At 71.8% G+C, this 55,932-nt stretch carries 51 protein-coding genes (2 of these 51 cut by a window edge); 30 read left to right on the plus strand and 21 right to left on the minus strand.

Annotated elements, in window-relative coordinates:
* Positions 1-1,010, plus strand: the 3' portion of a protein-coding gene (locus OG371_RS38515; RefSeq protein WP_329061137.1) for an aromatic ring-hydroxylating oxygenase subunit alpha. Its footprint begins 112 nt before the window's first position; 1,010 of the gene's 1,122 nt are visible here — the last part of the coding sequence; its start codon lies beyond the left edge, outside the window; its stop codon occupies positions 1,008-1,010.
* Here the strand turns inward: OG371_RS38515 and OG371_RS38520 are convergent.
* Positions 1,007-1,645, minus strand: coding sequence for a GntR family transcriptional regulator (locus tag OG371_RS38520; RefSeq protein ID WP_329073382.1), 639 nt, complete (start codon positions 1,643-1,645; stop codon positions 1,007-1,009). The genes OG371_RS38515 and OG371_RS38520 overlap by 4 nt on opposite strands.
* A 95-nt stretch (positions 1,646-1,740) precedes the next feature.
* Between OG371_RS38520 and glyA the strand changes: the two genes are divergently transcribed.
* From glyA to OG371_RS38570, 10 genes are all read left to right on the plus strand, one after another.
* Positions 1,741-3,048, plus strand: a complete 1,308-nt coding sequence (gene glyA, locus OG371_RS38525; protein ID WP_329061139.1) for a serine hydroxymethyltransferase — start codon at positions 1,741-1,743, stop codon at positions 3,046-3,048.
* Positions 3,045-4,274, plus strand: coding sequence for a sarcosine oxidase subunit beta family protein (locus tag OG371_RS38530; RefSeq protein ID WP_329061141.1), 1,230 nt, complete (start codon positions 3,045-3,047; stop codon positions 4,272-4,274). Before glyA ends, OG371_RS38530 begins: the two co-directional genes overlap by 4 nt.
* Positions 4,275-4,282: 8 nt before the next feature.
* Positions 4,283-4,561, plus strand: coding sequence for a sarcosine oxidase subunit delta (locus OG371_RS38535; protein ID WP_329061143.1), 279 nt, complete (start codon positions 4,283-4,285; stop codon positions 4,559-4,561).
* Positions 4,558-7,404, plus strand: coding sequence for a 2Fe-2S iron-sulfur cluster-binding protein (locus OG371_RS38540; RefSeq protein ID WP_329061145.1), 2,847 nt, complete (start codon positions 4,558-4,560; stop codon positions 7,402-7,404). Before OG371_RS38535 ends, OG371_RS38540 begins: the two co-directional genes overlap by 4 nt.
* On the plus strand, positions 7,394-7,957 hold the full coding sequence (locus OG371_RS38545) for a sarcosine oxidase subunit gamma (protein WP_329061147.1): 564 nt from the start codon (positions 7,394-7,396) through the stop codon (positions 7,955-7,957). The genes OG371_RS38540 and OG371_RS38545 overlap by 11 nt, the downstream gene beginning before the upstream one ends.
* A 34-nt stretch (positions 7,958-7,991) precedes the next feature.
* Positions 7,992-8,885 carry a formyltetrahydrofolate deformylase gene (gene purU, locus OG371_RS38550; RefSeq protein ID WP_329061149.1) on the plus strand — a complete coding sequence of 298 codons (894 nt, stop codon included), beginning with the start codon at positions 7,992-7,994 and terminating at the stop codon, positions 8,883-8,885.
* A gap of 17 nt (positions 8,886-8,902) precedes the next feature.
* The gene (locus OG371_RS38555) at positions 8,903-11,347 is read left to right on the plus strand and encodes a GcvT family protein (RefSeq protein ID WP_329061151.1); all 2,445 of its coding nucleotides are present in this window, start codon (positions 8,903-8,905) and stop codon (positions 11,345-11,347) included.
* A gap of 32 nt (positions 11,348-11,379) precedes the next feature.
* Positions 11,380-12,042 carry a hypothetical protein gene (locus OG371_RS38560; RefSeq protein ID WP_329061153.1) on the plus strand — a complete coding sequence of 221 codons (663 nt, stop codon included), beginning with the start codon at positions 11,380-11,382 and terminating at the stop codon, positions 12,040-12,042.
* A gap of 63 nt (positions 12,043-12,105) precedes the next feature.
* Complete coding sequence (locus OG371_RS38565) at positions 12,106-12,942, plus strand: oxidoreductase (protein WP_329061155.1); 837 nt, start codon at positions 12,106-12,108, stop codon at positions 12,940-12,942.
* 58 nt (positions 12,943-13,000) lie between these two features.
* Positions 13,001-13,999 carry a zinc-dependent alcohol dehydrogenase gene (locus OG371_RS38570; RefSeq protein ID WP_329061158.1) on the plus strand — a complete coding sequence of 333 codons (999 nt, stop codon included), beginning with the start codon at positions 13,001-13,003 and terminating at the stop codon, positions 13,997-13,999.
* A 49-nt stretch (positions 14,000-14,048) separates the two neighbouring features.
* On the opposite strand, the gene OG371_RS38575 is transcribed toward OG371_RS38570, so the two are convergent.
* The 6 genes from OG371_RS38575 to OG371_RS38600 all read right to left on the minus strand — a co-directional run bounded on the left by OG371_RS38575 (position 14,049) and on the right by OG371_RS38600 (position 21,229).
* Positions 14,049-15,488 carry a glycoside hydrolase family 3 protein gene (locus OG371_RS38575; protein WP_329061160.1) on the minus strand — a complete coding sequence of 480 codons (1,440 nt, stop codon included), beginning with the start codon at positions 15,486-15,488 and terminating at the stop codon, positions 14,049-14,051.
* Between the two features lie 3 nt (positions 15,489-15,491).
* Positions 15,492-16,322, minus strand: a complete 831-nt coding sequence (locus tag OG371_RS38580) for a carbohydrate ABC transporter permease (RefSeq protein WP_329061163.1) — start codon at positions 16,320-16,322, stop codon at positions 15,492-15,494.
* On the minus strand, positions 16,319-17,305 hold the full coding sequence (locus tag OG371_RS38585) for a carbohydrate ABC transporter permease (protein WP_329061165.1): 987 nt from the start codon (positions 17,303-17,305) through the stop codon (positions 16,319-16,321). The genes OG371_RS38580 and OG371_RS38585 overlap by 4 nt, the downstream gene beginning before the upstream one ends.
* On the minus strand, positions 17,302-18,594 hold the full coding sequence (locus OG371_RS38590; protein ID WP_329061167.1) for a sugar ABC transporter substrate-binding protein: 1,293 nt from the start codon (positions 18,592-18,594) through the stop codon (positions 17,302-17,304). Before OG371_RS38590 ends, OG371_RS38585 begins: the two co-directional genes overlap by 4 nt.
* 335 nt (positions 18,595-18,929) lie before the next feature.
* Positions 18,930-20,273 (minus strand): NADP-specific glutamate dehydrogenase, encoded by a 1,344-nt coding sequence (gene gdhA / locus OG371_RS38595; RefSeq protein ID WP_329061169.1) that lies wholly within the window; start codon positions 20,271-20,273, stop codon positions 18,930-18,932.
* 179 nt (positions 20,274-20,452) lie between these two features.
* Entirely contained in the window at positions 20,453-21,229 is a 777-nt protein-coding gene (locus OG371_RS38600) for an SH3 domain-containing protein (RefSeq protein ID WP_329061171.1), read from the minus strand.
* 359 nt (positions 21,230-21,588) lie between these two features.
* Between OG371_RS38600 and OG371_RS38605 the strand changes: the two genes are divergently transcribed.
* Positions 21,589-21,954 carry a DUF2568 domain-containing protein gene (locus OG371_RS38605; RefSeq protein WP_329061173.1) on the plus strand — a complete coding sequence of 122 codons (366 nt, stop codon included), beginning with the start codon at positions 21,589-21,591 and terminating at the stop codon, positions 21,952-21,954.
* Between the two features lie 53 nt (positions 21,955-22,007).
* On the opposite strand, the gene OG371_RS38610 is transcribed toward OG371_RS38605, so the two are convergent.
* Positions 22,008-22,784: an FHA domain-containing protein gene (locus tag OG371_RS38610; protein ID WP_329061175.1), complete on the minus strand. Its 777-nt coding sequence runs from the start codon at positions 22,782-22,784 to the stop codon at positions 22,008-22,010.
* Positions 22,785-22,839: 55 nt separating this feature from the next.
* Between OG371_RS38610 and OG371_RS38615 the strand changes: the two genes are divergently transcribed.
* Complete coding sequence (locus OG371_RS38615) at positions 22,840-23,316, plus strand: hypothetical protein (protein ID WP_329061177.1); 477 nt, start codon at positions 22,840-22,842, stop codon at positions 23,314-23,316.
* 5 nt (positions 23,317-23,321) lie between these two features.
* Here OG371_RS38615 and OG371_RS38620 read toward each other — a convergent pair whose 3' ends face one another.
* A complete protein-coding gene (locus OG371_RS38620) occupies positions 23,322-25,562 on the minus strand; it encodes a serine/threonine-protein kinase (protein WP_329061179.1) in 2,241 nt (746 codons plus the stop codon).
* A gap of 94 nt (positions 25,563-25,656) precedes the next feature.
* Here OG371_RS38620 and OG371_RS38625 point away from each other — a divergent pair, with 94 nt between their 5' ends.
* On the plus strand, positions 25,657-27,264 hold the full coding sequence (locus tag OG371_RS38625) for an acyl-CoA synthetase (protein ID WP_329061181.1): 1,608 nt from the start codon (positions 25,657-25,659) through the stop codon (positions 27,262-27,264).
* Between the two features lie 3 nt (positions 27,265-27,267).
* On the opposite strand, the gene OG371_RS38630 is transcribed toward OG371_RS38625, so the two are convergent.
* Positions 27,268-27,978: a DinB family protein gene (locus OG371_RS38630; RefSeq protein WP_329061183.1), complete on the minus strand. Its 711-nt coding sequence runs from the start codon at positions 27,976-27,978 to the stop codon at positions 27,268-27,270.
* Positions 27,979-28,004: 26 nt separating this feature from the next.
* Complete coding sequence (locus OG371_RS38635; protein ID WP_329061185.1) at positions 28,005-28,502, minus strand: MarR family winged helix-turn-helix transcriptional regulator; 498 nt, start codon at positions 28,500-28,502, stop codon at positions 28,005-28,007.
* A gap of 88 nt (positions 28,503-28,590) precedes the next feature.
* Here OG371_RS38635 and OG371_RS38640 point away from each other — a divergent pair, with 88 nt between their 5' ends.
* Positions 28,591-30,864, plus strand: a complete 2,274-nt coding sequence (locus tag OG371_RS38640; protein ID WP_329061187.1) for an FUSC family protein — start codon at positions 28,591-28,593, stop codon at positions 30,862-30,864.
* 290 nt (positions 30,865-31,154) lie between these two features.
* Entirely contained in the window at positions 31,155-31,367 is a 213-nt protein-coding gene (locus tag OG371_RS38645; RefSeq protein WP_329061189.1) for a hypothetical protein, read from the plus strand.
* 213 nt (positions 31,368-31,580) lie between these two features.
* Here OG371_RS38645 and OG371_RS38650 read toward each other — a convergent pair whose 3' ends face one another.
* A complete protein-coding gene (locus tag OG371_RS38650; RefSeq protein WP_329061191.1) occupies positions 31,581-32,669 on the minus strand; it encodes a mandelate racemase/muconate lactonizing enzyme family protein in 1,089 nt (362 codons plus the stop codon).
* Positions 32,670-32,891: 222 nt separating this feature from the next.
* On the opposite strand from OG371_RS38650, the gene OG371_RS38655 reads away from it, so the two are divergent.
* The 6 genes from OG371_RS38655 to OG371_RS38680 all read left to right on the plus strand — a co-directional run bounded on the left by OG371_RS38655 (position 32,892) and on the right by OG371_RS38680 (position 40,191).
* Positions 32,892-33,827, plus strand: a complete 936-nt coding sequence (locus OG371_RS38655; protein ID WP_329061194.1) for an ABC transporter permease — start codon at positions 32,892-32,894, stop codon at positions 33,825-33,827.
* Positions 33,824-34,822: an ABC transporter permease gene (locus tag OG371_RS38660; protein WP_329061196.1), complete on the plus strand. Its 999-nt coding sequence runs from the start codon at positions 33,824-33,826 to the stop codon at positions 34,820-34,822. The genes OG371_RS38655 and OG371_RS38660 overlap by 4 nt, the downstream gene beginning before the upstream one ends.
* A gap of 18 nt (positions 34,823-34,840) precedes the next feature.
* Positions 34,841-36,532, plus strand: a complete 1,692-nt coding sequence (locus OG371_RS38665) for an ABC transporter substrate-binding protein (protein ID WP_329061198.1) — start codon at positions 34,841-34,843, stop codon at positions 36,530-36,532.
* Positions 36,533-36,536: 4 nt separating this feature from the next.
* Positions 36,537-38,153, plus strand: coding sequence for an ABC transporter ATP-binding protein (locus OG371_RS38670; protein WP_329061200.1), 1,617 nt, complete (start codon positions 36,537-36,539; stop codon positions 38,151-38,153).
* A gap of 65 nt (positions 38,154-38,218) precedes the next feature.
* Positions 38,219-38,767, plus strand: a complete 549-nt coding sequence (locus OG371_RS38675) for a dihydrofolate reductase family protein (RefSeq protein ID WP_329061202.1) — start codon at positions 38,219-38,221, stop codon at positions 38,765-38,767.
* 254 nt (positions 38,768-39,021) lie between these two features.
* A complete protein-coding gene (locus OG371_RS38680) occupies positions 39,022-40,191 on the plus strand; it encodes a cytochrome P450 (RefSeq protein WP_329061204.1) in 1,170 nt (389 codons plus the stop codon).
* A 4-nt stretch (positions 40,192-40,195) separates the two neighbouring features.
* On the opposite strand, the gene pip is transcribed toward OG371_RS38680, so the two are convergent.
* Both pip and OG371_RS38690 read right to left on the minus strand, forming a co-directional pair.
* A complete protein-coding gene (gene pip / locus OG371_RS38685) occupies positions 40,196-41,155 on the minus strand; it encodes a prolyl aminopeptidase (RefSeq protein WP_329061206.1) in 960 nt (319 codons plus the stop codon).
* Between the two features lie 105 nt (positions 41,156-41,260).
* Complete coding sequence (locus OG371_RS38690; protein WP_329061208.1) at positions 41,261-42,133, minus strand: SDR family NAD(P)-dependent oxidoreductase; 873 nt, start codon at positions 42,131-42,133, stop codon at positions 41,261-41,263.
* Positions 42,134-42,209: 76 nt separating this feature from the next.
* Here OG371_RS38690 and OG371_RS38695 point away from each other — a divergent pair, with 76 nt between their 5' ends.
* Positions 42,210-42,788 carry a TetR family transcriptional regulator gene (locus OG371_RS38695; RefSeq protein ID WP_329061210.1) on the plus strand — a complete coding sequence of 193 codons (579 nt, stop codon included), beginning with the start codon at positions 42,210-42,212 and terminating at the stop codon, positions 42,786-42,788.
* 44 nt (positions 42,789-42,832) lie between these two features.
* Entirely contained in the window at positions 42,833-43,300 is a 468-nt protein-coding gene (locus OG371_RS38700) for a GNAT family N-acetyltransferase (RefSeq protein ID WP_329061212.1), read from the plus strand.
* A 6-nt stretch (positions 43,301-43,306) separates the two neighbouring features.
* Here the strand turns inward: OG371_RS38700 and OG371_RS38705 are convergent, their stop codons facing one another.
* Positions 43,307-44,557: a hypothetical protein gene (locus tag OG371_RS38705; RefSeq protein WP_329061214.1), complete on the minus strand. Its 1,251-nt coding sequence runs from the start codon at positions 44,555-44,557 to the stop codon at positions 43,307-43,309.
* A 76-nt stretch (positions 44,558-44,633) separates the two neighbouring features.
* Positions 44,634-45,554, minus strand: coding sequence for a PfkB family carbohydrate kinase (locus tag OG371_RS38710; RefSeq protein WP_329061216.1), 921 nt, complete (start codon positions 45,552-45,554; stop codon positions 44,634-44,636).
* Between the two features lie 226 nt (positions 45,555-45,780).
* Here OG371_RS38710 and OG371_RS38715 point away from each other — a divergent pair, with 226 nt between their 5' ends.
* The 4 genes from OG371_RS38715 (at position 45,781) to OG371_RS38730 (ending at position 49,050) form a co-directional block, all read left to right on the plus strand.
* Positions 45,781-46,413: a hypothetical protein gene (locus OG371_RS38715; protein WP_329061218.1), complete on the plus strand. Its 633-nt coding sequence runs from the start codon at positions 45,781-45,783 to the stop codon at positions 46,411-46,413.
* A 133-nt stretch (positions 46,414-46,546) separates the two neighbouring features.
* On the plus strand, positions 46,547-47,404 hold the full coding sequence (locus OG371_RS38720; protein WP_329061219.1) for an SAM-dependent methyltransferase: 858 nt from the start codon (positions 46,547-46,549) through the stop codon (positions 47,402-47,404).
* Between the two features lie 97 nt (positions 47,405-47,501).
* Positions 47,502-47,909: a YciI family protein gene (locus OG371_RS38725; protein ID WP_329073383.1), complete on the plus strand. Its 408-nt coding sequence runs from the start codon at positions 47,502-47,504 to the stop codon at positions 47,907-47,909.
* A 7-nt stretch (positions 47,910-47,916) separates the two neighbouring features.
* The gene (locus OG371_RS38730) at positions 47,917-49,050 is read left to right on the plus strand and encodes an RNA polymerase sigma factor (protein WP_329073384.1); all 1,134 of its coding nucleotides are present in this window, start codon (positions 47,917-47,919) and stop codon (positions 49,048-49,050) included.
* On the opposite strand, the gene erm is transcribed toward OG371_RS38730, so the two are convergent.
* Together erm and OG371_RS38740 are read right to left on the minus strand one after the other, a co-directional pair.
* Positions 49,044-49,808, minus strand: a complete 765-nt coding sequence (gene erm / locus OG371_RS38735; protein WP_329061220.1) for a 23S ribosomal RNA methyltransferase Erm — start codon at positions 49,806-49,808, stop codon at positions 49,044-49,046. The two genes, OG371_RS38730 and erm, sit on opposite strands and share 7 nt — an antisense overlap.
* A gap of 226 nt (positions 49,809-50,034) precedes the next feature.
* The gene (locus tag OG371_RS38740) at positions 50,035-50,877 is read right to left on the minus strand and encodes an SDR family oxidoreductase (RefSeq protein ID WP_329061221.1); all 843 of its coding nucleotides are present in this window, start codon (positions 50,875-50,877) and stop codon (positions 50,035-50,037) included.
* A gap of 100 nt (positions 50,878-50,977) precedes the next feature.
* Between OG371_RS38740 and OG371_RS38745 the strand changes: the two genes are divergently transcribed.
* Positions 50,978-51,544 (plus strand): TetR/AcrR family transcriptional regulator, encoded by a 567-nt coding sequence (locus OG371_RS38745; protein WP_329061223.1) that lies wholly within the window; start codon positions 50,978-50,980, stop codon positions 51,542-51,544.
* A 157-nt stretch (positions 51,545-51,701) separates the two neighbouring features.
* On the opposite strand, the gene OG371_RS38750 is transcribed toward OG371_RS38745, so the two are convergent.
* The 3 genes from OG371_RS38750 to OG371_RS38760 are packed head-to-tail and all read right to left on the minus strand — an operon-like array spanning position 51,702 to position 55,105.
* Positions 51,702-52,448, minus strand: coding sequence for a succinate dehydrogenase/fumarate reductase iron-sulfur subunit (locus OG371_RS38750; RefSeq protein ID WP_329061225.1), 747 nt, complete (start codon positions 52,446-52,448; stop codon positions 51,702-51,704).
* A gap of 16 nt (positions 52,449-52,464) precedes the next feature.
* The gene (locus tag OG371_RS38755) at positions 52,465-54,393 is read right to left on the minus strand and encodes a fumarate reductase/succinate dehydrogenase flavoprotein subunit (RefSeq protein ID WP_329061227.1); all 1,929 of its coding nucleotides are present in this window, start codon (positions 54,391-54,393) and stop codon (positions 52,465-52,467) included.
* 1 nt (position 54,394) lies between these two features.
* Positions 54,395-55,105, minus strand: coding sequence for a succinate dehydrogenase cytochrome b subunit (locus tag OG371_RS38760; RefSeq protein ID WP_329061230.1), 711 nt, complete (start codon positions 55,103-55,105; stop codon positions 54,395-54,397).
* An 82-nt stretch (positions 55,106-55,187) separates the two neighbouring features.
* On the opposite strand from OG371_RS38760, the gene OG371_RS38765 reads away from it, so the two are divergent.
* Positions 55,188-55,932: the 5' portion of a LysR family transcriptional regulator gene (locus OG371_RS38765; protein WP_329061232.1), read on the plus strand. 185 nt of this gene lie beyond the right edge of the window; the window shows 745 of its 930 coding nt (coding positions 1-745); the start codon lies at positions 55,188-55,190; its stop codon lies off the right edge, out of view.

Genomic DNA, 55,932 nt, shown 5'->3' on the forward strand with positions numbered 1-55,932 from the left:
TCTGCGCCGTGCGCTGCGCGGACCTGGCCGCGCCCGGGGCGTTCGAGACCGTCCGAATCGGACGGGAGAGCGTGATCGTCGCGCGGGCGCGCGACGGGAAGCTGGGCGCCTTCCTCAACGTCTGCCGCCACCGCGGCGCCCGGTTGTGCACCGAGGAGGCGGGCCAGGTCAAGCGGGCGTTCCAGTGCATGTACCACGCCTGGACCTACGGCCTCGACGGCAAGCTGATCGCCGCGCCCAACCTCACCGGCATGCCCGACGTCGACCGCACCGAGTACGGCCTGACCCGGGTGCACCTGCGGGAATGGCTCGGCTACGCCTGGGTCAGCCTGGCCGGGGAGCCGCCGTCCTTCGAGGGCACGGTGATGGCGGACGTCGCCGACCGGCTCGGCGGCTTGCCGGAGCTGGACGCGTACGGGATCGAGGATCTCGCGCTGGGCAAGCGCATCGAGTACGACGTGAAGGCGAACTGGAAGCAGATCATCGAGAACTTCATGGAGTGCTACCACTGCGCCACCATCCACCCGGAGCTGACCGAGGTGCTGCCGGAGTTCGCCGACGGTTACGCGGCGCAGTACTTCGTGGGCCACGGCGCCGAGTTCGGCGAGGAGGTCGCCGGGTTCACCGTGGACGGCAGCGAGGGCGTCGAGCGGCTGCCGGGCGTGGGGGAGCACCAGGACCGCCGGTACTACGCGATCACCGTCCGGCCGCAGGTGTTCGTGAACCTGGTGCCGGACCACGTGATCCTGCACCGGATGTTCCCGCTCGCCCCGGACCGCACACTCGTCCGCTGCGACTGGCTGTACCTGCCCGGGGTGGTGGAGTCCGGAGTGGACCTGAGCCGGTCCGTCGAGCTGTTCCACCGCGTCAACCAGCAGGACTTCGAGGCGTGTGAACGCTGCCAGCTCGCGATGGACTCGCGCTCGTACGCCCGCGGCGGGGTGCTGGTGCCGAGCGAGCACCACATCGGCGCGTTCCACGACTGGGTCCGCGCGCGGACCGAAGGCTAGATCAGCGCGCGGATGGCCTGTTCGAAGCCGGTCACGTGGTCGAGCGTCAGCTCCGCTGCCTTCTTCGCGTCGCCGTCGATGATGGCGGTGAGCAGGGGGGCGTGCTCGTTCACGTGGCCGGCCATGCCGCGCAGGCGCGGCAGGAAAACGCACCAGATACGGGTGGCGAGGTTGTCGTAGTGGATCAGGGTGTCCTCGAGGAACGGGTTGTGCACGCAGGCGTACACGGCCCGGTGCAGATCGAGGTCGATCCGCAGCAGGTCGGTGTTCCCGGCCGGTTGTTCGGTGTCGAGCTGCTCGCGCAACGCGGTCAGCCGCTCGCGGTCCCCGTCGGTCGCGCGCTCGGCCGCCGCCGCGGTGGCGGCCGGCTCCAGCGTGCGGCGGACCTCGGAGATGTGGGCGAGGTCGGAGATGTTGACGTCGGTGGCGAACGTGCCCCGGCGCGGGTAGGCGACGACCAGCCGCTCGGCCTCCAGCCGTTTCAGCGCTTCGCGGATCGGCGTGCGGCCCATGCCGAGTGAACCGCCCAGCCACTCCTCGTTGATCGGCTCGCCCGGCTTGATGTCGAGCATGACGAGGCGGTCGCGGACGAACAGGTATGCCTGCTCCGCCAGGGACGGCCCGGTGACCGGCATCGGTGTGTTGACCTGTGTGCGCACGCCGCCTACCCTACCGTGCAGATTGATATATCAGTAGTCGACCAGCCAGCAGGCATGGAAAGCAGGCAGGAATGACCGCGACGATCGAGGGAACGGGCGCCGGGCTCGAGCGCTCCCTGCAGGACTTCGACCCGGCCGTGGCCGCCGCGATCGGCGCCGAGCTGGGCCGCCAGCGCTCGACGCTGGAGATGATCGCCAGCGAGAACTTCGCGCCCGCGGCGGTGCTCGAGGCCCAGGGCTCGGTGCTCACCAACAAGTACGCCGAGGGATATCCCGGCCGTCGTTACTACGGCGGCTGCGAGCACGTCGACGTGCTGGAGACGCTGGCGCTGGACCGGGTCAAGGCGCTCTTCGGCGCGCAGTTCGCGAACGTGCAGCCGCATTCGGGCGCGCAGGCCAACGCCGCCGCGATGGCCGCGCTGATCAAGCCCGGTGACAAGATCCTCGGCCTCTCGCTCGCCCACGGCGGGCACCTCACCCACGGCATGCGGATCAACTTCTCCGGCCTGCTCTACGAAGTCGCCGCGTACGAAGTGTCCGAAAAGGACTTCCGGGTGGACATGGACGAGGTCGCCCGGCTGGCCCGGGAGCACCGGCCGAAGCTGGTCATCGCCGGCTGGTCGGCCTACCCGCGGCAGCTGGACTTCGCGCGGTTCCGCGAGATCGCCGACGAGGTGGGCGCGTACCTGATGGTCGACATGGCCCACTTCGCCGGGCTGGTCGCGGCCGGGCTGCACCCCTCGCCGGTGCCGCACGCGCACGTCACGACCACCACCACGCACAAGACCCTCGGCGGCCCGCGCGGCGGCGTGATCCTGACGAACGACCCGGCGCTGGCCAAGAAGGTCAACTCCGCGGTGTTCCCGGGCCAGCAGGGCGGCCCGCTGGAGCACGTGATCGCGGCCAAGGCCGTGGCGTTCAAGATGGCGGCCGAGCCCGCGTTCGCCGAGCGTCAGCAGCGCACGCTTCGCGGGGCGAAGATCCTGGCCGAGCGGCTGCTGGCCGAGGACACCGCGGCGGCGGGCATCTCGGTGCTGACCGGCGGGACCGACGTCCACCTCGTGCTCGCCGACCTGCGGGCGTCCGAACTGGACGGTAAACAGGCCGAGGACCGGCTGCACGAGGTCGGCATCACGGTCAACCGCAACGCCGTCCCGTTCGACCCGCGCCCGCCGATGGTCACCTCCGGCATCCGGATCGGCACCCCGGCGCTGGCCACCCGCGGCTTCGGCGACGACGAGTTCCGCGAGGTCGCCGACATCGTGGCCACTGCGTTGCTGCCCGATTTCACCGATGCGACAGCGGAAAAACTGCGCGACCGTGTCGCCGCACTGACCGCCCGTTTCCCGCTGTACCCCCACCTGGGAGCCGCCCGATGACCCGCACCCCCGGCGCCGACCTGCCGGAGCACCCCGACTTCCTCTGGGACAACCCGGACCCCAAGCGCGCCTACGACGTGGTCGTGGTCGGCGGCGGCGGGCACGGCCTGGCCACCGCGTACTACCTGGCGAAGGTGCACGGCATCACCAACGTGGCGGTGCTGGAGAAGGGCTGGCTCGCCGGCGGCAACATGGCCCGCAACACCACGATCATCCGCTCCAACTACCTGTGGGACGAGAGCTCCGGCATCTACGAGCACTCGCTCAAGCTGTGGGAGGGCCTCGAAGAAGACCTGGGCTACCCGATCCTGTTCAGCCAGCGCGGCGTGCTCAACCTCGCGCACAGCCTGCAGGACGTGCGCGACAGCGTGCGCCGCGTCGAGGCCAACAAACTCAACGGCATCGACGCCGAGTGGGTGGACGCCGCGCGGGTCAAGGAGATCTGCCCGATCGTGAACACCTCGCCCGACGTCCGCTACCCGGTGCTCGGCGCGACCTTCCAGCCGCGGGCCGGCATCGCCAAGCACGACTACGTGGCCTGGGGTTTCGCCCGCGCGGCCGCGGCGATGGGCGTCGACCTGATCCAGAACTGCGAGGTCACCGGGATCGAGCGGCGGGACGGGCGGGTGACGGCGGTGCAGACCAGCCGCGGCCGGATCGCCGCGGGCAAGGTCGCGCTGTGCGCCGCCGGGCACTCGTCGGTGCTGGCGAAAATGGCCGGGATCGACCTGCCGCTGTTGTCGCACCCGTTGCAGGCGCTGGTGTCGGAGCTGCTGGAGCCGGTGCACCCGACCGTGGTGATGTCGAACGCGGTGCACGTCTACGTTTCCCAGGCGCACAAGGGCGAGCTGGTGATGGGCGCGGGCATCGACAGCTACTCCGGCTACGGCCAGCGCGGCTCGTTCCACATCATCGAGGAGCAGATGGCCGCCGCGCTGGAGCTGTTCCCGGTGTTCGCGCGGGCGCACCTGCTGCGCACCTGGGCCGGCATCGTGGACGTCACGCCGGACGCGTCGCCGATCGTCGGGCTGACGCCGGTGGAGAACCTGTTCCTCAACTGCGGCTGGGGCACCGGCGGCTTCAAGGCCACGCCCGGTGTCGGCGACTGCTTCGCGCACACCGTCGCGAAGGGCAAGCCGCATCCGTACGCCGAGCCGTTCACCCTCGACCGGTTCACCACCGGCGCCCTCGTCGACGAGCACGGCGCCGCCGCCGTCGCGCATTAGGAGTCTTGATGCAACTCATCCCCTGCCCGTGGTGCGGGCCGCGTGAAGAGGCCGAGTTCCACTACGGCGGCCAGGCCCACGTCGCCTACCCGGCGGACCCGTCGGCGCTCTCGGACTCCGAATGGGCGAAGTTCGTGTTCTTCCGCGCCAACCCGAGCGGGCCGTTCGCCGAGCGGTGGAGCCACAGCGCGGGCTGCCGCCGCTGGTTCAACGCCGTCCGAGACACCCGTACCCACGACCTGCTGGCGGTCTACCGCCTCGACGAGCCCCGGCCGGTGACACCATGAACGATTTCCGACTCCCCGCGGGCGGTCACGTCGACCGCGACACGACCCTGCACTTCACCTTCGACGGCCGCGAACTCACCGGTCACCCCGGCGACACGCTCGCTTCGGCGCTGCTCGCGAATGGCGTCCACCAGATCGCCACGAGCATCCGGTACGGCCGCCCGCGCGGCATCATGGCCGCGGGCGTCGAGGACGCGAATGCCTTGGTGCAGCTGGAAGAACCGTTCCCCGAGCCGATGCTGACGGCGACCACGGTGGAGCTGTTCGACGGCCTCGTCGCGCGCGGGCTGCCGGGGCAGGGCCGCCTGGCCGCCGAGCCCGACCCGGCTCGTTACGACGCGAAGCACGTCCACTGCGATGTGCTCGTGGTCGGCGCGGGCCCGGCCGGCCTGACCGCCGCGCAGACGGCGGCGCGGGGCGGGGCGCGGGTGGTGCTCGTGGACGACCAGCCGGAGCCGGGCGGCTCGCTGCTGGGGTCCGGCGAGTACATCGGCCTCAAGCCCGCCGTCGAATGGGCGCGTGCGGTCGTAGCCGAGCTGCGGGAGACGCCGGACGTGCTGGTGCTGGAGCGCACGACCGCCTTCGGCGCCTACGACGACGGGTTCGTGCTCGCGTTGCAGCGCCGCACCGACCACCTCGGCGCGCCGCCGGCAAACGTGGCGAGGCAACGGGTCTGGCGGATCCGGGCGAAGCAGACGGTGTTCGCGACCGGCGCGCACGAGCGTCCGGTGGTCTTCGCGGACAACGACCGGCCAGGCATCCTGCTCGCCGGGGCCGCGCGCACGTACCTGCACCGCTACGGCGTGCTGCCGGGCCGCCGCGCGGTGCTGTTCACCACCGACGACAGCGCGTACGCCGCTGCCGTCGATCTGGCCGACGCCGGGGTGGAGGTCGCGCTCATCGTGGAAGCCCGGCCCGAGGCTCCGGCGGGCTGGGCCGCCGCGTGTGCCGAGCGGGGCATCGAAATCCGCACCGGCAGCGTCGTCACCGGAACCGAAGGGACGGAACGGGTATCGGCGGCGGTCCTCGCGCCGTCCGGGGCCGCGCCGTCCAAGGAAGTGGTGGCCTGTGACGTGCTGCTGGTCTCCGGTGGCTGGAACCCCGCGGTGCACTTGTTCAGCCAGGTGCGCGGGAAGCTGCGTTACGCCGCCGAGCTGGGCGCGTACGTGCCCGACGGCGAGCTGCCATCCGCCCGGGTCGCTGGCTCGGCGAACGGCACGTCGGACTTCGCGGGCTCTGTCCGGGAGGGCCGCGCGGCCGGGGCTGCCGCGTTGACGGCGGCCGGGTTCGCGCCGCCTGAAGAACTGCCGCTGCCGACATCGGACGCACGGCCGCCGGAGCTGGCGCCCGCGGTGATGTGGTTGGTCCCGGGTCCGGAGTCCGAAGTGGACACCCGGTTCGTCGACCTGCAGCGCGACGCCACGGTGTCGGACGTGCTGCGCGCGACCGGCGCCGGGCTGCGGTCGCTGGAGCACATCAAGCGCTACACCACCATCGGCACCGCGCACGACCAGGGCAAGACGTCCGGTCTGCTCGCTGCGGGGATCACCGCGGAGGCGCTCGGGCTGGACCTCGCCGAGCAGCGGCCGACCACCTACCGCCCGCCTTACACGTCGGTGGCGTTCGCGGCGCTGGCCGGGCGGCACCGCGGTGAGCTGCACGATCCCGTCCGCGTCACCGCGCTGCACGCATGGCACGTCGCGCACGGGGCCGAGTTCGAGAACGTCGGCCAGTGGAAACGGCCGTGGTACTACCCGCAGCCGGGCGAGGACCTGGAAGCGGCCGTGCTGCGTGAATGCCGCGCGGCGCGGACCGGCGTGGCCATGATGGACGGCTCCACCCTCGGCAAGATCGACGTGCAGGGCCCGGATGCCGCCGCGTTCCTGGACATGCTCTACACGAACTTGATGAGCACGCTCAAGGCAGGCCGGATCCGTTACGGCGTCATGTGCGGTGTCGACGGCATGGTGATCGACGACGGCACCGTCATCCGCGTCGCCGAGGATCGGTTCATGGTCACCACGACCACCGGCAACGCGGCGATGGTGCTGGAGTGGATGGAGGAGTGGCTCCAGACCGAGTGGCCGCACCTGCGCGTGTTCGCGACCTCGGTCACGGAGCACTGGGCGACCATCCCGCTCGTCGGGCCGCGTTCGCGGGACGTGCTCGGCACGCTCGCCCCGGGCCTGGACGTGAGCAACGAGGCGTTCGGCTTCATGACCTGGCACGACGCCGAGGTGGCCGGGATCCCCGCGCGGGTCTGCCGGATCAGCTTCTCCGGCGAGCTGGCGTACGAGGTGAATGTGCCGTCCTGGTACGGGATCGCGCTGTGGGAGTCGCTTCTGGACGCCGGCGCCGAGTACGGCATCACACCGTACGGCACCGAGACCATGCACGTGCTGCGCGCCGAGAAGGGCTACCCGATCATCGGCCAGGAGACCGACGCCACGGTCACCCCGCAAGACCTCGGGATGTCGTGGGCGGTGTCGAAGAAGAAGGCCGACTTCCTGGGCAAGCGCTCGTTCGCACGGGCGGAGAACAACCGGCCCGACCGCAAGCAACTGGTCGGCCTGCTGCCGGTGGACCCGGCGGTGCGGCTGCCCGAGGGCGCGCAGCTGATCGAAACCGCCCACGTGCCCGAGCCGCCGGTGCGGATGCTCGGCCACGTGACGTCCAGCTACCGCAGTGCCGCGCTGGAGCGGACTTTCGCGCTGGCGCTCGTGCGCTCCGGCCACGAGCGCGTCGGCGAGACGCTGTACGTGCCCGTCGGCGATCAGGTGGTGCCGGTGACCGTGACCGGATCCGTGCTCTTCGACCAGGAGGGAACCCGCCGTGACGGCTGAAATCCTGCGCCGCGCGCCGCTCGGGCCAGGCCTGCTGCCCGCGGTGCTCGGCGCCGAGGAGCGACCGTTCCTGACCCAGCTCACGCTGCGAGTGCGTGAGGGCCACGAGGCGGTGGGCGCCGTGCTCGGTGTCCCGCTGCCGTCGGAACCGTGCACTTTTGCCTCCGGGACGGGGGAGTTCGGCGCCGTCGACGTGCTGTGGCTGGGCCCGGACGAGTACCTCGTGCTCGCCGCCACCGGCGTGGCCGGGCTGGAACCGGCCGTGCGGGCCGCGATCGGGGTGGGCGCGGTGACCGACACCTCGGCGCAGCGCACCACCGTGGCGCTTTCCGGCCCGGCGGTGCGGGACGTGCTGGCCCACGGCTGCTCGATCGACCTGCACCCGAAGGCGGCGCCGGCCGGCACCTGCGTGCAGACCCTGCTCGCGCGGACCGGCGTCATCCTCCTGGTCCGCGGGGACGAGGAGTACACCGTCCTGGTCCGGCAGTCGTTCGCGTCCTACTTCGCCGCCTGGCTGGCCGACGCCGCACTGGAATACCGGGAGCTGCCATGACCCCGGCCGCCCCGTCCCTGTCCCATCCCCTCCGATGGGGCGCTTCAAGCGACCACCGGCAAACGAGACACGGAGGGCCCGCGTGACCGAGCACTTCACCCTGACCCTGCGCTGCCCGGAACGCTCGGGCATCGTGCACGCCGTCACCACGTTCCTGGTCGGCCGCGGCTGTGACATCGTGGAGCACCAGCAGTTCGACGACGACGTGCGCGGCTCGCTGTTCCTGCGCACCGCGTTCAGCTGCGACAAGTCCACTGTGGACGACCTGACCCGCGCGTTCACGCCGGTGGCCGGCGAGTTCGGCATGGAGTTCCAGTTCTCCGGCACCGAGCCGGACCGGCTGCTGGTGATGGTCTCCAAGTTCGGGCACTGCCTGAACGACCTGCTGTTCCGCTGGCGCGCGGGCAGCCTCGGCGCGGAGATCGCGCTGGTGGTGTCCAACCACGAGGACCTGCGCCCGATGGCCGAGGCGGCCGGCGTGCCGTTCGTGCACGTGCCGGTCACGCCCGGGACCAAGGCCGAGGCCGAGCAACGGCTGCTGGACCTGGTCGGCGAGCACTCGATCGACCTGGTGGTGCTGGCCCGCTACATGCAGGTCCTGTCCGACGAGCTGTGCGCGAAGCTCCAGGGCCGCGCGATCAACATCCACCACTCGTTCCTGCCCGGGTTCAAGGGCGCCAAGCCGTACCACCAGGCCTACGACCGCGGCGTCAAGTACGTCGGCGCCACCGCCCACTACGTCACCCCGGCCCTGGACGAGGGCCCGATCATCGAGCAGGAGGTGCAGCGCGTGGACCACACGCACTCGCCCCGCGCGCTGGTGACCGTCGGCCGCGACGCGGAGGCGCTGGCGCTCTCGCGCGCCGTGCGCTGGCACTGTGAGCGCCGCGTCCTGCTCAACGGCAACAGCACCGTCGTCTTCCGCTGACCCACCAAGGAGTTCTCATGACCCGTGTCGTGATCATCGGCGCCGGCATCGTGGGCGCCAACCTCGCCGACGAGCTGACCGCCCGCGGCTGGACCGACGTCACCGTGCTCGACCAGGGCCCGCTGCCGCTCACCGGCGGCTCGACCTCGCACGCACCCGGCCTGGTCTTCCAGACCAACGCGTCGAAGGCGATGACGGAGTTCGCGAGCTACACCGTCGAGAAGCTGCGCGGGCTCGAAGTGGACGGGCTGCCGTGTTTCAACCAGGTCGGCGGGATGGAGGTGGCGACCACCCCGGCGCGGTGGCAGGACCTGAAGCGCAAGCAGGGCTGGGCGACGTCTTGGGGCGTCGAGGCGCGGCTGATCGACCCGGCCGAATGCGTCGAACGGTGGCCGCTGCTCGACGGCTCGGCGGTCTTCGGTGCGCTGTACGTGCCGACGGACGGGCTGGCCAAGGCGTCCCGCGCGGTGGTCGCGCTGGCGCGGCGGGCGGAATCGCGGGGCGCGCGGTTCGTCGGCTCGACGCGGGTGACCGGCGTCCGGCAGTCGGGCGGGCGCGTCACCGGAGTCGAGACGGACCAGGGTGACTTCGCGGCGGACATCGTCGTGTCGTGCGCCGGGTTCTGGGGCCGGGAGATCGGCGCCATGGTGGGCCTGGACGTGCCGCTGCTGCCGCTCGCGCACCAGTACGCGAAGACCGGGCAGGTCGCGGAGCTGATCGGGCGCAACACCGAGGCGGGTGAGGCGAGCCTGCCGATTCTGCGCCACCAGGACCAGGATCTGTACTTCCGCGAGCACGTGGACCGGATCGGCATCGGGTCCTACGCGCACCGGCCGATGCCGGTCTCGCCGCTCGCGGCCTCGGACGAGGTGACCGAATCGTCGATGCCGTCGATGCTTCCGTTCACCGAGGAGGACTTCGCGCCGTCGTGGGAGGAGAGCCGGCTGCTGCTGCCGGCGCTGCGGCAGACCAAGGTCGAGGAGGGCTTCAACGGGATCTTCTCCTTCACCCCGGACGGCCAGTCGCTGGTGGGGGAGTCCACCGAGGTCCGCGGCTTCTGGATCGCCGAGGCGATCTGGGTGACCCACTCGGCGGGCATCGCCAAGGCCGTCGCCGAGCAGCTGGTGCACGGGCGGTCCGAGACCGACCTGCACGAGCTGGACCTGCACCGGTTCGAGGCGGTGCAGCTCGCGCCGGAGTACGTGAGCGAGACCTCGCAGCAGAACTTCGTGGAGATCTACGACGTGCTGCACCCGTTGCAGCCCAAGCTTTCGCCGCGGAACCTGCGGGTCAGCCCGTTCCACGCCCGGCAGCGCGAGCTGGGCGCGGTGTTCCTGGAGGCGGGCGGCTGGGAGCGGCCGCACTGGTTCGAGGCCAACGCGCCGCTGCTCAAGCAGCTCCCGCACGACTACCTGCCGCCCGCGCGCGACAGCTGGGCCGCGCAGTTCCACTCCCCGATCGCGGCGGCCGAGGCCTGGCACACGCGCAACGGCGTCGCACTGTATGACATGACGCCGCTGAAACGGGTCGAGGTCAGCGGGCCGGGGGCGCTGGCGTTCTTGCAGCGGCTCACGACGAACCAGCTCGACAAGTCCGTCGGCTCGGTGACGTACACGCTGATGCTCGACGAGGCGGGCGGCGTGCGCAGTGACGTCACCGTGGCGCGACTGGAGCCGGAGGTGTTCCAGGTGGGCATCAACGGCAACATCGACGTCGCGTACTTCCGCTCGCTGCTGCCCGACGACGTGCGCGTCCGCGACATCACGGGCGCTACCTGTTGCATCGGCGTGTGGGGGCCGCTCGCGCGGGATCTGGTGCAGCCACTGTCGCGAGAGGACTTCTCGCACACCGGGCTGAAGTACTTCCGCGCGCGCCAGGCGCGGATCGCCGGCGTCCCGGTGACCGCGATGCGACTGTCCTATGTGGGCGAACTCGGCTGGGAGATCTACACCGAGGCCGACAACGGGCAACGGCTGTGGGACGCGCTGTGGGCCGCCGGGCGGGAGCTGGGCGTGATCGCGGCCGGGCGGGCGGCGTTCAACAGCCTGCGGCTGGAGAAGGGCTATCGCTTGTGGGGCACGGACATGACCACGGAGCACGACCCGTACGAGGCCGGGGTCGGCTTCGCGGTCCGGCCGGCGAAGGGCGATTTTGTCGGCCGGGAAGCGATCGACGGCCGCAGCGAGGAGACAGCGTCGCGACGCCTCCGCTGCCTGACCGTGGACGACGGCCGGACGGTGGTGCTCGGAAAGGAGCCGGTATTCGTCGACGGTGCCCCGGCCGGATACGTGACAAGCGCGGCGTACGGCTACACGATCGGGCGGCCGATCGCGTATGCGTGGCTCCCGGCCGGCGTCGGTATTGGTGACGGTGTGGAGATCGAGTACTTCGGCCGCCGGGTCCCGGCGACGGTGGCGGCCGAGCCGCTCGTCGACCCCGGCATGGAGCGGATCCGGCGTTGACCCCGGCTTTCGGCGCGGAGAGGAGCGATGGCGTGCGTGACTTGATCATGAGCGACTTCCTGAAGAGCCTGGCCGTCCCGGGGACGACTCCGAGCGGTGGGGCGGTGGCGGCACTGGGGGTGGCTCAGGCTGCGGCTTTGCTGGCCCGGGCTGCCGGTGCCGACCGCGAATTACGGGCTGAGGCCGAAGTGCTGCGGATGCACGCGCTTCGGTTGGCAGAGAAGGACGCGCACGCGGTCGGTCAGTTCGCGCTTGCGGGCCTGGCCGCGGGTGCAGCGGCGCTCGCCGCCTGTTTGCCCGCGGCCGACGTGATCGCCGCGGCTGCCAAGGCCCTGACGCTGGCCGAGCGGCTGCTCCCGGCGTCCGGGCTGCTGGGTGCGGTGCTGCCAGAGCCCGGGCTGTCGGGCGCAAGGTCGTCGAACACAGGGTCGTCGGGCACAGTGCCGTCCTGGATGGTGTCGCCGGATGTCGCGGCCGTGGCGGAGATCGCGCGGTCTTCGGCGATGACCGCGCGGGTGGCGATCGAGACCCGGCTCGGTGCGGTGACCGGCGATGCGGCCATCGCGCTTCGGGCCACGGTGGCGAGCGTCGACGGGCTCGCCGAGCGGGCCACGTGGGTGACCGCCGCCGTCCGGGCCGCGAATGCCTCGGCCGAGTACGCCACGAGTGGGCTAAGTAACCAACCAGTTGGTTGACGTACCCGCCAAGCCGGGTGTCAGATGGAGGTGCGAAGGAAAACTCCATCAGGGAAGGCATCCATGCCCAAGACGTGGCTCATCACCGGCAGTTCCCGCGGCTTCGGCCGCGAGCTGGCGCAGGCGGTCCTCGAAAGCGGCGACCGCCTGGTCGCCACCGCGCGGCGGCCCGAGCAGCTCGACGACCTCGTCCGCAAGTACGGCGACAGCGTGCGCGCGGTGGCCCTCGACGTCACCGATGCGGAGGCAGCGCGGGCCGCTGTCCAGACCGCCGTGGCGGAGTTCGGCTCGCTCGACGTCGTGGTGAACAACGCCGGCTACGCCGATTCCGCGCCGATCGAAGAGATGTCCGACGAGGATTTCCGCGCGCAGATCGACGCGAACCTGTACGGCGTCGTCAACGTCACCAAGGCGGCGCTGCCGGTGCTGCGGCAGCAGCGTTCGGGGCACGTCGTGCAGTTCTCCTCGATCGGCGGGCGGGTCGGCGGCTCGCCCGGGATGGGCGCGTACCAGACCGCGAAGTTCGCCGTCGAAGGGTTCTCCGAGGTGCTGAACAACGAGGTGAAACCGTTCGGGGTCAAGGTGCTGATCGTCGAGCCGGGGCCGTTCCGCACGGATTGGGCGGGCTCGTCGATGGCGATCGCGCCGGTCGGCCCGGAGTACGAGGAGACCGTCGGCGCGATGAACCGCGGGCGCGCGGGCGCGGCGACCTGGCCCGGTGATCCGGCGCGGGCGGCGAAGATCATCCTCGACGTCGTCGCCCACCCCGAGCCGCCGCTGCGGCTGCTGCTGGGGGCCGCGGCGGTCGAGCTGGCCGCGAAGTCCTCGGCCGAGCGCGCGGCCGAGGCGCGGCAGTGGGCGGACGTCAGCCGGGCGGCGGACTTCCCGCCGGGGGAGTGAGGGGCCCGGCCGGATCCCGTTAGCATCGGGGCATGTCTCGGTGTCGAGGGCGTGCGGAATGAAGGCGTTTGTCGTGCACGGGCCCGGGGAGGCCGGGGTGGCCGAGGTCGCCGAGCCGGAGCCCGGCGTCGGCGAGGTGGTGGTCGAGGTCGAGCGGGCCGGGGTGTGCGGCACGGACGTCGAGTTCTTCACCGGCGAGATGGAGTACCTCGCCGAGGGCCACGCGCGCTACCCGATGCGGCTCGGCCACGAGTGGTGCGGCACGGTCGTGCGCGCGGGCGAAGGGGTGCACCCGGCGTGGGTCGGGCGCCGCGCGGTCGGCGACACCATGCTCGGTTGCGGCCGATGCCGTCGTTGCCGCGGCGGGCGCCAGCACACTTGCGCGGACCGTCAGGAGGTCGGCATCCGCGGCGGCCGCGCCGGAGCGCTGGCCGAACGCCTCGCGGTGCCGGTGACCTCGCTGCACGAGCTGCCGGACGGGATCGACGGACCGCTCGGCGCGCTGGTCGAGCCGGGCGGCAACGCGGTACGCGCCGCGCGGGCCGCCGCCGGCGAACGGGTCCTGGTCCTCGGCCCGGGCACGATCGGGCTGCTGACAGCGCTGTTCGCGCGCGCGGCCGGCGCCGAGGTCCACCTGGTCGGGACCACGCCTTCGTCGCTGGAATTCGCGCGGTCCCTGGGTTTCCCGGCCACGGCGGACCTGCCGGAGCCACCGTTCGACGCGGTGGTGGACGCCACGAACGACCCGTCATCCCCGGCGCGGGGCCTGGAACTGGTGGAGCCGGGCGGCCGCTTGGTCTGCATCGGCCTGGCCGGAACCCCGAGCCGGATGGACGCCCGGTCGCTGGTGTTCAAGGACGTGACCGCGATCGGGATCCTCAGCGCGTCCCCGGGCCTGGCCGACGCCGTCGACGCCTACGCCCGCGGCGACGTCGACCCGCGCCCCCTCGTGGCAGCGACGGTCGGCCTGGACGGTGTGGCCGCCGTACTCGCGGGCGAGCGCCCAGCCGGCGCCTTGGCGGGTCCGAAGATCCTGGTCGATCCCCAGCGGTTGTGAAGGTCCGGTCCGTGGGCGCGGGTCGGGGTCCGCGCCCACGGACCGGGGGTCAGGCGAGGTACTCCGCGGCAGCGCGCAGGCTCACGTACGAGCCGCTGAACGTGTCGATCCGATCCCCAGCGCCGAAATCCGTTCCAGGGACACCGGTCTCGACCCGGATGTAGTCCACATCGGACAGTTCGCCGAGAAACGCCAGCACCTCAGGATGACGGTGCGCCTCGCGAGTCACCACGACGACGGACCCGGCTTCACGAGCAGCCGAACGCACCGCCGCGGCATCGTCCGGGCCGACGTTCAGCACGCGGGTCCCCGGCACCAGCTCGGCCAAGTGCGGGCCGAGCCCCCACGGCATCGGCCCGGCCGCGATGGTCGGGTCCGTCCGGACGTCGACCACCAGCGGCACCCCGGACAACCGCGGCGAGCCCTGGATCCGCAGTGCGGCGCGCGCCGCCTCCAGCCCCAGGGTGCGGTCCACCGGACGGATCGACGCCGGCGCCGGCGACGTGCCCAGCGAAGCAGTCCGGGCCGCAGCATCGGCGAGCCGTTCCAGAGGGAGCGTGCCGTCGGCGACCGCGGCGACGATGGTCGCCGTGATGCGGTCGAGGGTTTCGGCGTCGAAGGCCGCGCCGCCGATGCACAGGGCGTCGGCGCCGGCGGCGAGGGAGCGGACGGCCGCCGTGCCGAGGCCGTCGTGCCGGCCGTAGGCGCCGGAGACCGCGCCCATTTCCAGCGCGTCGGTGATCACCGCGCCGGTGAAGCCCAGCTCGCCGCGCAGCACGTCGGTCAGGGCCACGTGGTTGAGCGTCGCCGGCTCGTCGCCCCACGCCCGCACCACCAGGTGGCCGGACATGATCGCGCGCACGCCGGCGCCGATCGCCGCGGCGAAGGGGACCAGCTCGATCTCCCGCAGTTCCTCGACGGTCCGGGGGAGCACGGGCAGCGCCACGTGCGAATCCTCCGTCGCCGCGCCGTGCCCGGGGAAGTGCTTCGCGCACGCCGCGACGCCGTACTTCTGCAGCCCCGTCACATAAGCCGCCACGTGCGGCGACGCCTTGGCCGGGTCCGAACCGAACGCCCGGACGCCGATGATCGGGTCCTGCGCCGCCAGCGTCAGGTCCGCACACGGCGCCAGGTTCACCGTGACGCCGCAAGCGGCCAGCCGCTCGCCGAGGGCCGCCGCGACGGCCGTGGTCAGCTCCGGGTCGTCGGCCGCGCCGAGGGCGAGCGGGCCGGGCACGAACGACCCGGTGGCGACGTCGAGCCGCGTGACGTCGCCGCCCTCCTCGTCGATCCCGACCACCACGTCGTCCCGCTCGGCGCGCAGGGCCGCGGTCAGCGCCGCCACCTGCTCGTCGTCGACCACGTTGCGGCCGAACAGGACCACGCCGCCCAGGCCCTCGCCCAGGCGCCGCCGCAGCCAGTCCGGCGCGGTCGTGCCCGCGAAACCGGGCAGCAGCACGGCTTCCGCGAGCCTTCGAAGATCAGCCAAGGCCTATCCCTTCACCGCGCCGGCGGTCATGCCGGACACCAGCTTGCGCTGCACGATCAGGAAGAACACCAGCGCCGGGATCGCGTAGACCACCGACGCCGCCATCACCCCGCCCCAGTCCACCGAGAACGCGGTCCGGAACGACGAGAGCCACACCGGCAGCGTCTGCTTGGACTGGTCCCGCATGAACACCAGGGCGAACAGGAACTCGTTCCACGCGGTGATGAAGCTGAACACCGACGTCGTCACCAGGCCCGGGCCCAGCAGCGGCAGCGTGACCCGGCGGAACGCGCCGGTGCGGCTGCAGCCGTCGATCATCGCGGCCTCTTCGAGGTCGTACGGGATGCCGTTGACGAACCCGTAGAGCATCCAGACCGTGAACGGCAGCGAAGTGGCGAAGTACACCAGCAGCAGCGAAGGCAGGGTGTTGAGCAGCCCGAGGTCGCGCATCAGCAGGTACATCGGGATGAACAGCGCCGAGAGCGGGGCCAGCTGCGCCATCAGGATCAGCAGCAGGAAGCCCTTGCGCCCGCGGAACCGGAACCGCGCCAGCGGGATCGCCGCCAGCACGCCCACCACCAGCGCCGCGATCACCGCGCCGAGCGTGACGATCAGGCTGTTGCTCAGGTACGTCACGAATCCCGGCTTCGTCAGCGCCGACGCGAAGTTCGACAGCGTCGCCGAAGTCGGGATCAGGTCGTACTTCGGCGAAAGCACGTCACCCGGGGTCTTCAGCGACGTGGTGAACATCCAGTACGTCGGGAAGAAGAACACCAGCGCGACGAGAATGCCGATGACCGAGAGCATGACCCGCTGGGTCAGGGACTTCTTCACGCGATCTCACCGTCCTTGGTCCGGACCAGCAGCTGGACGTAGCGGGCGGTGACCGCGAGCAGCAGCACCAGCATGATGGTCGCGATCGCCGCGGCGCTGCCGAAGTGGCTGCCGGCGATGCCCTTGAGGTACTGCAGGATGGCGAGCGTGGTGCTCTGCCCGTCCGGCCCGCCCTGGCGGATCGCCCAGACCTGGCCGAACATGTTGAAGTCCCACAGCACCGACAGGAACGTCACCATGGTCAGGATCGGCCGGATGGCCGGCCAGCTGACCGCGCGGAACGTCTGGAACGGCCCGGCGCCGTCGATGCCCGCCGCCTCGTACTGCTCGCGCGGCACGCCGATCAGACCCGCGTACAGCGTGAAGGCCACGAACGGCACGGCCTGCCAGGTGACCAGCAGCCCGATCACGGTCAGCGTGCTGGTCCCGGTGGAGAACCACGAGTAGCCGATGAACGAGTGGAAGCCCAGCCGGTCCAGCGTTTTGTTCAGGATTCCGTACTGCTGGTCGAAGATCCACTGGAACACCGTGGTCGTGGCGATCACCGGTACGGCCCAGGCGAGCACCAGCGCGACCTGCACGCAGACGCGGATCACCGGGTTGAGGTGGCGCATCAGCACCGCGATCAGCAGCGCCACCACCAGCGTCGCCACGACCAGCGCGGCGGTGAACAGCACGCTCCGGATCGTCACCGACCAGAACTCCGGGTCCGACAGGGTGTCCGTGTAATTCGAGAGCCCGACCCAGACCAGCTTCCCGGTCACCAGCTCGCGCAGGTCCAGCTGACGCAGGCTGATCATCAGCATCTGGATGGTGGGCCAGCCGAGCAGCACCAGCACGGCGACGAGGGCGGGCAGGATCAGCAGGTAGGGCGTCAGCCGCTCGCCGAGCCCGCCCCGGCGCCGCGGTTTCGCGGGACTGACGCGCGCCGACGCCGGCGGGGTGGCCCCCGCCGGCGTCGGCATCTCCTTGGTCGCCGTCATCCGCCGATGATCTTGTCGAGCGCGGCGTTCGCGTCGGCCGTGGCCTGGTCGACGGTCTTCTTGCCGGTCAGGTACGCGGTCAGCATGTCCTTCAGCGGGTTCTGGCCGGATTCGACCTCACCCCACTTCGGGCTGGTGGGCACCGCGCGGCCGTTCTTCGAGGCGGTGGCCATGACCGCGCCCAGCGGGTCCTTGGCCAGCGCGCTGACGTCGGACGAGGTGCCCGGCACGTAGCCGGCCGCGGCCATCTGGGTCATGTACTTGTTGCCCGAGAGCAGCTTCAGGTACGCCTTCGCCAGGTCCTTGTTCTTGCTGTTGACCGGGACGACGAGGTTCGAGCCGCCGAGGAACACCGGGGCCGGCTGGCCCGCGGTCTTGCCCGGGATGGGGAACGCGCCGGTCTTGTCCGTGATGCTCGGGTCGGTCTTGGCGGCGGTGGCCACCTCGCCCGGGGTGCCGATGAACATCGCGACCTTGCCGCCGCCGTAGATGCCGGCCTGCTGCGGGGTCGCCTCGTCGTTGTCCTTCGGCGCGGTGGTGCCCGAGGCGTCCACGAGCTGCTTGTAGAACTCCAGGCCCGCCTTCGAGCCGGCGCTGTCGAGCGTGGACTTGAACGACTTGCCGTTGGCCTTGGCGACGTCACCGCCGTTGTCCCAGATGAACGACAGCAGCGAGTACCAGTACTGGCCCGGCAGGTAGAGCGACTGGAACTGCGGGTCGCTGCCGAACTTCGCCTTGAGCTTGGTGATGGCGTCGAGCCACTCCGCGTTCGAGGTCGGCGTCGAGGTGATGCCGGCCTGCTGGAACATGTCCTTGCGGTACAGCACCTCCCGGTTGGCGGCGTAGAACGGCACGCCGTAGGTCTTGCCGTCGTACTCGCCCGAGGCCTTGAGCCCGGCGAGCCACTGCGCGCCGTTGAGGTCGTTGGCCGAGGAGGTCAGGTCCTCCAGCACGCCCTGCGCGGCGAACGCCGGGGTCTGCGTGTTGCCGACCTCGATCACGTCGGGCGGGTTGTCCCCGGCCAGCGCGGTGGTCAGCTTCTGCTGGATCCCGTTCCACTGCTGGATCTGGTAGTCGACCTTGACCCCGGAGTGCGCGGCCTCGAACTCCTTGTTGAGCGCACCCGTCAGGCTGTCCGGCGCGGAGCCGGTCATCAGCCAGACCGTGAGCGTCCCGGTGCCCGTGCCTCCCGAGCCGGAGGCGTTGTCACCGCCGCCTGAGCCGGCACAGCCGGCTGTCGCGAGGGTGATGGCGGCGGCGCCCGCCACCAGCTTGAGCCAGCGCTTCACTTGTCTCGTCCTTTCGGTGCCCGGCCCCCAGGCCGGTCGGTGACAAATGGTGTAGACCAATGTGGAGCAGCGTGGTCCGGACCACAGCTGGTGTCAAGCCGGTTGCCAAGACGTTGTAAACACGACAGCCGGTTTGACTCTGCGTGTACGACCGGTTACCGGCGTCTGGCGCGGATTGGCGGGAGGACGCGAAAAACCCCTGCTGGCCACCAGCTCGCGCAGCAGGGGTGTATCCGGTGAAGGGTTCGCGGGAGGGCCAGTCTCGGCCCGGTTTGCCCGGCCGGACCCGGTCCAGTGGTACTGAGTGGTCCGCCGTAAGGTGCTCGGCCCGGAAATCAGATCAGGCCGAGAGTGGACATCGCGCTCGCCACGGTGCGGAACCCGGCGATGTTCGCGCCGGTGACGTAGTCGCCCGGGGCGTCGTGCTCGTCGGCGGTCGCGAGGCAGCGGGTGTGGATCTCGGTCATGGTCGCCTTGAGCCGCCGGTCGGTCTCCTCGAACGTCCAGTGCTCGCGCGCCGCGTTCTGCTGCATCTCGAGCGCCGAGGTGGCCACGCCGCCCGCGTTCGCCGCCTTGCCGGGCGCGAACACGATGCCGGCGTCGCGGAAAACCTGGACCGCCGCGGGGGTGCACGGCATGTTGGCGCCTTCGGCCACGCCGAGCACGCCGTTTTTCACCAGCGAGATCGCGGCCGGCTCGTCCAGTTCGTTCTGCGTCGCCGACGGCACCGCGACGTCGCAGGGCACCTCCCACGGCGTCTCGCCGGGGAAGAAGCGCGCCGACGGCACGTGCCCGACGTACGCCGAAAGTCGTTGCCGCCGCACGTTTTTGACCTCGTGCAGCACGTCGAGGTCGATGCCCGCGGGGTCGTGCAGGTAGCCGCCGGAGTCCGAGCAGGCGACGGTGGTGGCGCCGAGTTCGCGCAGCTTCGCCATGGCGTGGAAGGCGACGTTGCCCGCGCCGGAGACCACGGCGGTCCGGCCGTCCAGGCGCTCGCCGCGCGCGGTGAGGGCGGCGTCGAGGAAGTAGACCGTGCCGTAGCCGGTCGCTTCGGGCCGCGCGAGGCTGCCGCCGATGAGCGGGTCCTTGCCGGTGATGGCGCCCGCGTCGAACCGGTTGGTGAGCCGCTTGTACTGGCCGAACAGGTAGCCGATCTCGCGCCCGCCGACGCCGATGTCGCCCGCGGGCACGTCGGTCCGCGGGCCGATGTGGCGGTGCAGCTCGGTCATGAACGCCTGGCAGAACCGCATCACCTCGGCGTCGGACCGGCCGGCCGGGTCGAAGTCCGAGCCGCCCTTGCCCGCGCCGATGCCGAGGCCGGTGAGCGCGTTCTTGAAGACCTGTTCGAAGGCCAGGAACTTGACCGTGCCGAGGCGGACGCTGCGGTGGAACCGCAGGCCGCCCTTGTACGGGCCGAGCGCGGAGCTGAACCCGACGCGGAAGCCGCGGTTGACGTGCGCCCGGCCCTCGTCGTCGGTCCAGACCACCCGGAACATGAGCTGCCGCTCGGGCTCGCACAGCCGTTCCAGCAGCGCGGCGTCCCGCAGGCCGGGGTCACGGCGCAGCGCGGGCTGGATGGCTTCGAGCACCTCGGACACGGCCTGGTGGAACTCGTCCTCGGCCGGGCTCCGGCGCACGATGTCCGCGAGCAGGGCCGAGGAGGCGGTGTCCAGAGTCATCGCGGATTCCCTTCGCCGGTGAAGTCGTGGTGCTGACCATGACACGCCTTCCCGGACCTGGAAAACCGCGGAAAATGACTGTTCGCAAGGGGTTGACAGCGTCTTTGCGCAGTTTCGCGGCATGGCGAAGGCCCCGCCCGGTTTCTCCCGGACGGGGCCTTCGGATGCCTTGCCTGCGGTCAGTGGTTCACCTTGAACCACGGCTGCGACCAGCCGAGGTAGGTCTGGCCCCAGGTGCTCTTGATCTCCGAGATGGTGGTCTGGGTGTAGCTGCCCGCGCCGTGGATGTCGTTCGACAGGAACTGGCCGCCGCCGATCGAGATCATCGTGTGGCCCGAGCCGCCGTTGGAGAAGAACGCCAGGCCGCCGGCCGGCACGTTCTGGTCGCCCGCGTGCTTGTACGCGGCCGGGATCTGCGTCCAGTGCACGTACGCGGTGGTGGAGCCGCTCGCCGAGAAACCGTAGTTCTGCGCGTTGATGCGGTCGCACCAGCCGTTGTACGAGTCGATGTTGTTGGTGTGCACACGGGTCTTGGCGTACGCGACGGCCTGCGCGCAGGTCTTGCCGTCGCCGAGGCCGGTGGTGGAGCAGGTGTTCGCCGGCGGCGTCGGCACGTTCGTGCAGTCCGGCGCGATGCGGCCGTCGGAGCCGGTGTAGACGTAGGTGTCGGTGATGTAGCCGTTGCTGGCCGGCACGTGGTCCCAGACGGTGCTGGTGCCGTACTTGCCGGTCACGCTGTCGCCGGTGGTCTGGCAGTCGATCACGATCGCGGTGCCGTCGGCGATGGTGCCGACCGAGCTCGCGCCGGTGCCGGGGGCCGAGCGCACGGTCAGCGGCGCGCCGGAGTCGGTGTGCACGGTGCCGTTCGAGGCGGCCGCCATCGCCGGCGCCATCCCGCTCAGCACGACCGCGGCGGCGAAGGCGACTATGCCCAGCGAGCGTTTCGCGAATCTCATCTTCGGTTCCTCCATCGTCCCGGAGTGGGTGTGGGGACAGACTGGCGGGAGCCGGTACACGTGCCGTACAAAACGTTCACGGTGCGCTGTTATCTCGGACAAAGCGGATGCTGTGCGCGCTGCTTCTCGGTCCGCGGCCATGCGCCCCAATGTGGCGTTCGGTGCTCCAGCCCTGCCCCACCACCACCCTCAACGGAGGCACTCTGCGCCCAGTCCTCATTCCACGCAACCAACGCCACATTGGGGCGGAGCGGCGGGACCTGGCCGGGCGGGCGAAGGGCGAGATGCGGTGGGGTTCCGGGCGGCGAGGTCGGGCGGTCTTGCCTCGCGGCCTCCGACCGGCCGCTACGCTGCGGGGCATGACCACCTCGACTCCCGTTCTGCGCGGCTTCGCGGGCTTCGTGCTCGTCGTCCGGTTCCTCACGGAGCTGGCGCTGCTCGCGGGGCTCGCCGTGGCGGGTGCGCGCCTCGGCGGCGGCGTGCTGCTCGACATCGTGGGAGCGGTGCTGTGGCCCGCGTTCGCGGCGGTGATCTGGGCGCTGGTCGTCGCGCCGCGGGCGAAACGGCGCGCGCCCGAGCCGACCCGCTTCATCCTGGAATTCGCGCTCTTCGCCACGGCGGCCCTCGCCCTGAACGCCGCGGGATTGCTTCTGGCCGGCATCGTGCTGGCGGTCGTCGGCGTCGCGACCGCGGTGGCCGTGCGGGTCTTCGCCAAGGGCAGCTGAGCGAGCCGGCCGCGCCGCAGCCAGCTCGGCCGGCCGACTCGAGCCGGCGCGGCTCAGTCCAGCCGGTCGAGTGGCGCCAAATCGGCGCGCGTCAACGTGTTCGTGGTGCGGGTCAGTTCCGTCAGCAGGTTGTGGTTGAGCGAGTTGCCGATCGGCTCGGGGACCTCGCTGCGTTTGAGCCCGTGCACACCCCGGGCCGACAGCCGGTCGCGGACCCGGGCGATCACGCGGTCGACCTGTTTGACGTCCCACGGTTCGAGTGCGTCGAGTTTGCGCAGTTCCGCGACCAGCTCCGTGACGTGCGCGCGCCCCATGGGCTGCGGGTGCGGCTCCCGGCGCAGGTACTGCTGGCCCAGCACGGCCAGGACCAGCCGCTCGTCCGCGTCGAGGTCCCAGACGTGGCCGGCCAGGGTCGGGCCCGCGACCGGCAGCGGGCGGTGGTGCTCGGGGGTGTTCACGTGCACCTCGAGCGGGTGCTTGCGCCCGCCGGAGCCGACCACCAGCAACGTGGTGTAGCCCGGCGGCAGCGGGACCGGGTCGTCGTCGGCGTGGAGCTGGCGGGTGGGGGAGAACTCGATCGGCGTGTGCCCGCTGTTGCTCAGCCACCACCAGCCCTGCCGGTGGACCAGCGCGCCGTGCTCGCGGCTGACCCTCTGGTCGTCCTCGCCCGCGACCACGCCGTCCGGGCCCGGGCTCCGGCCGAACGGCAGCCGGGCGAACTCCCCGGGCAGCAGCCCGGCCGTGCCCGTGAGCCCGCGGACGACGATGGCGCCCGGGTTCGTCCACGGCGGCTTCGCCGGGGTGGGGCCTTCCGCGCGGAAGATGGTCAACTCGGGTCCTCTCGAATCGGGGACCGGTCCCGTGCCGGGCCGATACCGTACGCGCATGCTTCTTCGTACCAGGCGGGTTCTCGCCGTTTCAGCCGCCTTCGCCGTGCTGCCGGTGGCGCTCGCCGCCTGCGGCAGCACCCCCGCCCCCGCCGCGGCGCCGAGCAGCTCCGCCCCGCCGCCGAAGCCGTCCTCGTCCGCGCCGCCGAAGGTGCCGGACCGCGAGCCGCACACGCTGGTGCTGAACGCCACCGGAAGCGGCGACATCACCACGATCAAGTACTCCCTCGACGGCGTCGAGAAGCAGACCGGCGCGGTGAAGCTGCCGTGGCGCGAGTCGCTGACCGTGGCCGCCGACGGCAAACCGCACAACTGGACGCTCGAGATCGACTACTCCGGCACCGGCGAGGGCGGGATCGACATGTTCGCGGTGTTCGACGGCAAGCCGTTCGGCAGCACCCACGGCGGTTCGGCCGGCACCCCCGGCACGCACATCAGCGGCAGCGCTTCGGTGGGCGGCGCGGTCAACGGCTGAGCCGCTCACACCGGCCCCGCGTCGTGGGTCCACCAGTCGATCAGCACGAACGGCTCGCTGCCGCGGTGGGCGACCGCCTCGATGCGGGTCTGGTCGTCCGTCCACTTGAGATACCGCTCGCCGTCCTGGTAGGCGCCGCAGGCGAGGCGGCCGGTCCGGCCGTCACGGGTGTAGGGCTGGTCGCCCGCGAAATCCTTGGGCAGGGTGGTGCACGCGTACTCGGAGGTGCCGCTGCTGTTGAACACCTGGCCCATCGTGGCGGCGTCGGGCAGCTGGTAGTAGACGACCAGCCCGGCGCCGCTCGTCCGTCCACAAGCGACGGCCGCGACCGGGGCGACCGCGCCGAGGTCCTGCCACTTCTGGTCCGGGGACGGGCGCACGCAGTTCAGCCGTGACTGCGCCGGCACGTGCCCGAGCAGCGCCTGCTCGGCCGGCGTCGGGAAGGCGGGCGAGGCGCTGGTGTTGACCGCGTCGACGATCCGGCTCAGCGGCGCGATGTGCCACTGCGTCCACCAGCTGCCGGCGGTGTCCGGCGAGGTGGCCGTGACGTGCCCGATCATCGAGAACGCCTCCAGGCTCCAGTCCATCGCGACGGTGCCCTCCGGCCCGGGGCGGCAGAGCACCTGGCCGAGGTCGACGCTGAGCCAGTCGAACCGGGTCGTACCGAGGAACGGCGTGCCCGGGCACGCGCTGCCGCTCGGCGCCTTCGCCGCGGTGACCAGCCCGGTGAAGGCGTTGCGCAGGGCGGGCAGCGCGGCGAAGCGGTAGTAGGAGACGGAGCGGGCGCCGGTGCCGGCCGGGGTGCAGGTGATGCCGGCGACGGCGCCGGGGTAGGCGTCGAGGTCCGCGGCGGCCGCGCGGGCGCAGCCGGTGCCCGCGGCGACGTCGGCGAGCGCGCTCTCGTCCCGGGTCGGGAAGGCGGGGTTCCCGACCCAGGCGGTCCACGCCTTCCGCAGGGCGGCGTCATCGGGCGCTTCCGCGCGGCTGACGGAGTGGGCCGCGTCATCGGTCCAGACCACAGTGGACGTTCCGCCACGCGTGTAGCAGAGCGCGCGGCCGAGGGCTGGACCCGTTGCGGGGTAACGGTGTTCGCCACCGGTCGCGGTGGTGCAGTCACCTTGGTGCGGGGCGACGCCGGAGTCCGCGAGCGCCGCCGCGTACGCGTTGTCGGCCTGTTTCGAATCCGCGAAGGTGCCGGTTGTGGCCGACTGCCCGGACGGATCCCGGCAGGTGACCGACGACGTGGCTCCGGCCATCGGATGGTCGGCCGTCGTGCAGTCCGCGCGCAACGCCTCCGGGACACCGGCCAGGCCCGGGCTGTTCGCGTCGGTCGGTCCTTGGGTGGCGAACCAGGTCACCAGCAACGCGACCACGACCAGCGCGGCGGCGGGCAGGCCGATCAGACGCAGGCGTCGCTTACGTCGCGCGGCCCGTTCCGCTTCGCGGGTGGTGCGGACGAGGTCGTCGACGAGTTCCCGGCAGGTCGCGGGCCGCGCGGCCGGATCCTGGTCGAGCGCGCGCCGCAGCGCCGGCAGCCCGGGGTGGGTGAAGTCCGAGTGCGCGCCGGGCGGGTGCCCGGCCAGGCAGTGGTAGAGCACGCAGGCGAGGGCGTAGACGTCGGCCGCCGGCCCGATCTCGCTGCCGTCCTCCTGTTCCGGGGCCGCGTAATACCGCGTGCCGATGAAGCCGCCGGTGGCCGTGACCCGGGTCAGCGCCGGGTCGAGGGCGCGGGCGATGCCGAAGTCGCACAGGTAGACCCGGCTGGTATCGGTCTCCAGCAGGATGTTGCCCGGCTTGACGTCGCGGTGCACCAGGCCCTGGGCGTGCGCGGTGTCGAGCGCGGCGGCGACCGCGTGGCCGATCTCCACGGTCTGCTCGAACGGCAGCCGCCGGTGGTCGAGCACCTTGCCGAGGTCGGTGCCCTCGACGAAGCGCATCGCCAGGTAGCTGAGCTCGCCGTCCTCGGAGTGGCCGGCGTCGTAGGCGGGCACGATGTTCGGGTGGTCGAGCCCCAGCGCGATCCGCGTCTCCCGCTCGAACCGGGCCCGCGCGCCCGTCGCGGCCAGGAACTCGCGGCTGACGATCTTGAGTGCCACCGGCCGCCCGTGCTGGAGATCCAGCGCCTGGAAGACCTCGCTCATGTTCGTCCGGGACAGCCGCCGGACCAGGCGGAACCGCGGCAGCCGGGCGGTGAGGTCCGGCCGGTCCGGCGACTCCGGCGCGTCAGTGCTGCTGCTGTCGTCCACGATCTCCCCCGAGGTGCGCCCGGAGCTTACCGACTGGGCCGAACGGCCGCATCGATGGCTTGCGCGCGCCGGTCGCGTGGCCGAGACTCCGGCTATGCCGAGCCCGTTCAGCGCCGAAACCGGCGAAGCGATCCAGCGCGCCCGCCAGCATTCCGTCGGGGACCTGCTCCGCCGGACGGCGTTGCGCCACCCGGACAAGCTCGCCGTGGTGGCGGGGGAGCGCCGGGTCACGTACGCGGAATTCGACGGGGCGGTGAACCGCTGCGCCCACCGGCTGGCCGCGCGCGGGCTCGCCAAGGGCGACCGGCTGGCGTTGCTGAGCCACAACTCCTGGCAGTACGCGGTGCTGGTGTTCGCCACCGCGAAGCTCGGTGTGGTGCTGGTGCCGGTGAACTTCATGCTGGGCGCGGACGAGATCGCGTACATCCTGGGCCACGCCGGCGCGTCGGGCTTCATTGCAGAGGACGCGCTGCTCCCGGTGGCCCGCGAGGCGCTGGAACGCGCCGGGCTCGGCGACGCGGTGCGCGGCCGGATCGGTGGCACCGCCGAGGGCTGGGACGGCTGGGACACTGTGGACGCCTGGATCGACGAGCCCGGCGACGAAAGCGCCCCGGACGTCCTCATCGCCGACGACGATCCGCTGCGGCTGATGTACACCTCCGGCACGGAGTCGCGGCCCAAGGGCGTGATGCTGTCGAGCCGTTCGCTGATCGCGCAGTACGTCTCGTGCGCGATCGACGGATCGATGAGCGGGGACGACATCGAGGTCCATTCCCTCCCGCTGTACCACTGCGCGCAGCTGGACTGCTTCTTCTCCGTCGACGTGTACCTCGGCGCGACGAGCGTGATCCTCCCCGGTCCCGACCCGGCGGCGCTGCTGGCCGCCGTGGAGCGCGAGCGCGCGACGAAACTGTTCGCGCCGCCGACGGTCTGGATCTCCCTGCTGCGGCACGAAGCCTTCGACACCACGGACTTGTCCAGCCTCCGCAAGGGTTACTACGGCGCGTCGCCGATGCCGGTCGAGGTGCTGCGGGAGCTGGCGCGGCGGCTGCCGGACGTGGAGTTCTGGAACTTCTACGGCCAGACCGAGATGGCGCCGCTGGCCACCATCCTGCGCCCGCACGAGCAGCTGCCGAAGGCGGGCTCGGCCGGGCGCGCGTCGCTGAACGTCGAGACGCGGATCGTCGACCCGCAGGGCCGGCCGGTGCCGCCGGGGGAGGTCGGCGAGATCGTCCACCGCAGCCCGCACACGACGCTGGGCTACTACGAGGACGAGGCCAAGACCGCTGCCGCGTTCGACGGCGGCTGGTTCCACTCCGGCGACCTCGGCGTGCTGGACGAGGACGGTTACCTGTCCGTCGTCGACCGCAAGAAGGACATGATCAAGACCGGTGGCGAGAACGTGGCGAGCCGCGAGGTCGAGGAAGTCCTTTACCAGCTGGACGGAGTCGCGGAAGTGGCCGTGTTCGGCGTCGCCCACCCGCACTGGATCGAGGCGGTGACGGCGGCCGTCGTCCCGCTGCCGGGCGTGACGCTGACGCCCGAGGCGGTGATCGCCCACGCGCGCACCCGGTTGGCCGGGTACAAGTGCCCGAAGTACGTCGTGTTCACCGATGCGCTGCCGAAGAACCCGAGCGGCAAGATCGTGAAGCGCGAGCTGCGCACCCGGCACGCGGGCCTGGCCGAGACGACGACCGGCTGACGATCAGCTCTTCCGGGCCGCCAGCTTGTCGAGGTCGCGGACGCAGAACCCGTGGTGCTCCCGCTCTTCGTTGAGCACGGTGCCGAGGCACTGCCGGACCCGCCGCCCCTTGGCGTACGGGGGCCATCGCTCGTCCTCGGGCACCGGCGCGATCTGCGCGAGCTGCTCGGGCGTCACCTGCGCCAGCCACTCCTCGACCTCGGCGGCCTGCCGGGCGCGCACGGCGAGCACCTCGTCGAGGCTCGGGTCGGCCGACCGGTCCAGCTCCTGATCGGTCACGTACGGCGGCCCCAGCCCCATCGCGGTGAACGGTTCGGTCAGCCCGAGCACACAGCGCCGGAACCACGAGTCGTGCACGAACACCAGGTGCCGCAGCGTTTCGGTCATCGACCACTCGCCGTCGACGCCCTGGTGCTCGCTGCCCTCGGGCATGGACCGGACCCGTTCGGCGGTGGCGGCCCAGCCGTCCCGCAGCTGCCGCCAGGCCTCTCGCAGGTCGGCCGGCTCGTCGGAGCGGATCAGCAGCCGCACCGGGTGCCGGCGGTCGAGCTCGGCCTCGACGTACGAGCTGACCTCGACCCCGTTGACCACCAGCCCGCTGACCAGGCCGTCGATCTCGGCGTCCTGCATGACCACGCCGACCAGCCGGGCCCGGCTCAGGTCGCACTCGCGGAACTCCGCGCCGGTGAGGTCTTCGTCCTCGAAGCGTCGCATGCGGGCGAGACTAGCCAGTCCGCGGCTCAGTCCGCGGCCGAAACCAGATAACGCTGGGCCACGGCGCTGTTGTGCCGGTTCAGCAGGCGCGCGAACGTGCGCAGGTCGTCCGGGGTCCAGTCGCCGAGCAGGGCGGCGGTGGTGTCCCGGCGCCGGGTGCGGGTGAGGTCCATCAGGCGACGGCCCTCCTCGGTCGGGGTGATGATGGTGCGGCGCCGATCCGAGGCGGCCGGCCCGCGTTCGACCAGCCCCTTGCCCAGCATCGCCGAGGCCTGCCGGCCCGCGGTGGACGGGTCGAGGCCCAGCGCGCCGGCCAGCGTGCCGATGTCCGCCGAGCCCAGCTCGTCGAGCGTGCGCAGCAGCAGGTACTCCGACTGGTCCAGCTCCGCGTAGACGCCGGTGCGCCGCCGCAGCAGCTCGAAGTTGCGCACGAGCACGGCCGTGGCCAGCTCCAGCACGTCCAGCGCGTCGCCGGTCTCGGCCAGCCGATCGGCCAGCTCGCCGGCGTGGAAGGTCCGCTCCATGGACGAGTCCTCCGAAACACCTGTATGACACCGATAATTACCGGTATCATACCGAGGATCACTCATTTCGCCGGGAAAGGTGGGTTTTGTGCTGCCCAGAGGGACCGAGGTCTGGGATCGGGTCATCGCTTCGGACCCGGGGCTGAGCCGGCTGCGCACCGCCGGATCGGCGACGGTGGCGATGGGGAGCGCGCTCGGGGTCGAGTACGCGTTCGCCAAGTTCACCGGCGCCGGCTCGATGGGCACGATCATCTCGATGCTGCTCGGCGCCATCGTCGCGATGATGGGCTCGATGGCGCTGGGCGACGGCAGCAGCGCGTGGGTGAAGGCCCGCACGGCGGTGTTCTTCCCGGTCGCGCTCGGTTTGGGCATGCTGCTCGGGGTCGCGGTCGGCACGAACGCGGACCTGATGCTCGGGGTGTTCGTGGTGGTCATGTTCGTGGCGGTGTTCGTCCGCCGCTTCGGCCCGCCGTTCTTCTTCTACGGCTTCATGGGCTGGATGGGCTACTTCTTCGCGTCGTTCCTGCACGCCACGCTCCCGATGCTGCCCGGCCTGCTGCTCGCGATCGTGCTCGGCACGGCGTGGGTGCTGCTGCTCTCGGTCACGGTCCTGCGCACGAATTCGACCCGCACCCTGCGCCGGGTCCTGCGTGCCTTCGACGCCCGCGGCCGCGAGCTGGCCCGGACCTGCGCCGACCTGCTGGCGAACACCGATCCGAAGCGGGAACGGCGGCTGCGCCGCCGGCTCCAGGCGCGGCAGGCCCGGCTGGCCGAGGCGGCGCTGATGGTGGAGGGCTGGTCGGCCCAGCCCGGCGCGCTGCCCGTGGAGCGCTCGCCCGCCGCGTTACGGCGGTCGATGGTCGACGCCCACCACCTGCTGGACCAGCTGGCCACGGCGGCCGACGCGCTGGTGCGCAGCGGTTCGGGCCTGAGCGTGCTCGCCGCGGAGGTCGCGGACCGGCTGGCCCGCCGAGACGACCGCGGCGCGAGCGAAGTCGCGTACCGGCTGGCGAGCCTGGCCGAGCGCGCGGGCGGCACCGCGGGCGGCTGGTGGCCGGCCCGGCACTTCGCCGCCGCCGCGCTGGAGATCGTCACGGTGCTGAACGACGCGCCCCGGCCGGAAGACCGGGGGGCCGACCTGGCGGACGAGTTCGAGCCCGCGGTCGGGCTCGCGTTCGGCAACCTGCCCGGCTCGGCGGCCATGGCCGGCGACGTGCCGGCCCGGCACCGCGGCTGGAACCCGTTGTCGCGCCTGGACTTCGTCAGCCGCCAGGCGATCCAGGGCGCGATCGCGGGCGGGCTGGCGATCCTGGTCGGCAAGGAGCTGTCCTCGGCGCGGTACTACTGGGCCGTGCTCGCGGCGTTCATCATGTTCACCGGCACGGCCACGCGGACCGAGACGTTCATCAAGGGCTTCAACCGGGTGCTGGGCACGCTGGTCGGCCTGCTCGCGTCCATCGGCTTCGCGGAGCTGACGGCGGGCAACACCGCGGCGGTGCTGATCACCATCTGCGGCGCCATGTTCTGCGGCTTCTACCTGCTGCGCCTTTCGTACGCCTACATGATCTTCTTCATGACGATCATGATCGGGCAGCTTTACACCGTGCTGCACGAGTTCTCCGCGGGGCTGCTGGTGCTCAGGCTGGAGGAGACGGCGGCGGGCGCGGTGGTCGGGCTGGTGGTCGCGCTGCTCGTCACCCCACTGTCCACACGCGACACGGTGCGCACCGCGCGGGACAACCTGCTGACCGCGCTGGGGGAGCTGCTCGCCGCGGCTGCCGGGCGGCTGGACCGCAAGCAGAGCGGCCCCGCCGCGGACTTCGACGCGCTCGCCCGCGCCCTCGACCACCGTTTTTACCAGCTCGCGCTCGTCGCCCGTCCGCTCAAGCGCCCGATCCTCGGCGGCACGAACTCACCGCGGCTGCGGCACCGGATCTCGCTGTACGCCGCGCTGGCTACCCACGGCCGCGCGCTGGCCGTCGCGGTGCGCTGGCCTTCGAGCACTTGCGCCGCGCACCCGGACGGTCCGGTCGCGGCCTGCACGGCCCTGGCCGCGGCCGTCGAGGAGCTGGCCGCCGCGCCCCCGGGCGGCCCGCAACCGGCCGCGGCGCAACCACTGGCCCAGGCCGACGTCGCGCTGTTCGCCTACACCCCGGCCGCCCCGGGCGAGCGGGCGAAAGACCCGGTGCTGCGCGCGCTCAGCCACATCTACCACGTGCTGCGCGACCTCACGGCGACCGGTCCGGTCGACCTGCGCGCCGCCCCGTCACTGCCCACCCCGGCCGTGCCACGGCTCTACCGCCAGGTGCGCGCGGGCCTGCCCGAGGCCAAGGCTGCGCTGCCACGGACGGCCGAGAGTTAGCCGCCCCGCGCTCGCCCGCGCTCGCCCGCCCGCCCGCCCGCGCGCGCTCGCCCACCCGCGCTCGCTCGGCCACCCGCCCAGCCGGTGCCCGCCCTTTTCCGCCCCAATGTGGCGTTGGGTACGTTGAGCGCACCGAACGCCACATTGGGGCGTATGGACCGCGGGCCGGGGAGGGCTCACCTCCGCGCACACCTGTTGCCCGGAACGCCCTCGTCCCGGCGAAATCACGGGCACCGATGAGCGGCCGCGGTTTCCTGGAGGTGCTGGGGCTCACCGGTGAGGAGGCAAGGATGCCTGCCCGAATACGGAACCAGGTCCGGCTGTGCCAGTGCGTGTGCGCGGTGCTCGGCCACCACTACGAGGTCTGTGACGAGATCGCGGCGCCCGGCGCGGTCGTCGCCATGCCCGCGCCTTCGGGAGTGCGCACGGTGCCCGCGTGCCTCGGCTGTCACGCCGCCGCGCGGGTCCCGGCCGGGGCGGGGATTACGGGGCTGCACAGGTGATCCGCGCAGCCGTCGGCCGGGTTTCGCGGCTGTCACAGGAGGCGGATGACGCTTTCCGTGCACTCAGCGTGGGGAAAGCGTCATCCGCTGCGGCCACCGCGCTGGCCGCCGTGAGCGGCGCGCCGCAGCGAAAGCCCCGTGCCCTGCACTCAGTACAGTGAAAGCGTCATCCGCCGCGCTCGCACGAGAGCGTCGCCCAGGCCCGCGAAAGGCTTAGGCGACCCGGCGGTCGTCGATCGCGTCGCGGTCCCAGGCGATGCCCAGGCCCGGGGCTTCCGGCGCGACCGCGTGCCCGTCCTCGATCGTCATCTCCGCGGTGGTGATCGCGCGCAGCTGGGGGATGTACTCCACGTACCGGCCGTTCGGGATGGCCGCGGTGAGGCTCACGTGCAGCTCCATCAGGAAGTGCGGGCACACCTCCACGTGGTACGCCTCGGCCAGGTGCGCGACCTTCAGCCACGGCGTGATCCCGCCGACGCGCGCGACGTCCACCTGCACGATCGACGCCGCGCCGCGGTGCAGGTAGTCGCGGAACTGCGCGAGCGAGTACATCGACTCGCCTACGGCGACCGGGATCGAGGTGGCCGCGGCCAGCCGGGCGTGGCCGGAGACGTCGTCGGCGGGCAGCGGCTCCTCCAGCCAGAACAGGTCCACCGGCTCGAACGCCTTCGCCCGCCGGATCGCCTCGGCCGCGGTCATCGACTGGTTGGCGTCCACCATCAGGTCGAACCGCGGGCCGACGGCCTCGCGTACCGCGGTCAGCCGCTCCAGGTCCTCGCGCGCGGTCGGCTTCCCGACCTTGACCTTCACACCGCCCCAGCCCGCCGCCGCGGACTTCCGCGCGCCGGCCACCAGCTCGTCGGTGCTCAGGTGCAGCCAGCCGCCTTCGGTGTCGTACAAGGGAATCCGGGGCCGGAACCCGCCCGCGACCCGCCAGAGCGGCTCGCCCGCGCGCTTGCACCTCAGGTCCCACAACGCGGTGTCGACGGCGGCCAGCGCGAGCGAGGTGATCGCGCCGACGGTGGTCGCCCGCGTCGAGGCGAACAGGTCCCGCCAGACACCCTCGATCAGCCTCGAGTCCTGCCCGACGAGCCGGGGGAGCAGGTGGTCCCGCAGCAGCGCGAGCACGGCGCTGCCGCCGGTGCCGATCGTATAGGAGTAGCCGAGGCCGGTCGCGCCGTCGGCGGTGGTCAGCTCGACGAAGACCGTCTCCTGCTTGAGGAACGCCTGCACCGCGTCGGTACGGGTTTGCTCCACTTCCAGGTCGACGAGAAACGCCTCGGCCTTCGTGACGGCAGCCACCGGTCCTCCCTCGTTCGCACCAAAAATCCTATAGGATTCTCGCGGTCGAGGCGATCTGCTGTCAACCACGGTGGTCTTTTGCCCGATTCGGGCGTCCTGGTGCGATCGGCGGCGGGCGGCAGTACCTTGTCCACGATGTGGGAGGCACTACTCCAACATGGTGAATTCCCTTCGTGTTCTTTAGAGTTCCGTCGTCAAGATCCATTGAGCCGCTGAGGAACCGTGTCCGACATCCTGTCGCCGGGTGGACCGCCCGTGCCCGCCGCGGCTTCGCGCACCCTCTGGCACGCGTTGCGCCGCGATCGCTGGGCCCAGGCCAGCGCCGTGATCATCGTGCTGATCGTGGTGGCCGCCGTCGCCGCGCCGCTGCTGGCGCTGATCGAGGGCCAAGACCCGTACACGTACCACACCGAACTGCTGAACCCCTCGAACGGCGCCGGGGCCGGGGCGCTCGGCGGGATCAGCGGCAGCCACTGGTTCGGCGTCGAGCCGCTGACCGGGCGCGACCTGTTCGCGATCGTCACCTACGGCGCGCGCACGTCGTTCCTGATCGGCGTCGCGGCCACCGCGGTCTCGGTGGTGCTCGGGGTGCTGCTCGGCGCGAGCGCAGGTTACGTCGGGGGCTGGTGGGACTCGGTGGTGAGCCGGGTGACCGACGTGCTGCTCGGCTTCCCGCAGCTGATCTTCATGATCTCGCTCGGCGCCGTCGCCCCGGCCGCCATCCCGCGGCCGCTGCTGCTGATCACCGTGATCGGGCTGTTCGGCTGGCCGCGGGTCGCCCGGGTGATCCGCGCGCAGACGCTCAGCCTGCGCGGGCGCGATTTCGTCCGCGCGGCCCGGGCGCTCGGCGCGGGCGGGGCGCACGTGTTCCGCCGCGAGCTGCTGCCGAACCTGTGGGCGCCGATCATCGTGCTGAGCACCGTGACGATCCCGGCGAACATCGGGTTCGAGGCCGCGCTGTCGTTCCTCGGCGTCGGCATCCCGCCGCCCACGCCGAGCTGGGGCCGGTCCATCAGCGACGCGATCAACTGGGTGCAGTCCGACCCGATGTTCCTGATCTTCCCCGGCGCCGCCCTGTTCATCGCGACGCTCGCGTTCAACATGCTCGGCGACGGCCTGCGGGACGCGCTCGACCCGAAGACGGCGGTGCGCCGATGAATCGCGCACTCCGTTTCGTCGGCGGCCGGCTCGGCGGCATGCTCGTGGTGCTGCTGGTGGTCAGCTTCGCCACGTTCGCCGTGTTCTACCTGCTGCCCACGGACCCGGCGCGAATGTCCTGCGGCAAGCCGTGCACCCCGGAGAACCTGGCGATCGCGCGGCAGTTCATGGGCTTCGACAAACCGTGGATCCAGCAGTACCTGGACTTCCTCGGCGGCATCTTCGGCGGCCGCACCTTCGGCACCGGCGCGACGGCGATCGTCTGCTCCGCGCCGTGCTTCGGCTACTCGTTCCAGCAGAGCGAGCCGGTGCTGTCGCTGATCGGCGACCGGCTGCCGGTCACGGTCTCGCTCGCCATCGGCGCTTCGATCATCTGGCTGGTCGCCGGCGTCGCCACCGGCGTGTTTTCCGCGCTGCGCCGGGGAAAGGCCGCGGACCGGGTGGCGATGACCGTCACCCTGGCCGGCGTCTCGGCCCCGGCGTACCTGGTGGGGCTGCTGGGCATCCTGCTGTTCGGCTTCAGCCTCGACGTGGTGCCGGTCAGCGGCTACGTCGCGCTCGCGCAGAGCCCGGTCGACTGGGCCTGGCACCTGGTGCTGCCCTGGCTGGTGCTGGCGTTCATCAACGCCGCGGTGTACGCCCGGCTCTCCCGCGGGCAGATGCTGGAGATCCTCGGCGAGGACTTCATCCGCACCGCGCGCGCGGTCGGGCTGCCCGAGCGGACGGTGATCGGCAAGTACGCGCTGCGCAACGTGCTGCTGCCGGTGATCACGGTGTTCGCCGTGGACCTCGGCGCGCTGCTCGGCGGCGCGGTGATCACCGAGCGCGTGTTCGCGCTGCCCGGCCTCGGCGGCCTGATGGTCGACGCCGTGCACCAGGTCGACCTGCCGGTGCTGATGGGCGTGACGCTGTTCGCCGCCTTCTTCGTCATCCTCGCCAACTTCGTGGTGGACGTGCTCTACGGAGTGCTCGACCCCCGCGCCCGGCTCACGTAGGCAAGAAAGGGAAACACCATGGACCGCAGAGACTTCCTGAGGGCAGTGGGCCTGACGGCCGGCGTGTCGGGGGCCGCGGCGTTCCTCGCCGCGTGCAACGCGAACGAGCAGTCCGGCAGCGGCGGCGAGTCCGTCGCCGTCTCGGCCGGCGGGACGCTGTACATCCTCACCGACCAGACCTCGCAGCACCTGGACCCGGCCAAGAGCCAGAACCTGGCGATCACCACCACCGGCCTGATCCACCGGAAGCTGACCGCGTGGAAGACCTCCGCCGACGGCCCGGCCACCGTGGTGCCGGACCTGGCCACCGACACCGGCCGGGCCGGCGCCGACGGCAAGACCTGGACGTTCACCCTCAAGGACGGCCAGAAGATGGCCGACGGCACGCCGATCACCAGCGCCGAGATCAAGTACGGCATCGAGCGCTCGTTCGACGCCGCGTTCTCCGGCGGCCTGGGCTACCACAAAACCCTGCTGGAGGGCGGTTCCTCCTACACCGGCCCGTTCAAGGGCGGCGACCTGGCCTCGATCGAGACGCCGGACTCGAAGACGATCGTGTTCCACCTGGCCCGCCCGTACGGCGACTGGCCGTGGATCGTCAGCATGCCCGCGTTCTCGCCGGTGCCGAAGGGCAAGGGCACGGACGCCAGTTACGACTCCACGCCAGTCTGCTCGGGCCCGTACCAGGTGGCCGCCTACACCAAGGGCGTTTCGGTCCGGCTCACCCGCAACCCGAACTGGGACGCCAAGACCGACCAGGCGCGCAACGGGCTGCCGGACGTGATCGTGATCCAGCTGGGGCAGGAAACCGGCGTGGTCGCCCAGCGGCTGCTGGCCAGTTCCGGCAACGACGCCACCGCGTTCGGCGCGTCGTTCGTCAACCCCGCGCAGCTCGCGCAGATCCGGACCAACCCGGCGGCGAAGAACCAGCTGGTCACCTCGAAGTCCGGGGCGCTGGCCTACCTCGCGCTCAACACCAAGCGCGGGCCGCTGGCCAATCCCAAGGTGCGCCAGGCGTTCCAGTACGCGGTGGACAAGACCGCGTACCAGATCGCCAGCGCGGGCAGCGCCGACCTGGCCGGCCCGATCGCCACCACGCTGATCACCGAGGGCATCGCCGGGCGCGAGGTGTTCGACCTCTACCCGGCGCCGCCGAACGGCGACGTGGCCAAGGCCAAGCAGCTGCTCGCCGAAGCCGGCTTCCCCAATGGGATCGGCCCCTTGGACTTCCCGGTGTCCACTTCGAACAACGACGCCGACAAGGCCCAAGCACTCCAGGCCGCGTTGCAGCGCGCAGGGATCCAGACCAAGCTGCGCCCGCTCGACGAGGACGCCTGGGAGGCCGTGGTCACCGGCAACGACGGCTCGTACGATCTGACGCTCGGCTCCTGGCAGCCGGACTTCCCCAGCGCCAACGCCAACATCGAGCCGCTGTTCGGCACCTCGGAGATCGGCAACGGCGGTTACAACGAGTCGCGTTACTCGGTGCCCGAGGTGGACGCGCTGATCGCGCAGGCGCAGGGCACCGTCGACGTGACCGCGGCGGGCAAGCTGTGGGCGCAGGCCGACCGGCGGATCCTGCAGGACTCGCCCATCGTCCCGCTGATCTACACACGCAACTCGTTCCTGCACGGCTCGAAGGTCGGCGACTTCACCATCGGCGAGTTCCCGGCGTACCCCAACTACCTCCAGATCGGGCTGGCGAAGTAGGGCCGTGACCGAACAGCTGCTCGTCCTGCGCGACGTCTCGATCCGGTTCGGGGACGCCGATGCCGTCCGCGGGATCGGCTTCGAGGTGGCCCCCGGCGAAGTCCTCGCGCTGGTCGGGGAGTCCGGCTCCGGCAAGTCGGTGACCGCCCTGTCGCTGCTCGGCCTCCTGCCGCCGGCCGCGACGGTCACCGGCTCCGCGGTGTTGTCGGGACGCGAGCTGTACGGCCTGGACGCCGCCGCGATGCGCGAGGTGCGCGGCGGCGACATCGGCATGGTCTTCCAGGAGCCGATGAGCGCGCTGAACCCGGTGTTCCGCATCGGCACGCAGCTCGTCGACGCCGTTCGCGCGCACCGCAAGGTGTCGCGGTCGGAGGCGAAGAAGCGGGCGTCGGAACTGCTGGGGCTGGTCGAGCTGGACGCGGGGCGGGTGCTGCGCTCGTACCCGCACGAGCTGTCCGGCGGCCAGCTGCAGCGCGTGGTGATCGCGATGGCGCTGGTGCACGAGCCCGCGCTGCTGGTCGCGGACGAGCCGACCACCGCGTTGGACGTGACGGTGCAGGCCGGGATCCTGGAGCTGCTGCGCTCTCTGCGGGACCGGCTGGGCACGGCGATCCTGCTGGTCACGCACGACATGGGCGTGGTCGCCGACCTCGCCGACCGGGTCGTGGTGCTGCGTGAGGGCCGGGTGGTCGAGCAGAACTCCGTCACGGACCTGTTCGCCGCGCCGAAGGCGGCCTACACCCGGGAGCTGCTGGACGCCGTGCTGTCGCTGGGCACCGGGTCCGGCGACGAGCCGGCGTCGGAGGCCGAGGCGCTGGTTTCGGTGCGGGACCTGGAAGTCACCTACCGCCGGGGCGGCGGCGCGTCTCCCGTGCGCGCGGTCGACGGCGTCACCTTGAGCGTGGCGGCCGACGAGGTGCTCGGCCTGGTGGGCGAATCCGGCTCGGGCAAGAGCACGATCTCCTCGGTGCTGACCGGGTTGGTGACGCCCTCGGCGGGCTCGGTCAGCGTGGCCGGGACCGACCTGGCGACGGCGTCGGCCCGGCAGTGGCGTGAGGTGCGGCGGCAGATCGGCATCGTGTTCCAGAATCCGGCCTCCGCGCTCAACCCGCGCGCCACGATCGGCGCGAGCATCGCGGAACCACTGGTGGTGCACGGGTTCGACGGCGACCACCGGGCCCGGGTGACCGAGCTGCTGGCCGCCGTCCGGCTCGATCCACGGTGGACCGGACGGTATCCGCACGAGCTGTCCGGCGGCCAGCGCCAGCGGGTCGGCATCGCCCGCGCGCTGGCGCTGCGGCCCCGGCTGCTGATCGCGGACGAGCCGACCAGCGCCCTCGACGTCTCGGTGCAGGCGTCGGTGCTGGCCCTGCTGGCCGAGCTGCAGCGCGAGCTGTCGTTCGCCTGCCTGTTCATCAGCCACGACCTCGCGGTGGTCGAACAGGTCGCCGACCGGGTCGTGGTGCTGCACCGGGGCAAGGTCGTGGAGGAGGGCCCCGTGGCGTCGGTGCTGGGCTCGCCGCGCGAGGACTACACGCGGCGCCTGGTGGCGGCCGCGCCGGTCGCGGACCCCGCGCGGCAGCGTGAACGCCGGGAGGCCTGGCGCGCCCTGCCCCGCTGAGGCGATGAGTTTTCGCGTCCGCCCCGGTCAGTACCGGGGCAGACGCGCGAACTAGGAGGCAGGACATGGGAAAGCTGCTGTACTCGGCCACGATGTCGCTCGACGGGTTCATCGCCGGTCCGGGCGGGGACATGGGGTGGGCGGTGCCCTACCTCGGGCCGAACCCGGTGGTCAGCGAGCTGATCGGGGACATCGGGGCGCTGCTCGTCGGCGCGCGCACCTTCGGCGGGGACGACCCGCACCGCGGCACGGAGAAGGAGGGCAAGCCGTTCGGCGGCGGCTGGGAAGGCCCGCAGTTCGTGCTGACCCACCACGCGCCGGCCGAGCCGGTGCCCGGGGTGACGTTCATGGCCGACCTGGCCGAAGGCGTGGCCGCGGCGAAGGCAGCGGCGGGGGAGAAGTACGTCAACGTGCTCGGCGCGACGGTCGGGCGGTCCTGCCTCGAAGCGGGGCTGCTCGACGAGGTTTTCGTGTGCATCGCGCCGGTGCTGCTCGGCGGCGGGGTCCGGCTGTTCGACCGGCCGGACGGGAAGCCGGTCCGGCTCGAGCGGCTGCACCAGAGCGAGGCGCCGGGGGCGACGAACCTGTGGTTACGCGTCCTCGACCTCGGCTGAGGCCAGCAGGCCGATGAGCACCGCCCGGGCCAGGTATTCCAGCCGGGGCCCGAAATCGACCACGGCGTGCCCGAGCCGCGGGTCCTCGGCGTAGAACCGGGCGCCCGGTGGGCCGAGCTCGGCCGTTCGGTCGACTTCGCGAGCTGACTGAACGGCCGAGCACTCGATCGCGCGGGGTTTCCGCCCGCGTGGCCGATGCCGGGCGCGCCGGGGCGGTTCTACGGTGGACAGTCCCCTGCGACCCGGGAGGACGCATGGCCAAGTCGGTCGAGGAGATCCTGGCGAACGTCGACCTCTACGCCGAGGACCAGCGCGAGAACCTGCTGGCGGCGGCCGCCGCGGCGCGGATCCGGTCGCCGATCCCGCACACCGGCGCCGACGGCGGCTACCACGTGCTCACCCGCTACGAGGACGTGCGCACGGTCTGCGCGGACCCCGAGCGGTTCAGCTCCGGGCAGCCGAGCATTCGCGGCGTGCCGGTGCGGGTGATCCCGATCGACACCGACCCGCCGCTGCACCGCGAGTACCGGAAGATCCTGAACCCGTACTTCGCGCGGAACTTCCTGCTGCGGTACGAGCCGCAGATGCGTGAGATCGCCCGCGTCGCCGTCGCGTCCTTTGTGGACAAGGGTGCGTGCGAGGTGGTGCAGGACTTCGCGGTCCCGTTCAGCGCCGGCTCGCTGGCGCGGATCGTGTTCGCCACGGAGAACCAGGACCTGGTGGCCCGCGGGGTCGCGGCGGCGAAACAGGCGGCGCTGACCAGCAGTCCCGAGTCGTTCCAGGCGTTGGCGGGCTTGGCGATGGAGGCGCTGGCCGAGGTCGAAGAGAGCGGTGCGGACACCGTGCTGCGCGCGCTGGTGACGGCGACGGTCGACGGCCGCCCGCTCACCGTGGAGGAGCGGCTGGGCATGGTGACCACGCTGTTCCTCGGCGGCCTCGACACGACCCGCGGCGTGATCGCGAACATCGCCTGCCACCTGGCCACGCGCCCGGACGTCGAGCCGATCCTGCGGCGCCCGGGCGGCTGGCAGCGTGAGCTGGAGGAGTTCCTGCGTTACGAGACGACGGTCGCGTTCATGGCGCGCACCGCCGTCCACGACACCGAAGTCGGTGGTGTGCCGATGAAGGAGGGCGACCGGATCGCGGTGCTCTTCGCGGCGGCGAACCGGGACCCGGTGTGGTTCGAACGCCCGGACGAGCTGGTGTTCGACCGCCCGAACGTGCCCCACCTGGCGTTCGGCTTCGGCATCCACCGCTGCCTCGGCCTGCACTTCGCCCGCATCCAGCTGGCGATCGCGTTCGAGGAGCTCCTGGCGCGCACCACGAACTTCCGGCTCGCCGGCGGCGCCGAGGTCCCGCGGCAGGTGGGCCTTTCGCTGAACAGCCCGCACCGGCTGGACGTCGTCTTCGACGCCTTGGCTTGACCGGTCAGCGGTCGGCGAAGCGCGCGACGGCCGCCCTGACCGCCTCGCCCATGTCGGGGCTGCCGGTGTGGCCGGAGTCGTCGATGACCACGAGCTCGGCGCCGGGCCACGCCTGGACCAGGTCCCACGCGGGCTTCATCGGCACGCTGAGGTCCAGCCGGCCGTGCACGAACACCGCGGGGATGCCGTGCAGCCGGTGCACGTCGCGCAGGATCGCGCCCGGTTCGACCCAGCCGGCGTGGCCGAAGTAGTGGGCGCAGATGCGGACGAACGCGACGAGGTCGGCGCCGTCGCGGGCGCTGTACTGGCCCGGGCTCCCCTTCGACTCATGCGCGATCACGGCGTCCTCCCACGTGCACCAGGCGCGCGCCGCCCGGAGCCGGACCTGCTCGTCGGGGCTCACCAACAGCCGGCTGTACGCGGCGAGGAGGTCGCCTTCGCGGTCGGCCTCGGGCACCGCGTCGCGGAACGCCTCCCATTCGCGGGGCAGCAGCCGGCCGACGTCGCGGTACAGCCAGTCGACCTCCTCGGGCCCGGAGGTGAACGTGGCGATCATGACCATCTCCGAGACCCGCTCCGGGTACCGCTCGGCGTACACGAGCATCAGCGTCGGGGCCCAGGAACCGCCGAACAGCAGCCATTTCTCGATGCCGAGGTGCTCGCGCAGCTTCTCCATGTCGGCGATCAGGTGCTCGGTGGTGTTGTGCGCCAGGCTGACCGACGGGTCGCCGGCGTGGGGCAGGCTGCGGCCGCAGCCGCGCTGGTCGAACCGGACGATCCGGAACTTCTCCGGGTCGAACGCCGTGCGGCTGCTGCGTTTCCCGCCCCCGCCGGGCCCGCCGTGCACGACCAGCGCGGGCTTGCCGTCGGGATTGCCGTTGGCCTCCCAGTAGACCTGGTTGCCGTCGCCGACGTCGAGCAGCCCGTGGTCGTAGGGTTCGGGCATCGGGAACGAGTCGGCCACGGTGATTCCTCCAGTCGGGCGGGCAACCCGGCCACGCTACCGGCGGCCCCGTCGCGCGGCACCTGGTTTATCCGGTGTCCACTGTGTTGAGTGTCCACTGTGGAATTAGGCGAACGGGTCGACTCCGGTCAGCTCGACGCTGGCCGCCCAGACGCGGGCCGCGGCCTCGGCGTCGGCCAGCCGGCCCCGCACCGTTTCGAGGTGGGGCCGCCCGCGCATGCCGAGCGTGCGCGGGCCCCAGAGCTGCCCGCCTTCGACGTCCGGTTCGAGCACCGCGTGCACGGCCGGCCACGCCCCGGCGTCCTTGCCCTGCAACAGAAGCCCCGCGGGGGAGAGGCCGGGCTTGCGGACGTGCACCGGTGGCCGGGACGGCGTCAGCGAGTCCAGCGCGCCGCCCGGGTGCGTCACGACGCTGATCGCGCTGCTGCCGGCCGCGCGCAGCCGGCGGTCCAGCTCGAAGCCGCACAGCATCTGCGCGAGCTTCGACCGGGCGTACGCGCGTTTGGGATCGTAGTCGTTGCGGCTCTGGAGGTCGTCGAAGTCGAGTTCGGCGCGTTTCGCGGTGAAGCTGCCGGTGGTGACGATCCGGCCGCCGTCGGCCAGCAGTGGTGCGAGCCAGTGCGTCACCGCGAAGTGGCCGAGGTGGTTGGTGCCGAACGTCAGCTCGTGCCCGGCCGCGGTTTCCCGGCGCTCGGGCCCGTCGAGGTACACGCCGGCGTTGTGCACCACGGCGTCGAGGCGGCTCAGCTCCAGCGCGTCCACGGACGCCTTGAGCGACGTGAGGTCGGCGAGGTCGAGCGGGATGTGCCGCACCTGCGCGCCCGGCACCTGCGTGCGGATCGAGCCGAGCGCGGCTTCGGCCTTGGCCGCGCTGCGGCTGCCGATCACCACGGTGGCGCCGCGAGCGGCCAGCTGCTCGGCGACGAAGTACCCGATCCCGGCGTTGCCGCCGGTGACCAGGACGGTCTTGGTTTCCATGCCACCGAGAAAACCACGGTCGCGGAAAAACCGCAATCACTACGAGTTCGTAGTCACTTCGGGTATGGTGGTTGCCATGCCGGAGACGACCGGGCGCCGTGAGCGCAAGAAGGCCGCCACCCGCCAGGCCCTGTCCTCGGCGGCGTTGCGGCTGTTTTTGGAGCGGGGCTTCGACAAGGTGACCGTGGCGCAGGTCGCGGAGGCCGCGGACGCGGCGGTCACCACCCTGTTCGCCCACTTCCCGGGCGGCAAGGAAGCCCTGATCCTCGGCGACGGCGCCGAGCGCGCGGCCGCCCTGACCGCCGCGGTGCGCGAGCGCGCCCCGGACGCCTCGATCCTCGATGCGCTGCAGGCGTTCCTGGTTACGCGCGGCCCGTTCGACCCGCGCCCGAGCCCGGAGTTCCGCCGCCGCACGGACCTCGTCATGCGGACCCCGGCGCTGCGCGCGTACGCGAGGAAACTGTGGACGGAGAACGAGACCGTGCTGGCCGCCGTGATCGCCGAAGCAGCGGGCAAGGCGGCGGACGATCTTTCGGCACGGGTGCTGGCCCGGTACGTCCTGGAGGTCCCGGACCTGGCCGCGCTGGAACCCGACCCGCGCCACGCGCTGGAGACCGCGTTCGACCACCTTCGGCAGGGCTGGCCGGGTTTCTGAATTCGATATTTACATGATTAATCCGGCGCGTTAACGTCGCTTTCATGAATATGGCGATCGTGGTGGCCGGTCCGGCGCAGCTGCCCGGCTTGGTGGATTCCGTGCACGCATTGTTCGCCGAGGACGGCGGCCGGCACGACCACCGGATGGACCTCGGCTGGCCGAGGCGCGACGGGCCGCGGTACTACTCGACGCTGCTCGCCGACGACACTGCGCTTTGCCTGGTGGCCCAGCAGGAGAACGCGGTGGTGGGCCACCTCGTCGGCCGGATCGGCGGCGGCGAGCCGCTGCGTCCGGACGCCGTCACCGCGGTCCTCGAAAGCATGCGGGTCGCGCCGGAGGCCCGGGGGTCCGGCGTGGGCTCGGCGCTCGTCGCGAGATTCGACTCGTGGGCCGGAAAACGCGGCGCCCGCCATTTCTCGGTGACCGCGTATTCGGCGAACGATTCCGCGATCGCCTTCTACCGGCGCCACGGATTCCGCGAAATGTCCGTCACCCTCGCGCGAGCCTGAGCAGGTTCACTCGGTCGAAATGTCCAGCACAGCCTTTCCGTCAAGCAGTGCGGCCACGCGGACGCGGACGGAACTCGGGCCGATCGAGACCGTGAAGCGCATCCCGCCGACGGTCACGTCCGCGACGCCGGAGACCTGCACCTGGCACTTGCCCGCCTGGCAGGCGCCGAGGTCGGTGCCGTTGGCGGCGGCGGGCAAGGACGGAGGGGGAGAGTCGAGCGGACGGCAGCTCGGCGCCACGTTGTAGGAGTTCGCCAGCACCTCGCTGCGCGCGACGGCCGTCGGCAGGTCGGGCGACGGCAGCGTGATCGTCGCGAGTGTGTCGATCACCTGCTGGGCTTGGGGTTTGAGCTGGTCCGCCGGCTGGAACGACAGATCGGCCCCGGCTTGGCCCTGCGTCGAGGGGAGTTTCGGCACCACCGCTTGCAACGCCGCGAGCAGGCCGGTCCGGTACGCGTCGGCCTCCTTGACGCCGGTCGGCGCCAGTGGGGCGAGGGCGTCGGCCAGCTGCCCGACCTGGATGCCGGCCGAGCCGATGAAGTTGGCCAGCTCGAACCCGCCGAGCTGGGCGAACCGCGGGTCGTCGCTGACGAGGTCGCCCAGTTTCCGCGTGCGCAGCGCGGCCACGGACGCGGTGGCGGTGCACATCGTGTCCGACCACGTGACCAGCGCCGATGTCGGCGCCGCCGCGTCGACCGGGCCGAACTGGCGGACCGGCGAGCAGCCCGGCGCGACGTTGAACGACGCGTTCAGCTTGGCGTCGCCCCGCACCGCCTTCAGCAGGTCCGCCGTCGTCGGCTTGAGCGCCGTGGTCGCGGCGGCGACCTCACGGGCCTTCGCCAGCGGCTGCTTCTCCGTGCTCGCCGGCACCTTCTTTTGCAGTTCCCCCAAGGCTTTGCCGAGCGCGGCGACGTACGCGTCCGCGCCCTTGACCCCGGACGGCGGCACGTCCTTCAGCTGCCCGCGCACCCGGTCGATGCCGGAGCCGGTCTGGCTGAGGTAGGAGTCGATGCTCGAGTCGAGGAAGCTCGCCTGGTCGGGGTCCGCGGCGGTGCGGTTGACGTCGTCGATCCCGGACCGCAGGCTTTCGGCCGACTTCGCCACCCCGCACACGGCCACGGACCAGCCGACCAGCGCCCGCGTCGCGGCGGGCACGGTGGGCAGCGGCGCGGGCAGCGCGTGCCCGTCCGTGGTGCACGCCGCCGCCGAGAATCCCAGCACCACCACCGCCACGACGGCCTGGCCCCTGACCCGCATGCCGGTTCCCTCCCCTCGCCGATGCGGGTGAGGGTAGGCAGACGGGGCCGGGAGGGGTCCCGGAAAACGGGCCGGTTCAGCGCGCCGGCGCGAAATGCCGGTCCAGCTCCGCCAGCCGGCCGGCCAATGCTTCGGAGGTGAGGTCCGGGCGGGCACCGGGATAGGCGACGGCGACCCCCGACGCGGCGACAGCGAGACGCGCGGCGCGGCGGGGACCCTGGCCGCGCGTCAGACCCCAGGCGAGGGCGGCGGTGAAAGCGGCGCCGTCGGACGGATGCGGCAGGAGCAGGTGCTGGTCCGCCCAGACGAACAGGCAGCCGAGATCCCCGAGGTCCAGCACGACCAACGCGGGCCCGAGCCGCAGCAGATCGTCGGCGGCCCGCAGCCCGGCTTCCACGGTGTCGAGCGGAATACCCGCCAGCAGCGGGCCTTCCGCGCGGTCGAGCCGGAGGACGTCGGTGGCGGCCAGCAGCCGGGCGCGTGTCCGCGGATCTTCGCCGGGGTGGCCGTCCAGCACGACGCGCCGTCCCGCGTCCCGCGCGCACTCCGCGGCGGCGAGCGTCGCGTCGGCCGGCTGCTGCGGCTGGATCACGACGGTCCCGGCCGAGGTCAGCAACGGGCGGGCGGCGGCGACGTCGCGCGGGGTCAGCCGGACCGCGCGCGGCAGCTCTTCCAGGTAACGCCACCGGCCGTCTTCGCCGAACACGTCGACGATCAGCCCGGTCGCGGTGCCGAGCCGCCGGACCACCCAGCCGGTGTCGACGCCGCCTTCCCCGGCCTGGCGCAGCAGCCGCCCGCCCGGCTCGTCGTCGCCCACCACCCCGAGCAGCCCGACCGAAGCGCCGAGCTGCGCGAGCCCGACGGCGATGGCGGCGCCCTTCCCGCCGATCAGCTCCCGGCGCTCCCGCACGGGCGCGGGCGCGCCGCCGGGTCTGCCGGAAACGAGCACTATCAAGTCCCGCGCGATCTGGCCGACCACGGCCACGTCAGCTGTCATGGGCGGGGGATTACCCGCCCGTCCCGGGTTCAAGCGTGGATACGCCCGCCGGTATGGGTGGATTTCTGCCGCCGGACGGCCGATTCCGGTCCGTTCGGCCGCAACCGCGGGCCCCGGGGACGGGGTTTCGGGAGGGGGGCGGGTTTACAAGATCGTCCGGGCTTCATAGGATCCGGCGGCCGGACGCGCCGCGGGAGCCCGTGGTCCCGGCAGGGTGGAGGTCTGCATGGCTCACACGGAGCCCGGCGACAGCAGTGACCGCAGTGACAGCGGCGACCTGGATTCGGTCGCGAAACTCGTCAGCCTCTCGATGACGGCGCCGATGCCGCGCATCCCCGGCGAAGAACCACCGCCGCAGCCGGACGGCCCTTCGACCCGGCCCCAGCCCGTCGTCGGCGAGCTGCCCGCGGAACTGGACGCGCTGATGAGCGCTCCGGAACCCGATGGGAGGCCGGTGACCGCGCCCCCGTCGACCGGGCGGCGACCGGCCCGGCGTTTCGTGATCGCCGGTGCCGCGGCGGTGGCGCTGGCCGGACTCGGCACGTGGGCCCTGTGGCCCGCCCCGGTGAACGGGACGGCGGGAAAGCCCGCCGAGGTTCCCGCCGCGCCGTCTTCGTCGAGCGCGCCGCCCGCGGTCGCCACGATCAGCGCGAGCACCGAGCCGCCCGTCGCGTCCGACGAGGTCTCGCACAGCACCGTGCGCACCACCGAAGCGCGGCGCACCCCGGGCAAGTCCCCCGGCGGCGCGCCCGCCTCCAAGACCACTTCGGACGACCCACTGGCCGACTACTTCAGCTCGGCCGTGAACTCGTACATCCAGCAGTGGAGCGACCAGCAGGGCCCGCCCCGTCACCGATGATCTCCGGTGACGGGAAAACCGCAGGCCTCGGCCCGCGAGGCCGCTGATCGGGCGACCTGGCGTAACCCTCGGGTGCCCGAGTACTACGCTGAGTGGGCCAACGCCGCCCCCGAGCCCGCCTGGTGAGGTCGCCATGTCCACCGCTCCGCCGTCCACGCTCTCGCCCAGCCAGGTCCCGGTCGGGGTGGATCCCCACCGGCCCAGCGTCGCGCGGATCTACGATGGATTCCTCGGCGGCAACCACTACTACGAGGTCGACCGCGCGGTCATGGACAAGATCAGCACGGCCGTGCCCGAGGCCGTGCACATCGCGCGCGGCAACCGCGGCTTCCACAACCGCGCGCTGCGCATGCTGGCCAACCAGACCGAGATCCGGCAGTTCCTCGACTGCGGCTCCGGCCTGCCCACGGCCGAGAACACCCACCAGATCGTGCAGCGCTCGCACCGCGACGCGCACGTGGTCTACGTGGACAACGACCCGGTGGTGCTCGCGCACGGCCGCGCGCTGCTGGCCGAGAACGACTTCACGCACATGGTCGAGGCGGACATCTTCGAGCCGTCGCAGGTGCTGGGGAACGAGACCGTGCGGGAGTACATCGACTTCTCGCAGCCACTCGGCCTGCTGCACATCGGCACCATGCACCACTACGAGGGCGACGGCGCGGTCGAGGTGATGCGCGAGTACATCGACGCGCTCGCACCGGGTTCGTTCGTGGCGCTGGCGCACTTCTACGACCCCGAGGTCGAGGAGCTGACCGCGGTCGCCAAGCGGATCGAGGAGATCCTGGTGTCCGGCCCGCTCGGCGCCGGCCGCTTCCGGACCAGGGCGGAGATCGAGGCGATGCTGCCCGGGCTGGAGCTGCTGCCGCCGAACGCGACCTCGGGCCCCGGCCTCTCGGTCGCCGACGAGTGGTGGCCGGACGGCCCGCGGCTGACCCCGCTGAGCGAGTCGGCCCGCTGCGTCGCCGGAGTGGTCGGCCGGAAACGGTAGAAATTCTTTTCCCGGGTGATGTCGAGAACCCGGTCCGGGCTCCGTCCCTGCTGCGAACGTGACCAGAATGGGTCGCATCAGCACCGAGGAGACCACGATGGCCAAGTACCTGTTGCTCAAGCACTACCGCGGCGGGCCGGAGCCGGTTTGCACCGTGCCCATGGACCAGTGGACGCCGGACGAGATTTCGGCCCACATCCAGTACATGCGGGACTTCGCCACCCGGCTCGAGGGGAGCGGCGAGTTCGTCGACGGCCAGGCGCTCGCACCCGGGGGCACGTTCGTCCGGTACGACGGCGAGGGCCGCCCGCCGGTCACCGACGGCCCGTTCGCCGAGACCAAGGACCTGATCGCCGGCTGGATGGTGATCGACGTCGACAGTTACGAGCGCGCCCTCGAGCTGGCCGGGGAGCTGTCGGCCGCGCCGGGGCAGGGCGGGAAGCCGCTGCACGAATGGCTCGAGCTGCGCCCGTTCCTGACCGAGCCGCCGACCATCACGGAGTGACGTGAGCATGGACGAGGCCCTGCTCCGGAGCCTCACGCCGGGTGTGCTGGGCATCCTCGTCCGCCGCGGAGCCGATTTCGCGGCGGCCGAGGATGCCGTGCAGGACGCGCTGGTGGAGGCGGTCCGCGTCTGGCCCGAGGACCCGCCGCGGGACCCGAAGGGCTGGCTGGTCACCGTGGCGTGGCGCCGGTTCCTGGACGCGACCCGATCCGACGCCGCGCGGCGTCGGCGCGAGGAGGTCGTCGACGAGGAACCGGTGCCGGTGTCCGGAGTGGACGACACGCTCCAGCTCTACTTCCTGTGCGCCCACCCGTCTCTGACGCCTTCGTCGGCGGTCGCGCTCACGCTGCGCGCCGTCGGCGGGCTGACCACCCGCCAGATCGCCCGGGCCTACCTGGTGCCGGAGGCGACCATGGCGCAGCGGATCAGCCGGGCCAAGCGGACCGTCTCCGGGGTGCGGCTCGACCAGGCGGGCGACGCCGCCACCGTGCTGCGCGTGCTGTACCTGGTCTTCAACGAGGGCTACTCCGGCGAGGTCGACCTGGCCGCCGAGGCGATCCGGCTCACCCGGCAGGTCGCGGCCTCGCTCGACCACCCGGAGGTCGCGGGACTGCTGGCGCTCATGCTGATCCACCACGCCCGGCGCGCGAGCCGGACCGCGCCGGACGGCAGCCTCGTGCCGCTCGCCGAGCAGGACCGCGGCCGGTGGGACACCGCGTTGATCGCCGAGGGGGTCGGGATCCTGCAGGCGGCCCTCGCCCGCGACCAGCTGGGCGAATTCCAGGCCCAGGCGGCGATCGCGGCCCTGCACGCCGACGCGCCCACCGCCGGGGAGACCGACTGGGTGCAGATCGTCGAGTGGTACGACGAACTCGTGCGCCTCACCGACAGCCCGGTCGTCCGGCTCAACCGCGCGGTGGCCGTCGGCGAGGCGGACGGGCCGCGCGCCGGGCTGGCCGCGCTCGCGGAACTGGACGACACCCTGCCCCGCCACACCGCCGTGGCGGCCTACCTCCACGAGCGCGACGGTGACCTGGAGAAGGCGGCGCGGCTCTACGTCGAGGCGGCGGAGAAAGCCCCCAACCTCGCCGAGGTCGATCACCTGACGCGCCAGGCCGCGCGGCTCAACACCCGTCACTGAGCCAGCTTCCAGAGCGACGCCCACTGTGCGGCGGTGAGTGAGCGGGGCAGGGTGCCGGGGCGCAGGTCGTTCGCGCTCAGCCAGGTGTTGACGGTGCGACGGCCCAGGCGGCCGGTGCGGGGCAGGATCCCGGCCAGCCCGTGACCGCGTCCGGTGAAGACCTCGCGCACGAAGTCCTGGTACAGCTGGCATTCCGTGACCAATGGCGAGGGACGGCGCCGCAGCGTCAGCACTCCGCCGTCCACTGCCGGCGCCGGGCGGAACGCGCGCGCGGGCACCCGTGCCAGCACCGCGAACTCGTACCACGGCCACCAGGTGGCGGTCAGCTGCGTGGCCCCGCCGATCCCCGCGCGGCGCCGGGCGACCTCCCACTGCACCAGCAGCACCGCAGTGTCCCAAGTGGACTGTGCCAGCAGGCGGCGCAGGGTCACGGTGGTGAGGTGGAACGGGATGTTGCCCACGACCGTGTGCCGTTCGCGGGGAAAGCGGTGGCGCAGCAGGTCTCCGGTGACGACCGTGACGTTGGCGCCGGTCCGCGCGGACAGCCGGCGGGCGCGGCGCGGATCCAGCTCGACCGCGGTGATGGGCCGGCCGGAGCGGCTCAGCGGGACGGTCAGCGCGCCGTCGCCCGGGCCGAGTTCGACGATCGGGCCGGTGGTGGCGCGGACGGCCGCGCAGATCGTGGTGATGGTGGCGGGGTCGACCAGGAAGTTCTGGCCGAGTTCGTGGCGTCCGCCGACGGACGGGACAGCAGGCATGGGTGTGCACTCCACAGTGGAACGAGGTGGAGCCGGGCAGCACGAGCGGCCGCACCGGCTGGGGCCGGAGTGCGGCGGAACTGGCCGAACGGAGAGTCGGGTCCGCCGCTTTAGGAGCAGCGGATCCGGATCAGTGCGAAGACACCCATGGCGGGGACGTTAGCAAGCCGGGGGCGGCGGGTGCAGCTGGTTTTCCGCCGCGCCCCGGCCGGCGCGTCCACTGTGGTCAGTCGAAGGCGACGGAAGCGGCGAGGTCCTTCTGGGCCTCGAGCGCGCCGAGGCGCTCGGTGAGGGCGGCGTGGACGGCGTCGTAGGAGTCGGCGCCGAGGGTGAGCCGCAGCGGCGGGACGGCGAGCCGCGTGGTGTCGTAGACGGCGGCGGCGACCTTCGCCGGATCACCGGTGAGGTCGGGGTCGCTCAGCAGCCAGCGCCGCATCTCGCCGACCGGGGTGTCGCGGTAGGCGTCGGTTTCGGTGGTGTAGTTCAGGGCCGAGAGGAAGCCGGTGCTGGTGCCGCCGGGCTCGACGATGGTGAAGCGGATGTCGAACCCGGCGACCTCGCGGCTGACGCCCTCGGTGAAGCCTTCCAGCCCCCACTTGCCCGCGTGGTAGGCGCTGGAGATGGGCGCGCCCATCTGGCCGCCCATGCTGGAGATCTGGATGATCCGGCCGCCGCCCTGTTCGCGCATCGGCTTGAGGAACGCCCGGGTGATCCGGATCGGCGCGTGCAGCAGCGTTTCGAGCTGGTGCTCGACCTGCTCGTGGGTCATCTCCTCGGTGGCGCCCATGACGCTGTAGCCGGCGTTGTTGACCACGATGTCGACCGGGCCGGCCGCGATGACCCGGGCGGTGACCGCGTCGATGTCGGCGGGGCGGGTGACGTCGAGGATCTCCACGGCCAGCCGGTCGCCGTGCTCGGCGCGCAGATCGTCGAGCGCGGCGGGGCGGCGGACCGTCGCGGTGACGCGGTCGCCCCGGCCGAGGGCGTGTTCGGTGAGCTGACGGCCCAGACCGCCGGAGGCCCCGGTGATGAACCAGTGGCGCACGGGCTTGTCCGCGAGTGGGGGCATGAGGTGTCCTCGGCTAGAGTGGTTGCGGAATCTGTTCCGTTTCAGCTTAAGCGGAATGTGTTCCGGAATGCAACCGAGCCGGCCCGCCGAAGGAACCCGCATGCCCCCACCACCCCGCCGGACCAGGAGCGACGCCCGGCAGAACCGGGAACACCTGCTGGAGGTCGCCGCGCAGGTCTTCGCCGAGCAGGAGCTGGACGCCGCGCCGGCGGCCATCGCCAAGCGCGCGGGCGTCGGAGTCGGCACGCTCTACCGCCACTTCCCGACGCGGGAGGCCCTGATCGACGCGGCCTACCGGCGCCAGCTCACCATCGTGTGCGAGAAGGCCGCCGAACTCCTGCCCGGCCGGACGGCCGCCGAGGCCATGCACGCGTGGATGGAGCACTTCGTCGCCTACGCCACGGCCAAGTACGGCATGGCCCAGGCGCTGAACGCGGTGATCGCCTCCGGGACCGACCCGTACGCGGACAGCCGCGCCCTGCTGAGCGAAGCCGTCGGCATCCTGCTGGCCGCGGGCGCCGAAGACGGGAGCCTGCGCACGGACCTGACCTCGGACGACGTCCTGCTGTTCATGGGCGGCATCGCCCAGTGCGCGGGCGAGGCCCGCAGCCCGGAGCAGTCGGCCCGGCTCGTCGGCCTGGTGCTGGACGCGCTGGTCCCGCGCTGATGTTCTGGTGAGGTGGCACCGTGCGTGAACTGGCCGGTCGGATGCAGGCGTCGACCCGGGCGCCCGGGTTCGACGAGGTCGTGCCGCACGCGCCGATGTCCCGCGAAGCCCGCGCGTCCCGCGTCAACTGGCGCGACGCGTCCTTGAGGACTAGGCGCTACCGCCGTGACGTGCGCGCGGCCTTGAGGAACTCGCGGTTGAGGTTCGCGATGCTGGTCAGCGGAATCCCCTTCGGACACGACGCGACGCACTCGCCGGTGTTGGTGCAGCCGCCGAAACCCTCGGCGTCCATGGTGTCCACCATGTCCAGCACGCGCCGGGCCCGCTCGGGCTGACCCTGCGGCAGGCTGTTCAGGTGCGCGACCTTGGCCGAGGTGAACAGCATCGCCGAGCCGTTCGGGCAGGCCGCGACACAGGCGCCGCAGCCGATGCAGGTGGCGTTGTCGAACGCGAGATCGGCGTCCGGCTTCGGCACCGGCGTCGCGTGGGCGTCGGGGGCGCTGCCGGTGGGCGCGGTGACGTAACCGCCGGACTGGATGATCCGGTCGAAGGCCGAGCGGTCGACGACGAGGTCCTTGATCACCGGGAAACCCCGTGCACGCCAGGGTTCCACGTCGATCACGTCGCCGTCGGCGAACGAGCGCAGGTGCAGCTGGCAGGCGGTGGTCCGCTCCGGCCCGTGGGCCCGGCCGTTGATCACCACGCCGCAGGAGCCGCAGATGCCCTCGCGGCAGTCGTGGTCGAACGCGACCGGCTGCTCGCCCGCCTCGACCAGGCTCTCGTTGAGCACGTCGAGCAGCTCCAGGAACGACATGTCCGGGCTGGCGTCGTCGACCGGGTAGCCGACCAGCCGTCCCTCGGCGTCGGGCCCGGACTGGCGCCAGACGCGCACGGTGAGTTTCATGTGTAGCTCCGCTGTGTCATTGGTAGCTTCGCTGGGTGGGATGGACGTGTTCGAAAGTCAGTTCTTCCTTGTGCAGCACGGGTTTCTCGCCGTACTCCCAGGCAGCGACGTGGCTGAAGCGCTCGTCCTCGCGCCGGGCCTCGCCGTCGGGGGTCTGGTACTCCTCGCGGAAGTGCCCGCCGCAGGACTCCTCGCGCACCAGCGCGTCGAGCAGCAGCAGCTCGGCCAGCTCCAGGAAGTCGGCGACGCGGTTCGCCTTCTCCAGCTCCTGGTTCAGCTCCGCCCCGGAACCGGGCACGCGGATCTCCCGCCAGAACTCCGCGCGCAGCTCGGGCACCCGCTCGAGCGCCTTGCGCAGGCCCTCCTCGGTGCGGGACATCCCGCAGAACTCCCACATCAGGTGGCCCAGCTCGCGGTGGAACGAGTCGGCGCTGCGCGTGCCGCCCACCGACAGCAGCCGGTCGATCCGCGCGCGGACCTGCGTCTCGACTTCGGTCACCGCCGCGTCGGTCCGGCTGACTTCGTCGAACCCGCCACGGGCGATGTAGTCGTTCAAAGTGGACGGCAGGACGAAATAGCCGTCCGCGAGGCCCTGCATCAGCGCGGACGCGCCGAGCCGGTTGGCGCCGTGGTCGGAGAAGTTGGCCTCGCCGATCACGAACAGGCCGGGGATCGTGGCCTGCAGGTCGTAGTCGACCCACAGCCCGCCCATCGTGTAGTGGATGGCGGGGTAGATGCGCATCGGGACCTGGTACGGGTTCTCCGCGGTGATGCGCTGGTACATGTCGAAGAGGTTGCCGTACTTGGCTTCCACGGCCGGGCGGCCCATCCGCTCGAGGGCGTCGGCGAAGTCGAGGTACACGCCGAGACCGCCGGGCCCGACGCCGAAACCGGCGTCGCAGATGTTCTTCGCCGCGCGCGAGGCGATGTCACGCGGGACGAGGTTGCCGAAGCTCGGGTAGATCCGTTCGAGGTAGTAGTCGCGCTCGTCCTCGGGGATCTCGCCGGGCGGACGCGGGTCGCCCGCCTGCTTCGGGACCCAGATGCGGCCGTCGTTGCGCAGCGACTCGCTCATCAGCGTGAGCTTCGACTGGTGTTCGCCCGAGCGCGGGATGCAGGTCGGGTGGATCTGGGTGAAACACGGGTTCGCCAGGTACGCGCCGCGCTTGTGGGCTCGCCAGATCGCGGTCGCGTTGGAGCCCTTGGCGTTGGTGGACAGGTAGAACACGTTGCCGTAGCCGCCGCTGGCCAGCACGACGGCGTCGGCCAGGTGCGTGGTGATCTCGCCGGTGACGAGGTCGCGCGCGACGATCCCGCGCGCCCGCCCGTCGACCACGACCAGGTCGAGCATCTCGGTGCGCGCGTGCAGCTCGACGTTCCCGGCGTCGATCTGCCGGGACAGCGCCTGGTACGCGCCCAGCAGCAGCTGCTGGCCGGTCTGGCCGCGCGCGTAGAACGTGCGCTGCACCTGGACTCCGCCGAACGACCGGGTGTCGAGCAACCCGCCGTACTCCCGGGCGAACGGCACCCCTTGTGCCACGGCCTGGTCGATGATCTGCGCGGAGACCTCGGCCAATCGGTACACATTGGACTCGCGCGAGCGGAAGTCGCCGCCCTTCACGGTGTCGTAGAACAGCCGGTACACCGAGTCGCCGTCGTTGCGGTAGTTCTTCGCCGCGTTGATGCCGCCCTGCGCGGCCACCGAGTGCGCCCGCCGGGGCGAGTCCTGGAAGCAGAACTGGACGACGTGGTACCCCTGCTCCGCCAGTGTGGCACCCGCCGAGCCGCCGGCCAGCCCGGTGCCCACGACGATCACGCGGTGCTTGCGCCGGTTCGCCGGATTCACCAGCTTCGCTGAGAACTTGTGTGCGGACCAGCGGTCCTCGATCGGGCCATCCGGCGCCTTGTCGTCGGCGATCGGCGCGCCCACGGTGTATTCCAGCATCTCAACTCACCCATCCCGCCATGACGGCGATCGGCACGATCATGAAGCCGCCGGTGATCACCACGGCGAGCACGCTGCCGACCGTTTTGATCGTCCGGTCCCGCGAAGCGCTCTTGATGCCCAGGGTCTGCGCCGCGCTCCAGAACCCGTGGTTGATGTGCAGCCCCAGCATGAGCAGCGCCACCAGGTAGATCACGTCGATCCACCAGACCTGGAAGTCCACGACGACGTTGTGAAAGGGCTGTCCCTCGACGAAATCCGGGTTCGCCACGCCGACCGTCAGGTCGAGGATGTGCCAGACGATGTAGACCGCCAGCGTCGCGCCGCCCCACCGCATGGTGTGCGTGGCGAACGTCGCGCGCGGCCGCTGCCCGTGGACGTAGCGCACCGGCCGTGCCTTGCGGTCCCGCCGCGAAAGCTGCACCGCCGCCACGACGTGCAGCACCAGCGCGACGACCAGCACGGCCCGCTGGATCCAGAGGAACCAGGAGTACGGCAGCACGGGCTCGCCGATCGTGCGGAGCCAGCCCGCGTAGTGGTCGAAAGTGCCGGCACCGAAGAAGATCTTGAGGTTGCCGGCCATGTGCGCCAGCAGGAACACGACGAACAGCAGCCCGGTCGCCGCCATCACGACCTTCTTGCCGATCGTCGAGTCCCAGAAGAGCCGCAGGGCGGGCTTGGTCCGCCGCGCCGTCGCGAGTTCACGTGCCACGAGTCCGACGGTAGGTGCGCTCCGATCAGAGGGCAAACACATGATTTCTCTCATCACCAGAGGTAGAAGCTATGATGGCCGCATGCAGTTCCAGCAGCTGGCCTACTTCGTCGCGGTCGCGGAAACGCGGCACTTCACGCGCGCGGCGGAGCAGGCGCGGGTGGCGCAACCCTCGCTGTCGCAACAAGTCCGGGCCCTGGAGCGCGACGTCGGCGCCACGCTTTTCCACCGCATCCGCGGCAACGTGACGCTCACGGAGGCGGGGGAGACGCTGCTGCCGATCGCGCGCCGGATCCTCGCCGAGACCGAGACGGCGTACCGGGCGATCCGCGAGCTGGACGAGCTGGGCCGGGGCCGCGTGCGGCTCGGCGCGACCCCGAGCCTGTGCACCGGCCTGCTGCCGGCCATGCTCGCCGCGTTCCGCCGCGCGTACCCGGGCATCGAGCTGGTGCTGCACGAAAGCGGTTCGCGCGACTTGCAGACCGAGCTGTCCGAGGGCGCGCTGGACCTGGCGATGATCGTCGACTCGCGGGTGCACGACGATCCCCGGCTGTCGAGCACACCGCTGTTCGTCGAGGAGCTGGTGGTCATCTCGCCGAAGGCCGCGCGGGCGCCGGTGCGCGGCCGGCTGGCGATCGGCGACCTGCGGGACCGGCCGCTGGTGATGTTCCGGCGCGGGTACGACCTGCGCGAGGCGACCGTGAACGCTTGCCGCGCCGAGGGTTTCGACCCGGTCTTCGCGATCGAGGGCGGCGAGATGGACGCGGTGCTGGAGCTGGTGCAGGCGGGCATCGGGCTGGCCGTGGTGCCGAGCACGGTGGTCGGGG

The sequence above is a fragment of the Amycolatopsis sp. NBC_01480 genome, assembly GCF_036227205.1.
Classification (GTDB): domain Bacteria; phylum Actinomycetota; class Actinomycetes; order Mycobacteriales; family Pseudonocardiaceae; genus Amycolatopsis.

What these genes read in the sequence shown, in the direction of transcription:
- OG371_RS38520 (WP_329073382.1), bottom strand. Translation starts at nt 1,645, where the DNA reads ATGCCGGTCACCGGGCCGTCCCTGGCGGAGCAGGCATACCTGTTCGTC.
- glyA (WP_329061139.1), top strand. Translation starts at nt 1,741, where the DNA reads ATGACCGCGACGATCGAGGGAACGGGCGCCGGGCTCGAGCGCTCCCTG.
- OG371_RS38530 (WP_329061141.1), top strand. Translation starts at nt 3,045, where the DNA reads ATGACCCGCACCCCCGGCGCCGACCTGCCGGAGCACCCCGACTTCCTC.
- OG371_RS38535 (WP_329061143.1), top strand. Translation starts at nt 4,283, where the DNA reads ATGCAACTCATCCCCTGCCCGTGGTGCGGGCCGCGTGAAGAGGCCGAG.
- OG371_RS38540 (WP_329061145.1), top strand. Translation starts at nt 4,558, where the DNA reads ATGAACGATTTCCGACTCCCCGCGGGCGGTCACGTCGACCGCGACACG.
- purU (WP_329061149.1), top strand. Translation starts at nt 7,992, where the DNA reads ATGGGGCGCTTCAAGCGACCACCGGCAAACGAGACACGGAGGGCCCGC.
- OG371_RS38555 (WP_329061151.1), top strand. Translation starts at nt 8,903, where the DNA reads ATGACCCGTGTCGTGATCATCGGCGCCGGCATCGTGGGCGCCAACCTC.
- OG371_RS38565 (WP_329061155.1), top strand. Translation starts at nt 12,106, where the DNA reads ATGCCCAAGACGTGGCTCATCACCGGCAGTTCCCGCGGCTTCGGCCGC.
- OG371_RS38570 (WP_329061158.1), top strand. Translation starts at nt 13,001, where the DNA reads ATGAAGGCGTTTGTCGTGCACGGGCCCGGGGAGGCCGGGGTGGCCGAG.
- OG371_RS38585 (WP_329061165.1), bottom strand. Translation starts at nt 17,305, where the DNA reads ATGACGGCGACCAAGGAGATGCCGACGCCGGCGGGGGCCACCCCGCCG.
- gdhA (WP_329061169.1), bottom strand. Translation starts at nt 20,273, where the DNA reads ATGACTCTGGACACCGCCTCCTCGGCCCTGCTCGCGGACATCGTGCGC.
- OG371_RS38600 (WP_329061171.1), bottom strand. Translation starts at nt 21,229, where the DNA reads ATGAGATTCGCGAAACGCTCGCTGGGCATAGTCGCCTTCGCCGCCGCG.
- OG371_RS38605 (WP_329061173.1), top strand. Translation starts at nt 21,589, where the DNA reads ATGACCACCTCGACTCCCGTTCTGCGCGGCTTCGCGGGCTTCGTGCTC.
- OG371_RS38615 (WP_329061177.1), top strand. Translation starts at nt 22,840, where the DNA reads ATGCTTCTTCGTACCAGGCGGGTTCTCGCCGTTTCAGCCGCCTTCGCC.
- OG371_RS38625 (WP_329061181.1), top strand. Translation starts at nt 25,657, where the DNA reads ATGCCGAGCCCGTTCAGCGCCGAAACCGGCGAAGCGATCCAGCGCGCC.
- OG371_RS38630 (WP_329061183.1), bottom strand. Translation starts at nt 27,978, where the DNA reads ATGCGACGCTTCGAGGACGAAGACCTCACCGGCGCGGAGTTCCGCGAG.
- OG371_RS38635 (WP_329061185.1), bottom strand. Translation starts at nt 28,502, where the DNA reads ATGGAGCGGACCTTCCACGCCGGCGAGCTGGCCGATCGGCTGGCCGAG.
- OG371_RS38645 (WP_329061189.1), top strand. Translation starts at nt 31,155, where the DNA reads ATGCCTGCCCGAATACGGAACCAGGTCCGGCTGTGCCAGTGCGTGTGC.
- OG371_RS38660 (WP_329061196.1), top strand. Translation starts at nt 33,824, where the DNA reads ATGAATCGCGCACTCCGTTTCGTCGGCGGCCGGCTCGGCGGCATGCTC.
- OG371_RS38665 (WP_329061198.1), top strand. Translation starts at nt 34,841, where the DNA reads ATGGACCGCAGAGACTTCCTGAGGGCAGTGGGCCTGACGGCCGGCGTG.
- OG371_RS38675 (WP_329061202.1), top strand. Translation starts at nt 38,219, where the DNA reads ATGGGAAAGCTGCTGTACTCGGCCACGATGTCGCTCGACGGGTTCATC.
- OG371_RS38680 (WP_329061204.1), top strand. Translation starts at nt 39,022, where the DNA reads ATGGCCAAGTCGGTCGAGGAGATCCTGGCGAACGTCGACCTCTACGCC.
- OG371_RS38690 (WP_329061208.1), bottom strand. Translation starts at nt 42,133, where the DNA reads ATGGAAACCAAGACCGTCCTGGTCACCGGCGGCAACGCCGGGATCGGG.
- OG371_RS38695 (WP_329061210.1), top strand. Translation starts at nt 42,210, where the DNA reads ATGCCGGAGACGACCGGGCGCCGTGAGCGCAAGAAGGCCGCCACCCGC.
- OG371_RS38700 (WP_329061212.1), top strand. Translation starts at nt 42,833, where the DNA reads ATGAATATGGCGATCGTGGTGGCCGGTCCGGCGCAGCTGCCCGGCTTG.
- OG371_RS38705 (WP_329061214.1), bottom strand. Translation starts at nt 44,557, where the DNA reads ATGCGGGTCAGGGGCCAGGCCGTCGTGGCGGTGGTGGTGCTGGGATTC.
- OG371_RS38710 (WP_329061216.1), bottom strand. Translation starts at nt 45,554, where the DNA reads ATGACAGCTGACGTGGCCGTGGTCGGCCAGATCGCGCGGGACTTGATA.
- OG371_RS38715 (WP_329061218.1), top strand. Translation starts at nt 45,781, where the DNA reads ATGGCTCACACGGAGCCCGGCGACAGCAGTGACCGCAGTGACAGCGGC.
- OG371_RS38720 (WP_329061219.1), top strand. Translation starts at nt 46,547, where the DNA reads ATGTCCACCGCTCCGCCGTCCACGCTCTCGCCCAGCCAGGTCCCGGTC.
- OG371_RS38725 (WP_329073383.1), top strand. Translation starts at nt 47,502, where the DNA reads ATGGCCAAGTACCTGTTGCTCAAGCACTACCGCGGCGGGCCGGAGCCG.
- OG371_RS38730 (WP_329073384.1), top strand. Translation starts at nt 47,917, where the DNA reads ATGGACGAGGCCCTGCTCCGGAGCCTCACGCCGGGTGTGCTGGGCATC.
- erm (WP_329061220.1), bottom strand. Translation starts at nt 49,808, where the DNA reads ATGCCTGCTGTCCCGTCCGTCGGCGGACGCCACGAACTCGGCCAGAAC.
- OG371_RS38740 (WP_329061221.1), bottom strand. Translation starts at nt 50,877, where the DNA reads ATGCCCCCACTCGCGGACAAGCCCGTGCGCCACTGGTTCATCACCGGG.
- OG371_RS38745 (WP_329061223.1), top strand. Translation starts at nt 50,978, where the DNA reads ATGCCCCCACCACCCCGCCGGACCAGGAGCGACGCCCGGCAGAACCGG.
- OG371_RS38750 (WP_329061225.1), bottom strand. Translation starts at nt 52,448, where the DNA reads ATGAAACTCACCGTGCGCGTCTGGCGCCAGTCCGGGCCCGACGCCGAG.
- OG371_RS38755 (WP_329061227.1), bottom strand. Translation starts at nt 54,393, where the DNA reads ATGCTGGAATACACCGTGGGCGCGCCGATCGCCGACGACAAGGCGCCG.